The 56,132-nt window shown below is 71.3% G+C and carries 53 protein-coding genes (2 of these 53 cut by a window edge); 30 read left to right on the forward strand and 23 right to left on the reverse strand.

Annotated features, from left to right (window positions below; genetic code table 11):
- On the reverse strand, positions 1-1,745 hold the 5' portion of the coding sequence (locus FHY03_RS12200; RefSeq protein ID WP_183931051.1) for a TonB-dependent hemoglobin/transferrin/lactoferrin family receptor. 475 nt of this gene lie to the left of the window's left edge; 1,745 of the gene's 2,220 nt are visible here — the first part of the coding sequence; its start codon is at positions 1,743-1,745; its stop codon lies off the left edge, out of view.
- Positions 1,746-1,928: 183 nt separating this feature from the next.
- On the opposite strand from FHY03_RS12200, the gene FHY03_RS12205 reads away from it, so the two are divergent.
- The 9 genes from FHY03_RS12205 (at position 1,929) to FHY03_RS12245 (ending at position 13,548) form a co-directional block, all read left to right on the forward strand.
- Positions 1,929-3,977 (forward strand): M3 family metallopeptidase, encoded by a 2,049-nt coding sequence (locus FHY03_RS12205; RefSeq protein ID WP_183931053.1) that lies wholly within the window; start codon positions 1,929-1,931, stop codon positions 3,975-3,977.
- Positions 3,974-4,468 (forward strand): asparaginase domain-containing protein, encoded by a 495-nt coding sequence (locus FHY03_RS12210; protein ID WP_183923878.1) that lies wholly within the window; start codon positions 3,974-3,976, stop codon positions 4,466-4,468. Before FHY03_RS12205 ends, FHY03_RS12210 begins: the two co-directional genes overlap by 4 nt.
- 224 nt (positions 4,469-4,692) lie before the next feature.
- On the forward strand, positions 4,693-5,193 hold the full coding sequence (locus FHY03_RS12215; protein WP_183923876.1) for a YbgC/FadM family acyl-CoA thioesterase: 501 nt from the start codon (positions 4,693-4,695) through the stop codon (positions 5,191-5,193).
- Positions 5,190-5,882: a protein TolQ gene (gene tolQ, locus FHY03_RS12220; protein ID WP_183923874.1), complete on the forward strand. Its 693-nt coding sequence runs from the start codon at positions 5,190-5,192 to the stop codon at positions 5,880-5,882. The genes FHY03_RS12215 and tolQ overlap by 4 nt, the downstream gene beginning before the upstream one ends.
- Positions 5,883-5,894: 12 nt before the next feature.
- The gene (gene tolR, locus FHY03_RS12225) at positions 5,895-6,326 is read left to right on the forward strand and encodes a protein TolR (protein WP_183931055.1); all 432 of its coding nucleotides are present in this window, start codon (positions 5,895-5,897) and stop codon (positions 6,324-6,326) included.
- 7 nt (positions 6,327-6,333) lie between these two features.
- The gene (locus FHY03_RS12230) at positions 6,334-7,308 is read left to right on the forward strand and encodes a cell envelope biogenesis protein TolA (protein WP_183931057.1); all 975 of its coding nucleotides are present in this window, start codon (positions 6,334-6,336) and stop codon (positions 7,306-7,308) included.
- Between the two features lie 275 nt (positions 7,309-7,583).
- Positions 7,584-8,948, forward strand: coding sequence for a Tol-Pal system beta propeller repeat protein TolB (gene tolB, locus FHY03_RS12235; RefSeq protein WP_260158951.1), 1,365 nt, complete (start codon positions 7,584-7,586; stop codon positions 8,946-8,948).
- Between the two features lie 68 nt (positions 8,949-9,016).
- Entirely contained in the window at positions 9,017-9,532 is a 516-nt protein-coding gene (pal, locus tag FHY03_RS12240) for a peptidoglycan-associated lipoprotein Pal (protein ID WP_183931059.1), read from the forward strand.
- Between the two features lie 212 nt (positions 9,533-9,744).
- Entirely contained in the window at positions 9,745-13,548 is a 3,804-nt protein-coding gene (locus FHY03_RS12245; RefSeq protein ID WP_183931061.1) for a TonB-dependent receptor domain-containing protein, read from the forward strand.
- Between the two features lie 34 nt (positions 13,549-13,582).
- Here FHY03_RS12245 and FHY03_RS12250 read toward each other — a convergent pair whose 3' ends face one another.
- Positions 13,583-14,434 (reverse strand): oxygenase MpaB family protein, encoded by an 852-nt coding sequence (locus FHY03_RS12250; protein ID WP_311721486.1) that lies wholly within the window; start codon positions 14,432-14,434, stop codon positions 13,583-13,585.
- Between the two features lie 28 nt (positions 14,435-14,462).
- On the reverse strand, positions 14,463-14,972 hold the full coding sequence (locus FHY03_RS12255; protein ID WP_183923866.1) for a MucR family transcriptional regulator: 510 nt from the start codon (positions 14,970-14,972) through the stop codon (positions 14,463-14,465).
- Between the two features lie 225 nt (positions 14,973-15,197).
- On the opposite strand from FHY03_RS12255, the gene FHY03_RS12260 reads away from it, so the two are divergent.
- From FHY03_RS12260 to FHY03_RS12270, 3 genes are all read left to right on the forward strand, one after another.
- Positions 15,198-16,619, forward strand: a complete 1,422-nt coding sequence (locus FHY03_RS12260; protein WP_183923864.1) for an amidohydrolase — start codon at positions 15,198-15,200, stop codon at positions 16,617-16,619.
- A gap of 38 nt (positions 16,620-16,657) precedes the next feature.
- Positions 16,658-17,914 carry an amidohydrolase family protein gene (locus FHY03_RS12265; protein ID WP_183931359.1) on the forward strand — a complete coding sequence of 419 codons (1,257 nt, stop codon included), beginning with the start codon at positions 16,658-16,660 and terminating at the stop codon, positions 17,912-17,914.
- Positions 17,915-18,135: 221 nt separating this feature from the next.
- Positions 18,136-19,437, forward strand: coding sequence for an Nramp family divalent metal transporter (locus FHY03_RS12270; protein WP_183923861.1), 1,302 nt, complete (start codon positions 18,136-18,138; stop codon positions 19,435-19,437).
- A 15-nt stretch (positions 19,438-19,452) separates the two neighbouring features.
- Here the strand turns inward: FHY03_RS12270 and FHY03_RS12275 are convergent, their stop codons facing one another.
- The 3 genes from FHY03_RS12275 to lepB all read right to left on the reverse strand — a co-directional run bounded on the left by FHY03_RS12275 (position 19,453) and on the right by lepB (position 21,574).
- A complete protein-coding gene (locus FHY03_RS12275; protein WP_183923859.1) occupies positions 19,453-19,791 on the reverse strand; it encodes an HNH endonuclease signature motif containing protein in 339 nt (112 codons plus the stop codon).
- 251 nt (positions 19,792-20,042) lie between these two features.
- Positions 20,043-20,762, reverse strand: a complete 720-nt coding sequence (rnc, locus tag FHY03_RS12280; protein ID WP_260158893.1) for a ribonuclease III — start codon at positions 20,760-20,762, stop codon at positions 20,043-20,045.
- Positions 20,759-21,574 carry a signal peptidase I gene (gene lepB, locus FHY03_RS12285; protein WP_183931063.1) on the reverse strand — a complete coding sequence of 272 codons (816 nt, stop codon included), beginning with the start codon at positions 21,572-21,574 and terminating at the stop codon, positions 20,759-20,761. The genes rnc and lepB overlap by 4 nt, the downstream gene beginning before the upstream one ends.
- Positions 21,575-21,675: 101 nt before the next feature.
- Between lepB and pgi the strand changes: the two genes are divergently transcribed.
- On the forward strand, positions 21,676-23,166 hold the full coding sequence (gene pgi, locus FHY03_RS12290; protein ID WP_183931066.1) for a glucose-6-phosphate isomerase: 1,491 nt from the start codon (positions 21,676-21,678) through the stop codon (positions 23,164-23,166).
- Positions 23,167-23,505: 339 nt separating this feature from the next.
- Here pgi and FHY03_RS12295 read toward each other — a convergent pair whose 3' ends face one another.
- From FHY03_RS12295 to FHY03_RS12305, 3 genes are all read right to left on the reverse strand, one after another.
- Positions 23,506-24,402 carry an alpha/beta fold hydrolase gene (locus tag FHY03_RS12295; protein ID WP_183931067.1) on the reverse strand — a complete coding sequence of 299 codons (897 nt, stop codon included), beginning with the start codon at positions 24,400-24,402 and terminating at the stop codon, positions 23,506-23,508.
- 174 nt (positions 24,403-24,576) lie between these two features.
- Complete coding sequence (locus tag FHY03_RS12300; protein WP_183923851.1) at positions 24,577-25,629, reverse strand: ribonucleotide-diphosphate reductase subunit beta; 1,053 nt, start codon at positions 25,627-25,629, stop codon at positions 24,577-24,579.
- Between the two features lie 63 nt (positions 25,630-25,692).
- A complete protein-coding gene (locus FHY03_RS12305; RefSeq protein ID WP_183923849.1) occupies positions 25,693-25,905 on the reverse strand; it encodes a hypothetical protein in 213 nt (70 codons plus the stop codon).
- A 56-nt stretch (positions 25,906-25,961) separates the two neighbouring features.
- Here FHY03_RS12305 and FHY03_RS12310 point away from each other — a divergent pair, with 56 nt between their 5' ends.
- Positions 25,962-26,213 carry a DUF2171 domain-containing protein gene (locus tag FHY03_RS12310; RefSeq protein ID WP_183923847.1) on the forward strand — a complete coding sequence of 84 codons (252 nt, stop codon included), beginning with the start codon at positions 25,962-25,964 and terminating at the stop codon, positions 26,211-26,213.
- Positions 26,214-27,087: 874 nt separating this feature from the next.
- Entirely contained in the window at positions 27,088-28,290 is a 1,203-nt protein-coding gene (pcaF, locus tag FHY03_RS12315) for a 3-oxoadipyl-CoA thiolase (RefSeq protein WP_183931069.1), read from the forward strand.
- Between the two features lie 97 nt (positions 28,291-28,387).
- Here the strand turns inward: pcaF and FHY03_RS12320 are convergent, their stop codons facing one another.
- On the reverse strand, positions 28,388-29,911 hold the full coding sequence (locus tag FHY03_RS12320; protein ID WP_183931071.1) for an alpha-L-fucosidase: 1,524 nt from the start codon (positions 29,909-29,911) through the stop codon (positions 28,388-28,390).
- A 350-nt stretch (positions 29,912-30,261) separates the two neighbouring features.
- On the opposite strand from FHY03_RS12320, the gene FHY03_RS12325 reads away from it, so the two are divergent.
- Positions 30,262-31,035: an IclR family transcriptional regulator gene (locus FHY03_RS12325; RefSeq protein ID WP_311721493.1), complete on the forward strand. Its 774-nt coding sequence runs from the start codon at positions 30,262-30,264 to the stop codon at positions 31,033-31,035.
- Positions 31,036-31,121: 86 nt separating this feature from the next.
- Here the strand turns inward: FHY03_RS12325 and FHY03_RS12330 are convergent, their stop codons facing one another.
- Complete coding sequence (locus FHY03_RS12330; protein WP_183931361.1) at positions 31,122-33,068, reverse strand: ribonucleoside-diphosphate reductase subunit alpha; 1,947 nt, start codon at positions 33,066-33,068, stop codon at positions 31,122-31,124.
- Between the two features lie 539 nt (positions 33,069-33,607).
- On the opposite strand from FHY03_RS12330, the gene FHY03_RS12335 reads away from it, so the two are divergent.
- The 5 genes from FHY03_RS12335 to FHY03_RS12355 all read left to right on the forward strand — a co-directional run bounded on the left by FHY03_RS12335 (position 33,608) and on the right by FHY03_RS12355 (position 38,013).
- Complete coding sequence (locus tag FHY03_RS12335; RefSeq protein ID WP_183923838.1) at positions 33,608-35,158, forward strand: sensor histidine kinase; 1,551 nt, start codon at positions 33,608-33,610, stop codon at positions 35,156-35,158.
- The gene (locus tag FHY03_RS12340; protein ID WP_183923829.1) at positions 35,155-35,544 is read left to right on the forward strand and encodes a response regulator; all 390 of its coding nucleotides are present in this window, start codon (positions 35,155-35,157) and stop codon (positions 35,542-35,544) included. Before FHY03_RS12335 ends, FHY03_RS12340 begins: the two co-directional genes overlap by 4 nt.
- A 104-nt stretch (positions 35,545-35,648) precedes the next feature.
- A complete protein-coding gene (locus FHY03_RS12345; protein WP_260158894.1) occupies positions 35,649-35,948 on the forward strand; it encodes a hypothetical protein in 300 nt (99 codons plus the stop codon).
- Positions 35,949-35,963: 15 nt separating this feature from the next.
- Positions 35,964-36,629 (forward strand): response regulator transcription factor, encoded by a 666-nt coding sequence (locus tag FHY03_RS12350; protein WP_183923825.1) that lies wholly within the window; start codon positions 35,964-35,966, stop codon positions 36,627-36,629.
- Positions 36,630-36,705: 76 nt separating this feature from the next.
- Positions 36,706-38,013 (forward strand): HAMP domain-containing sensor histidine kinase, encoded by a 1,308-nt coding sequence (locus FHY03_RS12355; RefSeq protein ID WP_183924345.1) that lies wholly within the window; start codon positions 36,706-36,708, stop codon positions 38,011-38,013.
- A gap of 12 nt (positions 38,014-38,025) precedes the next feature.
- On the opposite strand, the gene FHY03_RS12360 is transcribed toward FHY03_RS12355, so the two are convergent.
- A complete protein-coding gene (locus FHY03_RS12360) occupies positions 38,026-38,850 on the reverse strand; it encodes a DUF5694 domain-containing protein (RefSeq protein ID WP_183931077.1) in 825 nt (274 codons plus the stop codon).
- 198 nt (positions 38,851-39,048) lie between these two features.
- Between FHY03_RS12360 and FHY03_RS12365 the strand changes: the two genes are divergently transcribed.
- A complete protein-coding gene (locus FHY03_RS12365; RefSeq protein ID WP_183931079.1) occupies positions 39,049-39,750 on the forward strand; it encodes a PEPxxWA-CTERM sorting domain-containing protein in 702 nt (233 codons plus the stop codon).
- A gap of 69 nt (positions 39,751-39,819) precedes the next feature.
- Here FHY03_RS12365 and FHY03_RS12370 read toward each other — a convergent pair whose 3' ends face one another.
- The 3 genes from FHY03_RS12370 to FHY03_RS12380 form a co-directional block, all read right to left on the reverse strand.
- On the reverse strand, positions 39,820-40,110 hold the full coding sequence (locus FHY03_RS12370; protein ID WP_183923819.1) for a hypothetical protein: 291 nt from the start codon (positions 40,108-40,110) through the stop codon (positions 39,820-39,822).
- A 141-nt stretch (positions 40,111-40,251) separates the two neighbouring features.
- Positions 40,252-40,938: a 2,3-diphosphoglycerate-dependent phosphoglycerate mutase gene (gene gpmA, locus FHY03_RS12375; protein WP_183931081.1), complete on the reverse strand. Its 687-nt coding sequence runs from the start codon at positions 40,936-40,938 to the stop codon at positions 40,252-40,254.
- A gap of 13 nt (positions 40,939-40,951) precedes the next feature.
- A complete protein-coding gene (locus FHY03_RS12380) occupies positions 40,952-41,437 on the reverse strand; it encodes a GNAT family N-acetyltransferase (protein WP_311721499.1) in 486 nt (161 codons plus the stop codon).
- A gap of 83 nt (positions 41,438-41,520) precedes the next feature.
- On the opposite strand from FHY03_RS12380, the gene FHY03_RS12385 reads away from it, so the two are divergent.
- From FHY03_RS12385 to FHY03_RS12405, 5 genes are all read left to right on the forward strand, one after another.
- Positions 41,521-42,243: a dienelactone hydrolase family protein gene (locus FHY03_RS12385; protein WP_183931085.1), complete on the forward strand. Its 723-nt coding sequence runs from the start codon at positions 41,521-41,523 to the stop codon at positions 42,241-42,243.
- Positions 42,244-42,533: 290 nt separating this feature from the next.
- The gene (locus FHY03_RS12390) at positions 42,534-44,996 is read left to right on the forward strand and encodes a ribonuclease R family protein (protein ID WP_183931088.1); all 2,463 of its coding nucleotides are present in this window, start codon (positions 42,534-42,536) and stop codon (positions 44,994-44,996) included.
- A 214-nt stretch (positions 44,997-45,210) separates the two neighbouring features.
- The gene (locus tag FHY03_RS12395; RefSeq protein WP_183931089.1) at positions 45,211-45,513 is read left to right on the forward strand and encodes a hypothetical protein; all 303 of its coding nucleotides are present in this window, start codon (positions 45,211-45,213) and stop codon (positions 45,511-45,513) included.
- A 67-nt stretch (positions 45,514-45,580) separates the two neighbouring features.
- Positions 45,581-47,347, forward strand: coding sequence for a gamma-glutamyltransferase (ggt, locus tag FHY03_RS12400; RefSeq protein WP_183931091.1), 1,767 nt, complete (start codon positions 45,581-45,583; stop codon positions 47,345-47,347).
- Between the two features lie 60 nt (positions 47,348-47,407).
- Entirely contained in the window at positions 47,408-47,725 is a 318-nt protein-coding gene (locus FHY03_RS12405; protein WP_183923805.1) for a hypothetical protein, read from the forward strand.
- 36 nt (positions 47,726-47,761) lie between these two features.
- Here FHY03_RS12405 and FHY03_RS12410 read toward each other — a convergent pair whose 3' ends face one another.
- The gene (locus FHY03_RS12410; protein ID WP_183923803.1) at positions 47,762-48,061 is read right to left on the reverse strand and encodes a hypothetical protein; all 300 of its coding nucleotides are present in this window, start codon (positions 48,059-48,061) and stop codon (positions 47,762-47,764) included.
- Positions 48,058-48,234 (reverse strand): hypothetical protein, encoded by a 177-nt coding sequence (locus FHY03_RS12415; RefSeq protein WP_183923801.1) that lies wholly within the window; start codon positions 48,232-48,234, stop codon positions 48,058-48,060. The genes FHY03_RS12410 and FHY03_RS12415 overlap by 4 nt, the downstream gene beginning before the upstream one ends.
- A gap of 86 nt (positions 48,235-48,320) precedes the next feature.
- On the opposite strand from FHY03_RS12415, the gene FHY03_RS12420 reads away from it, so the two are divergent.
- Positions 48,321-48,935: a S24 family peptidase gene (locus FHY03_RS12420; protein ID WP_183923799.1), complete on the forward strand. Its 615-nt coding sequence runs from the start codon at positions 48,321-48,323 to the stop codon at positions 48,933-48,935.
- 266 nt (positions 48,936-49,201) lie between these two features.
- Complete coding sequence (locus FHY03_RS12425; protein ID WP_183923797.1) at positions 49,202-50,452, forward strand: arsenic transporter; 1,251 nt, start codon at positions 49,202-49,204, stop codon at positions 50,450-50,452.
- 96 nt (positions 50,453-50,548) lie between these two features.
- Here FHY03_RS12425 and FHY03_RS12430 read toward each other — a convergent pair whose 3' ends face one another.
- From FHY03_RS12430 to ispH, 6 genes are all read right to left on the reverse strand, one after another.
- A complete protein-coding gene (locus tag FHY03_RS12430) occupies positions 50,549-51,592 on the reverse strand; it encodes a rod shape-determining protein (protein ID WP_311721505.1) in 1,044 nt (347 codons plus the stop codon).
- Positions 51,593-51,746: 154 nt separating this feature from the next.
- Positions 51,747-52,451, reverse strand: coding sequence for a spermidine synthase (locus FHY03_RS12435; RefSeq protein ID WP_311721507.1), 705 nt, complete (start codon positions 52,449-52,451; stop codon positions 51,747-51,749).
- A 14-nt stretch (positions 52,452-52,465) separates the two neighbouring features.
- The gene (locus FHY03_RS12440) at positions 52,466-52,672 is read right to left on the reverse strand and encodes a cold-shock protein (protein ID WP_183923795.1); all 207 of its coding nucleotides are present in this window, start codon (positions 52,670-52,672) and stop codon (positions 52,466-52,468) included.
- 454 nt (positions 52,673-53,126) lie between these two features.
- Positions 53,127-53,585: a ribonuclease HI gene (gene rnhA / locus FHY03_RS12445; protein ID WP_183923793.1), complete on the reverse strand. Its 459-nt coding sequence runs from the start codon at positions 53,583-53,585 to the stop codon at positions 53,127-53,129.
- A complete protein-coding gene (gene thrB / locus FHY03_RS12450; protein WP_183931093.1) occupies positions 53,582-54,535 on the reverse strand; it encodes a homoserine kinase in 954 nt (317 codons plus the stop codon). Before thrB ends, rnhA begins: the two co-directional genes overlap by 4 nt.
- Before the next feature lie 261 nt (positions 54,536-54,796).
- Positions 54,797-55,762, reverse strand: coding sequence for a 4-hydroxy-3-methylbut-2-enyl diphosphate reductase (gene ispH / locus FHY03_RS12455; protein ID WP_183923789.1), 966 nt, complete (start codon positions 55,760-55,762; stop codon positions 54,797-54,799).
- Positions 55,763-55,878: 116 nt separating this feature from the next.
- Between ispH and FHY03_RS12460 the strand changes: the two genes are divergently transcribed.
- Positions 55,879-56,132 carry the beginning of a hypothetical protein gene (locus tag FHY03_RS12460; protein WP_311721511.1) on the forward strand. 412 nt of this gene lie beyond the right edge of the window, so the window shows 254 of its 666 coding nt (coding positions 1-254); it begins with the start codon at positions 55,879-55,881; the stop codon falls past the right edge of the window.

Raw genomic sequence — 56,132 nt, forward strand, 5'->3', positions numbered from 1 at the left:
ATCGTCACGCGATAGCGGTTGATGTAGCGATATACCGCCGGGTCGGCCGCGGTGAACCGGCCGGCGACCAGCGCCTGGTCGATGAAGTCGCGGAAGCGGCTGTCGAATACCGTCCCGCTCAGCGACCAGCGCGGCGCCACCAGCCGGGTGCCGGCCTCGACGCTGCGGCTCGTCTCGGGGCGGAGCGCGGGGTTGGGCTGCGAGCTGTAATGGGCCACCGGGTTGACGAAGCCGTTGTTGACCTGGCTCGGCTCGGGCGGGCGAAAGCCCTCGCTGTAGTTGGCGAACAGTCGCACCAGCGCGCCCGCCCGCGCCACCGCGCCCAGCCGCGGCGTCCAGCGCGCGCCGTGCTGCGACCGGGCCGCGAAGGCGGTGAAGAGCGGGTCAACGCGGGGCGTCAGCGCGTAACGGTCGTGGCGCAGCGCGGGGAACAGCGTCAGCGCGCCGCCCGCCAGCGCGATCTCGTCCTGCGCGAACAGGCCGAGATGCGCGTCGTCGGTGGTGGGAAAGGCGCGCGTCGGGAAATGATCCCCGGCCGGCGGCACCAGCCCGTCGCGCAGCCCGCGCTGGCACAGATGCGCATAGTCGGCGCCATAGACGAGACGGTGGGTGATGCCGCCGGTCGTCGCGCGCGAGTCGAGCTGGAGCAGCCCGCCGTACAGCGCATTGTCGAACAGGTTGCGGCGCACGCGGTCAGGCGCCGCGAGGCGGTCCTCCCAGCTGTTCTGCGCGCTGGTGCTGCTCTGGACATAGGCGGCGGCGCGGATGCCGGCGAGCGCCCCGCTGCCCTGATAGGCATAGTCGATCGTGCCGCGCGCGCGTCCGAGCCGGTCGAGCGCGGTCAGCCCGATCACCGATCGCGCGGTGAGCGGCGGCAGTGCGTGCGCGCTCAGCACGTCGGTGGCGACGGTCGAGGCGAGCCGCTCATAGGTCAGCCGCACGCGGCTGCGCGCGCCCGGCGTCCAGGCGAGCCGTGCGAGCAGCGCGTCCGACGCGCTGTCCTGCGGATCGGGCGCGGTGCGGAGCGGCGAGGCGCTGGTGTCGCTGCCCCGGTTGCGCGGGGCATGGCCGTCGCGGCGGGTATAGGCCAGCATCGCCGACAGTGCGCCGTCTCGCCCGGCGACCGTCAGCCCCTTGGTCCAGCTCGCGTCCGACCCGTCATAGCCGATCCGCGCGCCGCCGCCGACGCGGGCGTCCGCCGCGAGCAGGTCGGCCGGATCCTTGGTGATGAAGCTCACCGCACCGGCGACGCCGTCGCTGCCGTACAACGCCGAGGCCGGGCCGCGCAGCAGCTCGACCGAGCGGATCAGGTCGAGATCGACATAGTCGCCGCGGCCGACCGATTGCGCGCCGAAACCGAAGGCATCGGGCACGCGCACGCCGTCCACCGTGATCATCACGCGATTGCCGTCGAGCCCGCGAACGGTGAAGCCGCTGTCGCGGTCGCGCCCCGTGCTGCTCCCCGCCGCGCTGAAGCGCGCCGGCGCGCGCCGCACCGAGACGCCCGGTTCGTAGCGTACGAGCGCCTTGATCCCGCCGGCGAGCTGGTCAGCGATCGTCTCCGCACCGATCACGGTGACGGTGACCGGCACGTCCTCCGCCGGCTTCGCCGCGCGCGTCGCGGTCACGGTGACCTCGGCGGGCGCGTCGCTTGCCGGCGGGGTCGGTGCCGCGTCCGCCGACGGCGCGCCGCCGGCCAGTGCCGCCGCGGCGGCGGCGCCGAACCATGGTTGATATCTCCCCATCACGCGCGATCCCCTTTCACGCGCACTGCTAGTGCGAGTCGTTCGCATCACGCAAGGGCGGGCGGGTAAGCCTTTGGCGGTCGGTCGAGCGGGCGGGCCGGCAGCGGTCGCGACTCGCCTCGCGACCCGGAATCGCGGCGCCACTCTGGCAAGCCGCTCCCGCCGTCCCTATCATCGCGGGTGATGACCGACACCGACCTGCTCGACCCTATCGCGCTGCCCGACTATGCCGCGCTGACCCCCGCCACCATCGCCCGCGCGCTCGACGCCGCGATTGCGCGCCACGCCGAGGCGGTCGCCACCGTCACGCGCGAGCGCCCGACCGACTTCGCCGCCGCCTGGCTGCCGCTCGAGCGCGCCGAGGCGGCGATCGACGCTCTGTGGTCGGCGGTGTCGCACCTGCGCGGCGTCGCCGACACGCCCGAGCTGCGCGCCGCGCATGCCGCCGGGCAGGAGAAGCTGGTCGAGCACAGCATGAAGGTCGCGCAGAACCGCGACCTCTACGAGGTGCTCACCGCGCTTGAGGCGTCGGCCGCCTTCGCCGCGCTGCCGCGGCAGGACCGTGTCGCGGTGGAACATGCGGTGCGCGACTTCCGCCTCGCCGGCGTCGCGCTCGACGCCGAGAAGCGCGAGCGCTTCGCCGCGATCTCGGTCGAGCTCTCCGCGCTCTCGACCGAGTTCGGCAGCGCGTTGCTCGACGCCACCGACGCCTGGACTCTCGCGATCGCGGACAAGGCGCGGCTCGCCGGCCTGTCCGACGCGGACAAGGCGATGTTCGCCGCCGCCGCCAGGGCCAAGGGGCAGGACGGCTGGCTCGTCACGCTGCAGCAGCCGAGCGTCACCGCGGTGCTGACGTTCGCCGAGGACCGCGACCTGCGCGAGGCGGTGTACCGCGCCTATGGCACGCGCGCCTCGGATCAGGGGCCGAACGCGGGCCAGTTCGACAACGGCCCGCGGATCGCGCGCATCCTCGCCTTGCGCCGCGAGGCGGCGGGGTTGCTCGGCTTCACCGACCCGGTGGAATGGTCGCTCGCCACCAAGATGGCGCCCAACGCGGGGGAGGTGCTGACCTTCCTGCGCGACCTCGCCCGCCGCGCGCGCCCCGCCGCGCAGCGCGACCGCGACACGCTGGAGGCGTTCGCGCGCGACACGCTCGGGCTCGACCGGCTCGAGCCGTGGGATGCGGGCTTCGCCGCCAACCGGCTGCGCCAGGCGCGCTACGCGGTCGACGAGCAGGAGGTGCGCGGCTATTTCCCGGTCGAGCGCGTCACCGCGGGCTGGCAGGCGCTGCTCGGGCGGCTGTTCGGGCTCCAGCTGGTCGCGCGGGACGACGTCGCCACCTATCACGCCGACGCCACTTACTACGACGTGGTCGACGACGCGGGCGAGACCTTCGCCGGCCTGTACCTCGACCTCCACGCGCGCCCGGGCAAGCGCGGCGGCGCGTGGATGGCGCAGGCGCGCCCGCGGCTGCGCGACGGCAACACGGTCCGCGTGCCGGTCGCCTATCTCGTCTGCAACTTCGCGCCCAAGAGCCCCGACGCGCCCTCGCTGCTGAGCCACAACGACGTGGTGACGCTGCTGCACGAGACCGGCCACTGCCTCCACCACCTGTTCACGCGCGTCGACCGCCCCTCGATCGCGGGGACGAGCGGGTTCGAGTGGGACGCGGTGGAGCTGCCGAGCCAGCTGATGGAGGATTTCGCCTGGGACCGCGACGTGCTCACCGGCATGTCGGGGCACCACGCGACCGGCGCGCCGCTGCCGCCCGAGTTGTTCGAGAAGATGGTGGCGGCGCGGCGCTTCCAGTCGGGGCTGTTCATCGTCCGCCAGCTCGAGTTCGCGCTGTTCGACCTGCTGCTCCACCTCGGCACGCTCGGCAGCGACCCGATGGAGGTGATCGAGGCGGTGCGCGACGAGGTGGCGGTGATCCGCCCGCCCGAATGGCACCGTTTCCCGCACGGCTTCGCGCATATCTTCGCGGGCGGCTATGCCTCGGGCTATTACAGCTATCTCTGGGCCGAGGTGCTGGCCGCGGACGGTTTCGGCAAGTTCGCCGAGAACGGGCTGGTCGATCGCGCCACCGGCACCGCGCTGCGCGAGGAAGTGCTGGCGCGCGGCGCGACGCGGCCCGCGGCGGAGAGCTTCCGTGCCTTCCGCGGGCGCGACCCGGACCCGGCGGCGATGCTGGCGCGCCACGGCCTTCTCGAAGGTGTTGAGGGGGAGGCGTGAGCCTGCTCGTCGTCACTACCGGCGGCACGATCGACAAGCTCTATTTCGACGCGCTGAGCGAGTATCAGATCGGCGACAGCGTGGTGGAGCGCGTGCTGCGCCAGGCGCGCGTGGCGCTGCCGTTCCGCGTGGTGGAGCTGCTGCGCAAGGACAGCCTCGACCTCACCGACGCCGACCGCGCCGCGATCGTTGCGGCCGTGGCGGCGGCGCCCGAGACGCGCGCGGTGATCACGCACGGTACCGACACGATGACCGACACCGCCGCGGCGCTGCTGGCGGCGGGGGCGGGGGTCGCGGGCAAGACGATCGTGCTGGTGGGGGCGTTGGCGCCGGCGCGCTTCGCCGACAGCGATGCGCCGTTCAACCTCGGCATGGCGGTGGCCGCGGCGCAGACCGCCGCGCCGGGCGTGTGGATCGCGATGAACGGCACGGTGTTCGACGGCGCCAGGGTACGCAAGGACCGCTCGGTCAACAGCTTCGTGGCGAGGTGAACGCTGACTCATCCTCCCCTGAAAGGGTGGTGGCAGCGCGAAGCGCTGACGGAGGGGTGTAAACAGTCGTGAGGACATTCTCCCTCACCGGCGTCGACACCCCTCCGTCAGGCCTGCGGCCTGCCACCTCCCCTTGCAGGGGAGGATCAAGCCCCCCCCAGCTGACCCACGTCACGCCCATGCGGGGTTCCCACCCCCCGGCGCATCGGTTACCAGCCCTAGCCATGACGGCGGGCGTGCACGATCAGCCAGCAGAGGGGCGGTTCGCGGGGAGGGTGCATCTCTTCCCGCTGCGCGTCTATTTCGAGGACACCGATCTCTCCGGCGTGGTCTACCACGCCAATTACCTGCGCTACATGGAGCGCGCCCGCTCCGACATGCTCCACGTCGCCGGCATCGACCAGCGCGCGCATCACGAGGCGGGCGGCGGCGCCTATGCCATCGCCGACCTGCACATCCGCTACGCCGCGCCCGCGCGGCTCGGCGACGCGCTGCTGGTCGAGAGCGAGGTCGCGCAGGCGCGCGCCGCCAGCGTGGTCATTCATCAGACAGTCAGGCGCGGCGCGGAAATGCTGGCGCGGGCAGAGGTCACCGCGGCGCTGGTCGGCGCCGACGGTCGGCCGCGGCGCCAGCCGGCGGCCTGGCTCGAGCAGTTCCGCCGCCTCGCCGCCACCGCCGCGGCGGATACCGCGACGGTCGACACCACAGGGGAAGAGACGCCGTGAATCCGATCTTGCAGACCGACGCCGCGACGCTGTCGCCGATCGCGCTGTTCCTCCAGGCCGACTGGGTGGTGAAGGGCGTGATGCTCGGGCTGCTGCTCGCCAGTATCTGGACCTGGGCGATCATCATCGGCTTCTGGCTCAAGCTCGGCCGCACCAAGAAGAAGAGCGCGCAGTTCGAGCGCGACTTCTGGAAGGCGGACGACATCGACGCCTTCTACAAGAGCAACGGCCAGAGCGACCTGCCGTCCGCGCGCGTGCTCGCCGCGGGCGTCACCGAGTGGCGCCGTTCCACCCACGGCAACGTGATCGACCGCGACGGCACGCGCGAGCGGCTCGGCACCGTCATGGGCGCGGCGGTGGCCAAGGAGATCGACGACATCTCGGACCGGCTCAACGTGCTCGCCACGGTCGGCTCGGTGGCGCCGTTCGTCGGGCTGTTCGGCACCGTCTGGGGCATCATGCGCAGCTTCACCGCGATTGCGAGCCAGCAGAACACCAGCCTCTCGGTGGTGGCGCCGGGCATTGCCGAGGCGCTGTTCGCCACCGCGATCGGGCTGTTCGCGGCGATCCCCGCCGTGATCGCCTACAATCGCTTCGGCCATGCGATCAACCGCATCGAGGCGCGGCTCAACCGCTTCGCCGACGGCTTCCACGCCACGCTGTCGCGCCAGCTCGACGGCGAGCGCTGAGGGCTAACGCACATGGCGATGAACCTCCCCTCCAGCCGCGGCAAGGGCCGCAAGGCGCCGATGGCGGAGATCAACGTGACGCCGCTGGTCGACGTCATGCTGGTGCTGCTGATCATCTTCATGGTCACCGCGCCGCTGCTGACCCAGGGCGTGCCGGTGAACCTGCCCGACAGCCGCGCCAAGCCGCTCGACCAGGACCAGCAGCCGACCGAGATCTCGCTCGACGAGCAGGGCCGTATCTTCGTCGCCAAGGAGGAGGTGCCCGCCGACGCGCTGCCGTCGCGGCTCGCCGCCATTGCCGCGAAGGGAACGGAAGGCCAGCCGCCGCAGGTCTTCCTGCGCGCCGACCGCGGGCTCGACTATGGCCGGGTGATGCGCGTGATGGGCGAGCTCAACCGCGCCGGGCTCAACCGCGTCGCGCTCGTCACGGTCGGCGAGGACTGACGCCGACGTGGAACGCGCCGAGAAGATCGGGCTGGGAGTCGCGGCGGCCGGGCATGTCTTGCTCTTCGGCCTGCTGTCGGTCGGCTTCCTCGACACGCCCAACCCGATCAAGCTGAAGCAGAACCCGGTCGAGGTCAGCCTCGTGCAGGACGTTGCGCTCGAGGCCGCCGCGCCCGCCGCGACCGAGCCGCCGTCGCAGCGCGTGTCGCCCGAGGCGGGCGAGCCGGTCGACTCGCCGCCGCCCGCCGCGGCGCCCCCCGCGCCGGTGCCCGCCCCCGCGCCGGTCCCCGAGCCGCGCCCCGAGCCCAAGCCGGAACCGAAGCCCGCGCCGCCGAAACCGGCGCCGCCCAAGCCCGCGCCGCCGAAGCCGGCGCCCGCGCCTAAGCCCGAGCCAAAGCCGCAGCCCAAGCCCAAGCCGGCGCCGGCGGCGGAGAAGGCGCCGGCCAAGTCCGCGCCGACCAAGCAGCAGAGCGCGGCGAGCGCGCCGAGCAAGGCCAAGGCGCCCGCCGCCGCGGCCAAGGGCAGCGGCAAGACCGAGACCGCCAAGGCCGAGCGCGCCAAGGGCGGCCGGCTCGGCAGCGACTTCCTCAAGGGGCTCACCGCGGAGAAGAGCAGCGCCAAGGAGAGCGACGCGCCGCCGTCCGCGGCACGGGTCGACGCGCGCGCGCTGGCGGGGATCCAGCAGGCGATCGCGCGCCAGATCCAGCCCTGCGCCGACCGCCAGGTCGATCCCGGCCCCGGCGCCAACCAGATCGTCACCACGCTCAACCTGCGGCTCAACCGCGACGGCACGCTGGCGGCGGTGCCGACGGTGGTGCGCCAGTCGGGCGTCGACGACGACAACCAGCGCTACGCGCGGCGCGTGGTCGATCTCGGCGTCGCCGCGTTCAAGGGCTGCTCGCCGCTCAAGCTGCCGGCCGAATATTACGCCACCGCCAACGGGGGGTGGAGCAACATCAACTACAATTGGAAACTGCGGTGATGCGACTCCGACTCTGCGGTTCTACGCCCTTCCGCCGGGCCTCTTCCCTGACCGCCGCCGCGCTGCCGGTGGGGGGACTAACATCGCCCGCTACACCCACTCCGTCATGCCGGACTTGGTCCGGGATCCAGGGTGCTGCAAACTCGTTGAGCGCGGCGCGCGCGGGCCGGTGGATCCCGGACCAAGTCCGGGATGACGGAAGAGGGGCGGGGCGCAGGCGCGGAACCATCATCGGTGCGCTGGCGCCCACCGCGCTCCTCGCCTCCGCCGCCGCGCTGCTCGCCACCCCCGCCGCGGCGCAGCTCGTCCCGCCCGCCGGCGCCCCCGCCGCGCCCGCGCCCGCGCAGCAGCCCGGCACGCCCGTGGGCCAGACCCCGCCGCCGCTCGAGGTGGACGTCACCGGCGGCATCTCGGCGCCGATGCCGATCGCGATCCCGCCGATGCCGACCCAGTCGGTGGTGCAGACTCCCGCCGGCCCGACCGACCGGCTCGGCCGCCAGCTCAGCGAGATCGTCGCCAACGACCTGCGCAACTCCGGGCTGTTCAACCCGCTGGCAGGTGCCGCGACGCGCGCGATCGCCTTTCCCGAGGTGACCGCGCCCACCTACGACTATTGGGGCGGCTCGGGCGCGCAGGCGCTGGTGCAGGGCTATATCCGCGCCAATGGCGACGGCACGCTGACGGTGGGCTGCTACCTCTATGACGTCTCGGCGCGCACCGAGCTGACGCGCCAGGGCTTCGTCGTGCCGCCGTCGGACTGGCGTCGCGCCGCGCACAAATGCGCCGACATGGTCTATACCCGCCTCACCGGCGAGGGCGCCTATTTCGACAGCCGCGTCGTCTATGTCAGCGAGACCGGGCCCAAGGCCAACCGCATCAAGCGGCTCGCGATCATGGACCAGGACGGCGCCAACAGCCGCTTCCTCACCGCCGGCTCGTCGATCGTGCTGACGCCGCGCTTCGCGCCCAACCAGCAGTCGATCGTCTATATGAGCTACGTGGGACGGACGCCCGCCATCTATGTCTACGAGCTCGGCTCGGGGCGGCAGCGGCTGGTGGTGCAGAACGTCGCCACCACCTTCGCGCCGCGCTTCTCGCCGGACGGGCGCTACATTCTTTTCTCGATGGCGCAGGCGGGCAACACCGACCTGTACCGCGTCTCGGCTGCGGGCGGCACGCCGCAGCGGCTGACCAACTCGCCCGGCATCGACACCGGCGGCAGCTATTCGCCCGACGGCTCCCGGATCGTGTTCGAGAGCGATCGCTCGGGCGGACAGCAGATCTACGTGATGAACGCCGACGGCTCGAACCAGCAGCGCATCAGCTTCGGCGGCGGGCGCTACGCCACGCCGGTGTGGAGCCCGCGCGGCGACCTGATCGCCTTCACCAAGATCCAGGGCGCGTTCCGCATCGGCATCATGAGTCCGAACGGCTCCGGCGAGAAGCTGCTGACCAACAGCTGGCAGGACGAGGGACCGTCGTGGAGCCCCAACGGCCGCGTGCTGATGTTCTTCCGCCAGGGCCGCGGCAACGCCGGCAAGGCCGATCTGTGGTCGGTCGACCTGACGGGCGTCAACGAGCGCCGCGTGCCGACGCCGCTCGACGGCTCGGATCCGGCCTGGGGGCCATTGCGCCCGTGAGCGGAAGCGGCGACACTCGATCCTGAGATACGATGACCAAGACATTGGCGAACATGGGAGAACAAGCGATGGCACGACTGACGACCACCCTGTTGATGGCGACCGCCCTTGTGGCCACCGCGGCCTGCTCGAAGAAGCGCCCCGACGTGCTGCCGCCCGCCCCCGGCGGCGCCCCCGAGACGCCCCCGCCGCCCTCGACCGACCCCAATGGCGGGATTACGCCGGGCTCGGCGGCCGATTTCAAGCGCTCGGCGCAGAGCGACACGGTGCTGTTCGGGCTCGACATGTACGACATCGACGGCACCGCGCGCGGTATCCTCGACAGCCAGGCGGCGTGGCTGACGCGCTATCCCAACGTGCGCATCACGGTGGAGGGCCATGCCGACGAGCGCGGCACGCGCGAGTATAACCTGGCGCTGGGCGACCGCCGCGCCAATGCGGCGAAGAACTATCTGGTGGCGCGCGGCATCGCGCCGGCGCGGATCACCACGATCAGCTACGGCAAGGAGCGTCCGGTCGCGCTCGGCTCGGACGAGGAGAGCTGGGCGCAGAACCGCCGCGCCGTCACCGTCGTGGTGGGCTGATCCGATCGCGCCCGACCCGGATCGGCGATCGGGCGCGATAATCACCGCGTTGCGTCACCCAAGATGGTGAGTGTCCCTGCGGGCTTTGATCGAAGTAATTGACAAGATGAGGGTCGTGGCTTTGTTGCTTTCGAGCAACAGAGTTGCGACTCTTTTGTTGCAGGGGTCACCCTCCCGTCTCGGCCATCGGCGGCCGAGACAAGGGGTGGGACATGAGCAGGGTGACGTTACTCGCCGCGACCGCGTTGGTCGGCGGCCTGATGGTGCCGGGCGCGGTACGCGCGCAGACGGCGGCGAGCGAGCAGGTGCCGTCGGCGGCTCCCGCGGTCGCGACCGATCGCGAGGAGGCGCCGGCCGAGGTGGTGGTCACCGGCTCGCGCATTTTCCAGCCCGCCTATGACGGCGTGATCCCCGGCGCGCAGGTCAGCGGCGAGCAGATCCAGCGCCGCACCTTCACCAACGCGCTCGACGCGCTGACCGACGTGCCGTTCATCGGCAGCGGCGCCTCCGCTTACGGCGACAACGGCGGCCAGCCCGCCAGCCTCGGTCAGGCCTATGTCGACCTGTTCGATCTCGGCTCGGCGCGGACGCTGACGCTGGTTAACGGCCGGCGCTACGTCTCCGGCAACGCGGCGTCGCTGTTCGTCGCCAACAATGCGCCGGGGTCGCAGGTCGATCTCAGCACGATCCCGGCGGCGCTGATCGCGCGCACCGATGCGGTGACGGTCGGGGGCGCGGTGGCCTATGGCTCGGATGCGATCGCGGGCGTGGTCAACATCGTGCTCAAGGACGACGTGCAGGGCCTCTCGCTCGGCGCGCTGAGCGGGCTGACCGCGCGGGGCGACGGCGCGCGCTATCGGTTGAGCGCGCTCGGTGGGACCAACTTCGCGGACGGCCGCGGCAACGTCACCGTCGCGCTCGAATATGATCGCGACGACGCGCTCTACGGCGACGCGCGCGCGGGCTATCGCGCCAACTGGCAGGCGCCGACGAGCTTCCGCGACGGCGGCGTGCGCAACGCGGCCTACACGCCGACGCTCGATGGCAGCGGCGGCAGCGCGTTCCTCCCCGCCGCCTCGGACAAGGTACCGCGCCTGATCGCGGGGGCGGGCTATCGCGGCGGATCGTTGCTGTACTCGCACCCTGGCGCGGTCTTCAGTTTCGACGCGCCGGGCGACCTAGCCGATGATCTGCCCCGCGACTTCCAGGGCCTGATCACGACCGATCCCAATGATCCGGAAGCCTCACCCGGCTATCGGCCCGAGACGCTATGGACGATGCCGCGCAACACCAACCTTGTGCCCGGTCGCCCGATGGCACGCGGCAACGGCTGCCGGGTGACCGATCTCACCGGCTTCTGCGCCTTTGCGCCGGAGTCGCTGCCGGGCACCCGCGCCGACGAGACCGGCGCGGCGGCGCGCGACGCGTTCGACGCCGCGGTGATCGCGCGCTACGCCCCCGCGCTGGCGGGAGCGGGCGGGACCGCGGCGCAGCGCGACTCGCTTGCGCTCAACCTGCTCCAGGCGCACCTGCCGACCCCGCGCGACTATCTGAAGGTGCATCCCGGCACCGACATCAACGCCTTTATCGGCAGCTTCGTGAAGGGCTTCCTCACCGCGCCCAATCGCAACGCGGCGACCCGCGGCGCGCTGCCGCGCGTGGCCCTGCCGCTCCAGTTCGACGCCAGCGGTGGGCTGCGCGCGATCCTGCCCGCGGTGATCGCCGACCCCGACGTGACGCCGAGCACGACCGGCGCTGCGATCGGCGGCGACCCCGCCGACGTCGACCAGGGCGCGCGGCTTAATCTGCTGCATGCGGAGCAGGACCGCGCCATCGCCGACCTAATCGCGCATTACACCGTGAGCGACGCGCTGACGCTCTACACCGAAAACCACTATGCCCGCGTGCGCAGCCTCGTCCCGCGGGCGGAGGGATTGGGCAATTCAGTATCTTACGCGAGCGCGGAATATAGCGCGTTGGCGATCCAGCTGAGCAACCCGTATCTCAGCCAACAGGCACGCGATCTGCTCGAGCGGGCAGGAGTGACCGACCGCTTCCTGCTCTCGCGCACCAACCAGGACCTCTACGACCGCCGTCCAACGGTGGCGACCAGCGACACCTATCGCACCGTCGTCGGCGCGCGCGGCGAGTTCCCCGCTTTCGGCAAGACGACGCACTATGACGCGTCGCTCAGCTATGCCGCCAACGATCTGGTCCGCCGCGAGGATCAGATCCGCGACATCGAATATGCGCTCGCCGCCGATGCGGTGCGCGATGCCGCCGGTAACATCGTCTGCCGCGCTCAAACGCCGCAGGGCGCCGCGGTGCTCGGTACTACGCCCTATGGCGTGATCGGCCAGGAGATCGTGCGCGATCGCGACCGCGCCGATCATTTGACGGAGCATTATCTGCGTCGCACCGTCTCGGCCGCGCAGATCGCCGCCTGCCGTCCGCTCGACCTGTTCGGCTACGGGCAGATGTCCGCCGAGGCGCGCGACTATGTGATGGCGCCGACGCTCCTGACCAATCGCTCGCGCATGCTGTTCGGGCAGGCCTCGCTGAGCGGCGCGCTGGTCGATCTCCCCGGCGGCACCGCGCGCTACGCGCTGTTCGGCGAATATCGTCGCGAGAGCATTGACTATCGCAACGACGAGCTGTCGCGGACCGGCGGCACGCGCTCGGTCGCGCTCGCCGACACGCAGGGTCATATCCAGTCGGCCGAGTTCGGCGGCGAGGCGATCGTGCCGCTGCTCGGCGAGAACTTCTCCGCACCGCTGGTCCGCGAGCTGCACTTCCAGCCCGGCATCCGCTTCGTCCGCCAGAGCGGCGCCGCGCCCGACGTGCGACTGCTCGACGGCAGCGAGATCACGCAGCGCGAGCGGGGCAAGTGGAACCGCATCTGGTCGCTCGCGGGCACGTGGCGCCCGGTCCACGCGCTACAGGTGCGCGGCAACGTCACCCGCTCGATCCGCCAGCCGAGCATCACGGAGCTGTTCCTCGGCGGTCAGTCAGCCTTCAGGTGGCCGACCGATCCCTGCGCGTCGAGCGAGATCGGCCAGGGACTGCACCCGCAGACCCGCCTGGCCAACTGCCGACGCGCGGTGATCGACGCCGGTCTGGCGAGCGACACGGCCGGCGCCGACCAGTTCCTCAACACCTACGTGCCCTCGGGTGTGGCGATCACCGGCGTTGACAACGGTACGCCGGGGTTGCGCCCGGAGCGCGGCAAGAGCTGGACGGTCGGCGCGGTGCTCACCCCGGCCTTTCTGCCGCGGCTCAAGCTGAGCGGCGACTATGTCCATGTGCTCGTCGAGGATCAGATCAGCCTGGTCGACTCCGACACCGAGCTCCAGCTCTGCTACGACAGCCCGACCTATCCGGACACGTCGCGCAGTCTGGGGGTTAACACCTGCGGCTTCTACAAGCGCCTGCCGAGCAGCCACCAGCGCGCGTTCGAATTGGCCGATGGCTTCAACGACAGCTTCCTCAATCTCGGCAAGCTCAAGGTGGAGGCGGCCAACGCCACGCTCGACTATTCGGTGCCGCTCGGCGGCGAGAGCGGCAAGCTCACGCTCTACGCCAACGTCTACCGGCTGTTTCACTACCTCAATGCACCGGACAACGACCTGAGCGCCGCTTATGAGTCGGCCGGGAGCATCGGCTTCAGCAAGTGGCGCACGCAGCTGCGTCCGGGCTACGAACGCGGCGGCTTCTTCGCGCAATGGGTGTGGAACTGGAACAACGCCACGCGCTACTTCTCCGCGGGCGCGCCGGTGGAGGGCACCGATGCCGAGAACGAGATCCGCGACTTCATCCGCGTGCCCGGCTACAGCCTGCACGATGCCACCGTCGGCTATGCCTTCGGCGAGCAGCGGCGCTTCGGACTAACGTTCAACGTCAGCAACGTCTTCGACAAGCTGACCGCGGGCACGGCGGTACAATCCTATGCTTTCAGGAGCACCATCATCGACGACTTCGGCCGCCGCTTCACCTTGAGCGTCGACGTGAAGTGGTGACCGTCCGCGCTCCTGCTCCGGCGGGAGCGCACCCTCACCGCGCCCGCAACGCCCAGCGCATCACCCGGCTCATCCCGTCCGCGCCGGCGCGGATCGCGGGGCGTGCGGCGGCGGGCTGGAGGCGGCCGTGCAGCGCCGCCGCCCAGCCCGGCAGCAGGTCCACCGCCGCCGCGCTCGCCACGGTCAGCGCCGCGGCGGCGGCGGGGTCGTCGCCGGGCGCGAGCAGCGCCGCCGCCACCTCGCGCGTGCGATGGTCGGCGCGCAGCTCGGGCAGGATCCGCGCGTAATAGGCCGCCACCGCGGCGCGCGAGCGCGGCACCTCGACGGCGCCGAGCTTCTCCGCCACCACCGCGGTGTCGGCGAGATAGCGGTCCTGCTCGGCCGCGCTCAGCGACGCGTCGCGGTAGCGCAGATAGCCGCGCAGGAAGCTGTCCACCTCCGCGACGTGGATCCAGGTGAGCAGCGCCGGGTCGTCGGCACGATAGGGCGTGCCGTCGGGCAGCGTGCCGGTGACATGGTCGTGAACGCGACGCACCTGCGCGATCGCGCGCTCGGCGGTGTCGGTCGCCCCGAAGGTGGTGACGGCGATGAAGCTGGCGGTGCGGCGCAGCCGGCCGAGCCGGTCGTCGCGGAAGCCGCTATGGTCCCACACCCCGGCCAGCGCGCGCGGGTGGAGCATCTGAAGCAGCAGCGCGGAGATGCCGCCGATCATCATCGCCGAGAAATCGGCGTGGACCGCCCAGGCGGGCGAGTCGCGCGCGATCAGGCCGGGATCGTCGGCCGCGCGCGCCAGGTCGAGCTGCTCGCTCGCCACCAGCGCGCGCAACCGGTCGCCGAGCGCGCCGCGCGCGCGCTCGACCAGACCGGCCGCGGGGGCGTCGCTCACGCCCCGATCCCCGCGGCCGGCGTCAGGCTCAGGCCTCGGCCGGGGCCGACTTGCGGCGGCCGCGCGGCGCGGGCGCCGGCGTCGGCGCGGCTTCCTCGGCCCCACCGCGGCGCGCGCCGGGCTTCCGGCCGAGGCCGATCTTCTTCGCCATGTCGCGGCGCGCCTGCGAGTAATTCTCGGCGACCATCGGGTAATCGGGCTTCAGGCCGAAGCGCTGGCGATAGTCGTCGGGGGTCAGGCCGTGGCCGGCAAGGTGGCGACGCAGCGTCTTGTACGGCTTGCCGTCGATCAGCGAGATCAGATGATCCTTCGACGCCAACGACTTACGCACCGAGACCGCGGGGGTATAGTCGCTCGCGGGCTCCTCCGAGCTGGTCACCGAAGTGCTCGACGACAGGTTCGACACCGCGTCGTGCATCGTGCGCAGAAACGCCGGAACGTCCTCGCCCGAGGCGCGCGTGTTGGGATTGGACAGCCAGGCGATCGTCAGTTCGGTCGCGAGCTCGACCACATTGGTGCTGGCGGTCTCGTCGTTCATCGTAACACTCCTCGAAATGATGATGTGGCGTCTATACAGCGGCTGAGATGCCGTCAACGCGCCTGAGCTAATAGTCATAACATGTGTTCGACAGAAGAGACAGTTGAACTCTTGTTACGGCAGATGTCGCGGCCGGCCGTCCCATATTCGCACGAAGCTTGACCGCCGCACTCCCCCCGTTCCATGATCCCAGAGAGGGTAGAGCATAAGAAAAGGGGTTAATGCATGAAGCTCGGTCGAGGGCGCCGCGCGCTCTGGGGCGCGGTCGCGATCGCGCTGCCACTCGCCGCCTGCGCGAGTGACGGCAAGGATCGTCCCAAGAGCGCCGCGGCCAAGGCGCCGCCGGTGAAATACGCGCGCGATCCTTACCCCTCGACCTATCACGCTTATCCCGGCGTGCCGACGCTGGTGCGCAACGTCACCGTGTTCGACGGCGAGGGCGGGCGGATCGACGGCGGCGCGGTGCTGCTCGCGGACGGCAAGATCGCCGCGGTGGGTCAGTCGCTCGACGCGCCCGCGGGCGCGACCGTGGTCGACGGCGCGGGCAAGTATATCACCCCCGGCATCGTCGACATCCACAGCCATCTCGGCGATTATCCCAGCCCGCAGGTGCAGGCGTTGTCCGACGGCAACGAGGCGACCGCGCCGATCACCGCGGACGTCTGGGCCGAGCACAGCGTGTGGCCGCAGGACCCCGGCTTCGGCCGCGCGCTCGCCAACGGCGGGGTAACGACGCTGCAGATCCTGCCCGGCTCGGCCAACCTGATGGGCGGGCGCAGCGTGGTGCTCAAGAACGTCTACGCGCGGACGATGCAGGCGATGAAGTTCCCCGGCGCGCCCTACGGTCTCAAGATGGCCTGCGGGGAGAACCCCAAGCGCGTCTACGGCAGCAAGAACCGCGAGCCCTCGACCCGCATGGGCAATGTCGCGGTCGATCGCCAGACCTGGGCCAAGGCGGTGGCGTACAAGCGCAAGTGGGACAAGTACGAGAAGGAGGGCGGCGACCCACCCGATCGCGACATCGGCATGGACACGCTGCGCGGCGTGCTCTCGGGCGAGATCATGGTGCAGAACCACTGCTACCGCGCCGACGAGATGGCCATCGTGCTCGATATGGCCAAGGAGTTCGGCTACCATGTCACCGCCTTCCACCACGCGGTCGAGGCGTACAAGATCGCGGACCTGCTCAAGGCCAGCGGCACCTGCGCCGCGGTCTGGGCCGACTGGTACGGCTTCAAGATGGAGAGCTACGACGGGATCGGCGAGAACCTCGCGATCCTCGATCACGCGGGCGCGTGCGCGATGATCCACTCCGACGACGAGAACGGCATCCAGCGGCTCAACCAGGAGGTCGCCAAGGTGCTCTCCTCGGCGCGACATGCCGGCATCCAGGTGAGCGACGCGGCGGCGTGGAAGTGGCTCTCGCTCGGGCCGGCCAAGGCGCTCGGCATCGACCAGCAGACCGGCAGCCTGCGCCCCGGCAAGATGGCCGACGCGGTGCTGTGGAACGGCAATCCGTTCAGCGTCTACACGAGGCCCGAGAAGGTCTGGGTCGACGGCGCGTTGCTCTATGATTCGAGCGACCCGAAGCGCCGCCCGGTGAGCGACTTCGAGCTCGGCCAGCCCGGTTCGGGAGACGTCAAGTGACGCGCGCTTTGCTCCTCCTCGCCGCCAGCGTGCTGGCCATGCCCGCCGCGGCGCAGACGATCGCGATCACCGGCGGCACTGTCGCGATCGGCGACGGCTCGGCGCCGATCGAGCGCGGCACCGTGTTGGTCGCGAACGGCCGCATTGTCGCCGCGGGCGCTGGCGTGGCGGTGCCCGCGGGCGCCGAGGTGGTCGACGCCACCGGCAAATGGGTGACGCCGGGCGTGGTCTCGGCGATGACCGACCTGTCGCTGGTCGACGCCGACGGCGTGTCCGAGAGCAACGACGCGGGCGCGCGCGGCTCGCCGTTCAAGGCCTCGATCGACGTGTCGGTCGCGGTCAACCCGGCGGGGGTGAAGGTCGCCAACGAGCGGCTCGGCGGCGTGACGCGCGCGATCGTCGCGCCCGAGGCGGGCGGGTCTATCTTCGCCGGGCAGGGCGCGGTGATCGACCTCGGCAGCGACCCCGACGCGCTGACCCGCGCGCGCGCGTTCGAATATGTCGAGCTGGGCGAGGACGGCGGCAAACTCGCCGGCGGCAGCCGCCCCGCGGCCTGGGCGCTGCTGCGCGACGCCTTCCAGCAGGCGCAGGACTATCGCCGCGATCCCAAGGCGTTCGACGGCCGCTCGCGCGATTCGCTGGTGACTCGCGGTGACGCCGAGACGCTGGGGCGCGTGCTCGACGGGCAGCTGCCGCTGCTGGTCCATGTCGAGCGCGCGGCGGACATCCGCCAGGTGCTCGGCATGACGCGCGACTATCCCCGAGTGAAGCTCGTGCTGGTCGGCGTCGCCGAGGGCTGGCTGGTGGCGCGCGAGATCGCCGCGGCGCGCGTGCCGGTGATCGCGCACGCGCTCGCCGACCTGCCCGCCAGCTTCGAGAGCCTCGCCGCGACCGAGTCGAACGTCGGGCGGATGCGCGCCGCCGGGGTGCAGGTGGCGCTCGCCTCCACCGGCGCGTCGGGCGGCGACCATGTGCTGCGCCAGTTCGCCGGCAACCTCGTGGCGATCACGCGCGTGCCGGGCGCGACCGGGCTCGACTGGGGCCAGGCCTGGGCCACGATCACCAGCGGTCCCGCCGAGGCGATCGGGCTGGGCGGCGAGATCGGCTCGCTGCGTCCCGGCCGTCGTGCGGACGTGGTGCTGTGGGACGGCGACCCGCTCGAGCTGTCCTCGGTGCCGGTCGCGACCTGGGTCGATGGCCGCGCGCAACCGATGCGCTCGCGCCAGACCGACCTGCGCGACCGCTATCTGACGCCGACCGAGGGCGCGCTGCCCAAGGCGTACGAGCGGCGGTGAGGGTGTGATCCTCCCCGGCACGGGGAGGGGGACCGCTCGCGAAGCGAGTGGTGGAGGGGGCTCGCCGCTCACGCACCGGCTCGCGTGCGGAGAACCCCCTCCACCACCGGCTTCGCCGGCGGTCCCCCTCCCCGCCAAGCGGGGAGGATTTGAGCTGCTCCGCGCACCTTCCCACCCTCCCCATTGAAACCCCGGCGCGTCTCCCGCATTCAACGCGCCACATGACCTCCACCGCGCGTTCGCTCGGCGACAGCTTCGCCACCGTCCCCATCCCCGAGGGGGCGGGTTTCTGGCGCAAGCTGATGGCCTTCGTCGGGCCGGGCTGGCTCGTCGCGGTCGGCTATATGGACCCGGGCAATTGGGCGACCGACATCGCCGGCGGCTCGGCGTTCGGCTACACGCTCCTCTCGGTCGTGCTGCTGTCGAACCTGATGGCGATCGTGCTCCAGGCGCTGTCGGCGCGGCTCGGTATCGGCGCGGGGCTCGATCTCGCGCAGGCGTGCCGTCAGCACTCGTCGCGCCCGGTCGCCTGGCTGCTGTGGGGGCTGGCCGAGATCGCCATCATCGCCTGCGACCTCGCCGAGGTGCTGGGCACCGCGATCGCGCTCAAGCTGCTGTTCGGCCTGCCGCTGGTGTACGGCGTCATCGTCACCGCGCTCGACGTTTTCCTGATCCTCGCGCTGCAGCGCTACGGCTTCCGTCGGCTCGAGGCGTTCATCGCCAGCCTGCTGATCATCATCGCCGGCTGTTTCGCGTTCGAGCTGTTCTGGGCCAACCCCGACTGGGGCGGCGCCGCGCGCGGGCTGGTGCCCTCGCGCGAGGTGGTGACCAACCCGGCGATGCTCTACATCGCGATCGGTATCCTCGGCGCGACGGTGATGCCGCATAATCTCTACCTTCATTCCTCGATCGTGCAGACGCGCGCGTACGGCAGCGGCGCGCGCGACCGGCGCGAGGCGCTCACGCTCGCGACGATCGACTCCACGGTGGCGCTGGGGCTGGCCTTCTTCATCAACGCGGCGATCCTGATCCTGGCAGCGGCGGCCTTCCACACCGCCGGCCGCACCGAGGTGGCCGAGATCGAGCAGGCGCACGAGCTGCTGTCGCCGATGCTCGGCGTCGGCGGCGCGAGCGCGGTGTTCGCGGTGGCGCTGCTCGCGAGCGGGCAGAACTCGACCGTGACGGGCACGCTGGCCGGGCAGATCGTGATGGAGGGGTTCCTCGACGTGCGGCTGCCGGTGTGGCTGCGCCGGCTGGTGACGCGCGCGATCGCGATCGTGCCGGCGGTGCTGGTGGTGGCGGCGATGGGCGACCGCGGCGCGACCGAGCTGCTGGTGCTGAGCCAGGTGGTGCTGAGCCTCCAGCTGCCGTTCGCGGTGATCCCGCTGGTGGCCTATACCGCCAACCGCCGCCTGATGGGCGAGTTCGCCGCGCCGCGCTGGCTGGCGGGGCTGGCGTGGGGAATCGCGGCGGTGATCGTCGCGCTCAACGGCTATCTGCTGTGGGGGATGATGGCGGGCTGAGACGCTCTCCCGCCGTCACGCGACCCCGCGGCGGGTCGGCGCGTGGAAGTCGGGGGGCTTGTCGGCGATCCAGCCGAGGAAGCGCGCGATCGCGGGCCAGCCGCGGATCGCGTCGAGCGTCCCGGCGCGGGCGAGCGCGCCGTTGTCCGCGGCGGCGTGGATCGCGCGGTGGCAGATCGGGTGGAGCGGCACGGTATCGCGCCCGCCCTCGCTGCGCGGCACGACATGGTGCCACTCGACACGGCGACCGAGCGGGCGATCGCACAGCGCGCAACGATCCGGGAGCGCGGTCTCGGTCGCAGCGCGCCGCTCGGCCTCGACCAGTCCCTGCTTGCGCCGCACGCGTCCTGCCATGCGGGGCGGAATGTGCGGGATGGGCAGGGTGTTCCGGCGGAAGGGCGGCAGAGCGAAGCGTGAGGGACGGACCTATCCGCTTTCGTCATCCTGAGCTTGTCTCAGGATCCACGTCGCGGCAAACCCAGCGGTGGCGATACCTGCGGCACGGTGGATCCTGAAACGAGTTCAGGATGACGCTAAGTGAAGGGCAAGGTGCCGCGTTCTTCCAGATGCAGACGCGTTCCTGCGTGCGCAGGAGCACCGCCACGTCACCGCCGCCGCCGTCCCCGCGCCGGCGCCGCCTGCGCCGACAGCGCGGCGAGCAGCGCCTTGGCGGCCTCGGTCTCGGCCTCCTGCTTGCTGGTCCCCTCCGCGAGCATCTCGTCCTTGCCGACGGTCGCGCGCACGGTGAAGCGCGGCGCGTGGCCCGGCCCGGCGCGCTCGACGATCGCGTAGGAGGGCACCGCGCGGCGGTTGGCGGCGGCCCATTCCTGCAACGCCGATTTGGGATGCTGCGGCGCGCGCGCCTCGACATGGACCTTGTCCTGCCACAGCCGCCGCACCGCCGCGCGCGCGGGCGCCAGCCCGGCGGTGAGATACACCGCGCCGAGCAGCGCCTCGACCACGTCGCCCAGCACGTTGTCGCTGTGCTGCGCGCCGTCGTCGCGCGCCTGCTTGCCGAGCCGCACGCGCGCGTCGGCGCCGATCTCGCGCGCCACCTCGGCGCACACCGCGCCGGTGACGAGCGCGTTGAAGCGCTTCGACAACTGCCCCTCGGGTTCGGCCGGGAACAGCTCCACCAGCCATTCCGCCATCGACAATCCCAGCACGCGGTCGCCGAGGAATTCGAGCCGCTCGTAGCTGCCGCCCGCCTGACCCTCGGCGTGGCTGCTGTGCGTCAGCGCGCGCGTGAACGGCGCGGTGTCGTCGGGCCGGACGCCGAACTGCGCCTCGACCCAGCCGGCGAGGTCGTCGCCGGCGTCGCTCAAAAGCCCTCCCCGATGCGGCGGAAGCGCGCCGCCGAGACCCAGGTCCAGGGCTTGAGCCACTCGGCCGAGCCGTCGGTCGACCAGAAGGTGACCACCGCCTTGCCCTCGATCCGCTCCATCGGGATATAGCCCATGCCGACCGGCGGGGCGAAGCGGCTGTCCGCCGAATCGTCGCGGTTGTCGCCCATCAGGAAGACGTTGCCCGCGGGCACCTTGTACACGTCGGTGTCGTCGGCGACCGGGATATTCTCCTGGTCCAGCACATTGTAGCTGCGGCCGCCCGGCAGCGTCTCGCGGAAGCGCGGGTAGCGGCAGATCGGCTGCCCCTGCGCGTCGCTGTCCTGGAAGCGCGCACCGCACTTCTCGGCGGGGAAGTTGGGCGAGAGCGGCACGACGAAGTCCGCGACTCGCTGCTTGGGGATCGCCTGGCCGTTGAGGAACAGCTGGCCGTCCCGCATCTGCACCGTGTCGCCGGGCAGGCCGATCACGCGCTTGATCACGTCATGGTCGTCCGGCCCCATCGAGCGGAACACCACGGTGTCGCCGCGGGTCGGATCGTGCGCGAAGATGCGGCCGGGGATCAGCGGCACGCCCCACGGCAGCGACCAGCGGGAGTAGCCGTAGTTCCACTTGGAGACGAACAGATAGTCGCCGATCAGCAGCCGCGGCAGCATCGACTCGCTCGGGATCGAGAAAGGCGAGAAGATGAAGCTGCGCAGCACGAAGACGAACAGCGCCAGCTTCAGCAGGAAGCGGATCGTCTCGGCGGTTTCCGAACGCGCGGGCTTGCCGGCGGCAGTGGGGGTGGCCATGAAGCACCGCGTTGCGCAACCGTCGCGTCGCGTCAAGCGGAGCCTTGGCGTCGCCGGCCCGTTGTGCGCCGCGACACGAGACAGCCGGAAGGACAGATGACATGGCGGACTGGTCGACGATCGAGGCGCTGCCGCAGGAGCGGCTCGAGGCGCTCTTCGCCGAGGACCCGGATCGGTTGAAGCGGCTGTCGCTCGACGTCGCCGGCATCCACTTCGACTGGTCCAAGACGCACCTCACCGCCGACGCGCTCTCCGCCTTCGAGGCGCTCGCCAAGTCGGTCGACCTCGCGGGCAAGCGCGAGGCGATGTTCGCGGGCGCCAACGTCAACGTCACCGAGGACCGCCCGGTCGAGCACACCGCCGAGCGCGGCGAGGGCAAGGCCGAGAGCGTCGCGCGCGCGGCCTCGTACCACGCGCGGATGCGCGGGCTGATCGACGCGATCGAGGCCGAGGCGTTCGGCCCGGTGCGCTCGATCCTGCATGTCGGGATCGGCGGCTCGGCGCTGGGGCCGCACCTGCTGGTCGACGCATTGGGGCGCGGTAGCGACCGCTACGACGTCGCGATCGTCTCCAACGTCGACGGCATGGCGCTGGACGACGTGTTCGACGACTTCGACCCCGAGACGACCCTGCTGGTGGTCGCCTCCAAGACCTTCACCACCACCGAGACGATGATGAACGCCGAGAGCGTCATCCAGTGGATGACCGGGGCCGGCGTCGAGGACCCGTACGGCCGCGTGATCGCGCTGACCGCCTCGCCCGAGAAGGCGATCGAGTGGGGCGTCGACGAGACGCGGATCCTGCCCTTCTCGGAGGGGGTCGGCGGGCGCTACTCGCTCTGGTCGTCGATCGGCTTCCCCGCCGCGATCGCGCTCGGCTGGGACCAGTTCGAGGAGCTGCTCGAGGGCGCGGCCGAGATGGACCGCCACTTCCGCCTCGCCGCGCTGCACGAGAACGCGCCCGCGCTCGCCGCCTTCGCCGACCTCTATTACACCCAGGTGCGCCACGCCGAGACGCGCGCGCCCTTCGCCTATGACGAGCGGCTGCGGCTGCTGCCGAGCTACCTCCAGCAGCTCGAGATGGAGTCGAACGGCAAGGGCGTGACGGTCGACGGTCAGCCGGTCGGCCGCCCGACCGCGCCGATCACCTGGGGCGGGGTGGGCACCGACGCGCAGCACGCGGTGTTCCAGCTGCTCCACCAGGGCACGCATCTCGTGCCGGTCGAGTTCCTCGCGGTGATCGAGGCGGGCGACACGCTGCCGGCGGAGCATCACCGCCAGCTGCTGCTCAACGCCTTCGCGCAGGGCGCGGCGCTGATGACGGGCAAGCAGGTCGACGATCCGGCGCGCAGCTATCCCGGCGACCGCCCGTCGTCGACTTTGCTGCTCGACCGGCTCGACGCGCGCACGCTCGGCGCGCTGATCGCGTTCTACGAGCATCGCGTGTTCGTGAACGGCGTGCTGCTGGGGATCAACTCCTTCGACCAGTTTGGTGTCGAGCTGGGCAAGGAGATGGCCAAGGCGGCGGCCAAGGGCGGCGGTGACTTCGACGCCTCCACCGCGGACCTGATCCGACGCGCCTTCGGGGAGTGAGGGAGAGCGGCCGCCCTATCCTCTGCGCTGGCATCATCCTGAACTCGTTTCAGGATCCACTTGGCCGCTCTCTCCGCGGCCAAGTGGAGGACGTAGCGCTCGCCGACCGCGTCACGGTCCCCCAGCGGCGGCTGCGACCGCTGCGCCGTGGATCCTGAAACGAGTTCAGGATGACGGAGAGAGAGCGGGGAGCGGCCACTGCCAATCCCTTTCCGTGTTGCTGCACACGCAGGAACCCAGGGCCACGCACGTCACCCCCGCGGCCCTGGGCTCCGGCGTGTGCCGGAGCAAGGCGTCGCTCGAGCGTGTCGGTCGGCCGGAGCATCTCCCCCGTCCGGCTCACCCCACCCGCGGCAGCCACTCGCGCAGGATCGCGTTGACCGCCTCGGGCGCCTCCTGCTGCACCCAGTGCGACACGCCCGGCAGCCGCCGCACGGTGAGGTCGGCGACGTAGCGCTCGGTCCCGTCGAGCGTCTCCAGCCCGAGCGCTTTGTCCTCCTCACCCCATACGATCAGCGTGGGCACCTCGACCCGCCCGCCGTTGCCGAAGCGCATCCGCTCGCGGTGGCGCGCGGCGGCGCGATACCAGTTGATCATCGCCCTGAGCGCGCCCGGCCGCCGCGCCGCGGCGGCGAAGGCGTCGAGCACCGCGTCGGGGAAGCGCGTCTTGTCCACCGCCATGCCGCGGAAGGCGCGGCGCACCAGCGCGGCGTCGCCCAGCGCCATCAGCCGCTCGGGCAGCCACGGGAGCTGGAACGCGCCGATGTACCAGCTGCGCCGCCGCTGCGGCCGGTGGCGCAGCGCCGCGGCGAAGCAGGCGGGGTGGGGCAGGTTCATCACCACCAGCCGCTCGAGCGGGCGCACCTTGTTGATCGCGAAGTTCCACGCGATCGCGCCGCCCCAGTCGTGCGCGATCAGCGTGAGCGTGCGCGCGCCGCTCGCGTCGAACAAGGCGGCGGCGTCGGCGACGATCCGGTCCATCGTATAGTCGGTGACCGCGGCGGGGCGTGAGGTGCCGCCATAGCCGCGCTGGTTCGGCGCCCAGACGCGATAGCCAAGCCCGGCGAGCAGCGGCATCTGGTGGCGCCAGCTATAGTGCAGCTCGGGGAAGCCGTGGAGGCACAGCGCGAGATGCTCGCCGCTCCCCGCCTCGGCGACCTCGAAGGTGAGGCCGTTGGCGGGGACCGCGCGGATCGCGATGCCGCTGTCGGGGGCGGGGTGCCAGCTGGGGGTCATGGTGTCCGCTCAAAACAATCTTTTCGGGCGGCGGCTGTCCAGACGGCGCTGCCGAGGAGGCATGACCTTGCTCCCTCCCCTTCAGGGAAGGGCTGGGGTGGGCGCTTGCGCGAGCTGCACGCCCACGGTGAAGCCCCACCCCCAGCCCCTCCTCTACAGGGGAGGGGCGCTAGCTCACTCCGCCGCGACGCCCGCGAACATGTCGCCGCTGGCCTCGCCCGCGTCCTCGTTCGCCGGGCGCGCACCCTTGGCCTTCTGGCGCTTGTCGAACGAGTCCCACACGTCGTTCCACTGGCCCTTGGTCGCCGCCTTCGAATACTCCGTCGCGCGCGTCTCGAAGAAGTTGGCGTGCTCCACGCCGTTGAGCAGCGGGGTGAGCCACGGCAGCGGGTGCTCGTCGATCATGTAGATCGGCTTCAGTCCCAGCTGGTTGAGCCGCCAGTCCGCGATATAGCGGATGTACTTCTTGATCTCCTTCGGCTTCATCCCCTCGACCGGGCCCATCTCGAAGGCCAGATCGATGAAATTGTCCTCCAGCCGGATCGTCGTCTGGCACACGTCGGCGATGTCGTCCTTCACCGCCTTGGTCAGGCACTGGCGCTCTGCACAGAAAGCGTGGAACATGCGGATGATGCCCTCGCAGTGCAGGCTCTCGTCGCGCACCGACCAGCTGACGATCTGGCCCATGCCCTTCATCTTGTTGAAGCGCGGGAAGTTCATCAGCATCGCGAAACTGGCGAAGAGCTGCACGCCCTCGGTGAAGCCGCCGAACATGGCGAGCGTGCGCGCGATGTCCTGATCGTTGTCGACGCCGAAGTTCTGCATGTAATCATGCTTGTCCTTCATCTCGCCGTACTCGAGGAAGGCGCCATACTCGCTCTCGGGCATGCCGATCGTGTCGAGCAGGTGCGAGTAGGCGGCGATGTGGACCGTCTCCATGTTGCTGAACGCGGTCAGCATCATCTTGACCTCGGTCGGCTTGAACACGCGGCCGTATTTCTCGTGGTAGCAGTCCTGCACCTCGACGTCGGCCTGGGTGAAGAAGCGGAAGATCTGGGTGAGCAGGTTGCGCTCGTGGTCGGTCAGCTTCTGCGCCCAGTCGCGGCAGTCCTCGCCCAGCGGCACTTCCTCGGGCAGCCAGTGGAGCTGCTGCTGGCGCTTCCAGAACTCGAACGCCCAGGGGTATTCGAACGGCTTGTACTGCTTGCGGGCTTCGAGAAGGGACATGGCTACACTCCGGGTGAGACGAATATAGGAAATCAGGTGGGCGAGATCAGGCGGGCGGGTCGGTCATGGCTCGAGGCTCCACTGCCACATCGCCGCGGCGGACAGCGCCAGCACGACCCCGCCCGACAGCGCCATCACACCGACCATGCGATAGGCATAGACCCGCGCCTCGGGCAGCGGGCGGCGCAGCTCGGCGAGCAGCCACGCGCCGGCGAGCGCGAACACCGCCGCCACCGCGAACATGATCGCGGACTGGAGCGGCAGCGTGCTCAGCATGCGACCATCTCCCGCCCCGTGCGTTGCGCCCCCGAACCGAACAGAGGAGACTGACGATGGTCGATGCCAGCCAGATCAAGGAACATGCCGAGGTGATCGGCGCGGACGGCGTGCACGTCGGCACCGTCGACCATGTCGACGGCGACCGGATCAAGCTGACCAAGAACGACTCGCCCTCGACGCAGGACGGGCAGGGCGCGAAGCACCATTACCTGCCGCTCGGGCTGGTGGCGGAGGTCGAGGGCGACCAGGTCCGCCTCTCGGCGACCGCGCAGAACGCGCAGGACATGTTCGAAGAGGCCGAGTGAGGCGTTAGCGCCTCCTCCCGGCGGGAGGGGGCGCGAGGCCGATCGGATCGTGACAGGTGGGGCGGCGCTCGTCATCGGGCGCCGCCCTTTCGCGTGGGACACGCACCGCCGGCCGTCACTGTGGCGACCGTGCTGAGCGGCGATCGTCGCGCGTGGGCGGGAGGGGGCAGTGATCGATCGTCCCCGAGGTGCATCGCTGCTCTCCTGCCCAACGGTCACGCTCACCCGGGCGGGCAACCTGCGGGAAGACGCCTCCGCTCTTCCGCCGAGGGGTGAGGCGAACCGCATCAGCGCGCGCGCGGCGAGCCGCTCGCGCCACGCGCCATGGTCGCCGCCGACGAGACGATAGGAGCGCCTCTCACGCACTGTGCCTGCGATCGCCGCTGGCTCGGGGCAGATGCCATGTTCAACCACCTTGGGCACGAGATGTGTCAGCCTTCTCAGCGTCCTCGCGGTCGCACGCGCCGAGTCTCCGAAGTCCCTCCCAGATACCCGATCGACCCCGCCGTCGCCACCGTTTTCTCAATCGGGAAGCCATAGCTCGCGCTGCCAAAACACAACATATGGGGCCGATTCGATGCGAGGACTGCCATGGCTAGTGCAAGCGTGAGCGGCTCGCCTTGCCGTGGCGATCCGCGTCCAGACGTCGCGCCCGGAAGCATCCCGCTCGACGGCGCGATCGACGGACGGGGATGAACAGCTCATCCCGGGCGGGTGGGGCCACCTCGCGCCGGCCCCGGCCGCTACGGCGCACGTGAACCGGCGGCGACGCGAACCGGACGAGGTCACTTGCCCTCTACGCCGGGCTGCCCGCCGCCGCTACTGATGTTCCGGACTCGCAGAGTTCCATCGCTACGCTGGAGCAGGACGCCCGATGCCGCACGCCTTTATCTGTGACGCGATCCGCACCCCGATCGGCCGGCTTGGCGGCGCGCTCGCGACGATCCGCACCGACGACCTTGCCGCGGTCCCGCTGCGCGCGCTGATCGAGCGCAACCCGCGCGTCGACTGGGCCGCGGTCGACGACGTGCTGCTCGGCTGCGCCAACCAGGCCGGAGAGGACAATCGCAACGTCGCGCGCATGGCGACGCTGCTCGCCGGACTGCCCGACTCGGTGCCGGGGGCGACGATCAACCGGCTGTGCGGATCGGGGCTCAACGCGGTGGGCAGCGCGGCGCAGGCGATCCGGGGCGGCGACGCCGCGCTGCTGATCGCCGGCGGGGCCGAGAGCATGACCCGCGCGCCCTTCGTGCTGGGCAAGGCGCAGGCGGCGTTCGACCGCGCGCAGCAGCTCGAGGACACGACCTTGGGCTGGCGCTTCATCAACCCGAAGATGCGCGAGGCGTACGGCGTCGATTCGATGCCGGAGACGGCGGAGAACGTCGCCGACGAGTGGCGCGTCACCCGCGCGGAGCAGGACGCCTTCGCGCTCGCCAGCCAGCAGAAGGCGGCCGCGGCGATCTCCGGCGGGCGGATGGCGGCGGAGATCGTCGCGGTCAGCGTGCCGCAGCGCGACGGCGAGCCGATCCTGGTCGAGCGCGACGAGCATCCCCGCACGACCAGCCTGGAGGCGCTGGCCAAGCTGAAGCCGGTGGTGCGGGCCGACGGCACCGTCACCGCGGGCAATGCCTCCGGCCTCAACGACGGCGCGGCGGCGATGCTGGTCGCGAGCGAGGAAGCAGCGGCGCGGCACGGGCTGACGCCGCGCGCGCGCGTCCTCGGCATGGCGGTGGCGGGGATCGCGCCGCGCATCATGGGGGTCGGGCCGATCGAGGCGGCGCGCAAGCTGTGCCGTGTCACCGGCATCGGTCTCGACCAGCTCGACGTGATCGAGCTGAACGAGGCCTTCGCCGCGCAGGCGCTCGCGACCTTGCGCGACCTCGGCATCGCGAGCGACGACCCGCGCGTCAATCGCAACGGCGGCGCGATCGCGCTGGGCCATCCGCTCGGCATGTCGGGCGCGCGGATCGCGATGAGCGCGGTGGAGGAGCTGCACCGCACGCGCAGCCGCTATGCCATGGTCTTCATGTGCATCGGCGTGGGGCAGGGCATCGCCCTCATGCTGGAGCGCGTCTAGTCGCGCGCTTCCGCGGTCGCCGGAGCACGCTTCAGCTCGCCGGATCGTGTCGTTCGCGCCGGCACGGTCCGTCGGAGAAGGGTTCACCCCCGGGTGATCAGGCGAAGCTGATCTCGAAGGCGCTGGCGTGGCGGCTCGGCAGGCGCGCGGGGCAGTCGATCACCAACGCGCGATCGGTCTGACGAAAGGCGATCGTGCCGTCGTGGCCGAGCAGCCGCACGCGCCGCACCCGCCGCGGCTCGTGCGGGTTGCCCGAGGCGAGCGACGTGACCGCGACGTCGCCCTGCGGCGGTGCGAGCGTGATCGCGTAGAGCCGCCCGTCGCGCGTGGTGAAGCGGATGTCCTGCGCGACATAGTCGCCGCTCTCCTTGAAGTCGCCCGCCGCCGCCTCGGTCGGCCCTTCGCCGTGGACTTTCCACGGCCGGGTGCCGTGGATCGCCGCGCCGTTGACCGGCATCCAGGCGGCGAGCGCGTCCAGCAGCTCGACCGACGGCGGCGGCAGGCTGCCGTCGGCGCGGAGCGCGACGTTGAGCAGCAGGTTGCCGTTCTTGCTGACGATGTCGGCCAGCATCGAGATGACCTGCGCCGGCGTCTTGTAGCGATCGTTCTCGTTCTCGAACCAGTCGCCGTTGGACGTGTCGGTCTGCCACGGCAGCGGGTCGATGCCCTTCAGCACGCCGCGCTCGACGTCCTGCACGCCCCATTCGCGGTGGAACTCGCCCGAGCCGAGGCTCTTCGAGGCGTAGACCGCCTCCAGCCGGCCGCTGCGCGCGATGCTGCTGTTGTAGAGGTGCGCCACCAGCGAGCGCCCGACCTCGCCGAACGGCAGCCCGCCGTCGGAGTAGAGCAGGTCGGGCTGGTAGCTGTCGACCAGGTCGCGGATGCGCTTGTACCAGTGCGCGTGATAGGCCGGGTTCCTGGTGTACCAGGTGTCGGGCGGGCCGAGGAACGGTTCGTCGCGGTTGTCGTGATACAGATCGGCGTAGCGCGGGTCGGCGCCGTCGTAGCGCACCCCGAGCTTGGGCCAGAACTGGTCATATAGGCGGCTGGGATACCACCAATTGTAGCTCGCACCGAGATGCTCGGAGACGCCGAAGCGCAGGCCCCGGCGGCGCGCCGCGTCGCGCCAGGCGCCGACGATGTCGCGCTTCGGTCCCATCGCGGCGGCGTTCCAGCGGTGATGCTTGGACCGCCACAGGTCGAAATTGTCGTGGTGCACCCCCATCGAGACGAAGTAGCGCGCGCCCGCCGCGGCATAGCGCGTCATCAGCGCCTCGGGATCGAACTTGTCGGCGGTCCAGAGCGGGATGATGTCCTTGTAGCCGAACTCGGACGGGTGCCCGTAAGTCTTGAGGTGGTGCGCGTAATGCGGGTGGCCGGGGCAGTACATAAAACGCGCGTACCAATCGCCCTGGCGCGGCACCGCCTGCGGCCCCCAGTGCGCCCAGATGCCGAACTTGGCGTCGCGGAACCAGTCGGGCGCCTGATAGCCGAGCAGCGACTCCACGGTGGGTCGAAAGCGGCCCGGCGCGACCGCGAGCGGCACCGCGGGTGCCTCAGCGCCGGCGGCGGCGGCCCCCAGCGAGCCCGCCATGAACTCGCGCTTGCTCCAGCCCGGCATCGCTCTCCCCCTCCCCCTCCCCTGATCGCTCTCATCCTTGCAAGCACGTTTTCATTTTGCAAGCGGGAACGCCATGGGTCACGATTGTTCGCGCTCGTCGAACCGGCCTTGAGCGTGACTTTCGTGTTATCCCCCTCGTCATTCCGGACTTGGTTCGGGATCCACCGTGCCGCAAGCCAACGGCGCGCTGTTCCCGCGGAGGCGTGGATCCCCGAACAAGTCCGGGGTGACGGAACCGGCAATATGGATCCGGGCGCAAGACCGGGACGACAGCAGGAACAAGGGCGCCCACATTTGACAGGATCGCCGCGGCTCCTATGGCCGTGTCACGCTTTTGGGGGAGGTGGCGCGTGACGGCGGGAGGAAAGGCGACCTACGCGGCGCCGGCGGTCCAGAAGACCTTCGAGATCCTCGAGCTGCTCGAGCGCCACCCCGGCGGCCTGCTGGTGAGTGAGATGGCCACGCTGCTCGGCCGATCGGTCGGCGAGCTCTTCCGCATCGTCGTCGTCGTCGAGCAGCTCGGCTATCTCCGCAAGTCGCGCAAGGACGATCGCTACTCGGTCGCCTACAAGCTGCTCGACCTGGCCTATCGCTCGACCCCGGCGCGCAACCTGGTCGATGTCGCGCGCCCGGTGATGCGGCGCCTGGCGGTGGAGACCGGGCAATCGTGCCACCTCGTCGTCCGCAGCGAGGCCAGCGGGCTCGTCATCGCGCGCGAGCACAATCCCGGCACGCGCGGCTTCGCGCTTCGCCTCGGCGCCAGCGTCGACCTACTCGCGAGCTGTTCGGGCAAGGTGCTGTTGTCGTTCGCGACACCGGAGGATCGCGTGATCGCGATCACGCAGGCGGCCGAGATCGCGGCGCCGCTGGATCGTGACGCGCTGGAGCGGCAGCTGGCGGTGATCCGCAAGGCCGGTTTCGCCCAGCGCAAGAGCCCGATCACGCTCGGTGTCACCGACATCAGTTATCCGGTGTTCGGCTTCGACGGACTCGTCGCGGCGGCGCTGACGATCCCCTTCCTTCGCCTGATCGACGGCTCGCAGACGGTCGATCTCGACGCCGCGCGCGAGCGGCTCGCCGCCGCGGCGGGCGAGATCACCAACGACCTGTCCTCGGCGGCCTGACGTCGCCGCCCTGGCGGTGAGGCGGGGTGAGGCGGATAGATCCTGGCGGTCACGCACGACCCTGTCATGCGTGACCGCCCGTTACCTCACTGACAGGCGAGGCACTCGTCATAGTCGGTGCTCTCGGCGAGCGAGAATTGCGGCTTGTCGAGCGTGTTGTCCGCCTCGACCCCGCCCTGGCCCTCGGCCCCCGCGAAGCCGGCGCGCTGCACCGACTTGGAGCGGAGATAATAGAGCGACTTGATCCCCAGCTCCCACGCCCGGAAGTGGAGCATCAGCAGGTCCCACTTCTCCACGTCCGCCGGGATGAACAGGTTGAGCGACTGCGCCTGGTCGATATAGGGCGTGCGGTCGCCGGCGAGCTCGAGCAGCCAGCGCTGGTCGATCTCGAACGACGTCTTGTAGCAGTCCTTCTCCTCCTGGCTGAGGAAGTCGAGGTGCTGCACCGAGCCGCCATGCTCGAGAATCGAGTTCCACACCGCGTCCGAGTTCTTGCTCTTCTCGGTGAGCAGCTTCTCGAGATACGGGTTCTTCACCGCGAAGCTGCCCGACAGCGTCTTGTGGGTGTAGATATTGGCCGGGATCGGCTCGATGCAGGCGCTGGTGCCGCCGCAGATGATCGAGATCGACGCGGTCGGCGCGATCGCCATCTTGCACGAGAAGCGCTCCATCACCCCCATGTCGGCGGCGTCGGGGCACGGCCCGCGCTCGTGCGCGAGCACCATCGAGGCCTCGTTCACCTGCGCGTTGATCTGGCGGAACATCTTGAGGTTCCAGCTCTTCGCCATCGCCCCCTCGAACGGCAGCCCGCGCTGCTGGAGGAAGGAGTGGAAGCCCATCACGCCCAGCCCGACCGAGCGCTCGCGTCCCGCCGAATAGGCCGCGCGCTCCATCCCGGGCTCGTGGCGATCGATGTAATCCTGCAGCACGTTGTCGAGGAAGCGCATCACGTCCTCGACGAAGCCCTTCTCGTCCTTCCACTCGTCCCACGTCTCGAGGTTGAGCGAGGAGAGGCAGCACACTGCGGTGCGGTCGTTGCCGAGATGGTCGCGGCCGGTCGGCAGCGTGATCTCGCTGCACAGGTTCGAGGTCGAGACCTTGAGCCCGAGGTCGCGGTGATGCTTGGGCATGGTCGAGTTCACGTGGTCGGCGAAGACGATGTACGGCTCGCCGGTGGCCAGCCGGGTCTCGACCAGTTTCTGGAACAAGGCGCGCGCGTCCACCGTGTTGCGCACCGACCCGTCCTTGGGGCTCTTGAGCTGCCACTCGGCGCCGTCGCGCACCGCCTCCATGAAGGCGTCGGGGATCAGCACGCCGTGGTGCAGGTTGAGCGCCTTGCGGTTGAAGTCGCCCGAGGGTTTGCGGATCTCGAGGAACTCCTCGATCTCGGGGTGCGAGATGTCGAGGTAGCAGGCGGCCGAGCCGCGCCGCAGCGAACCCTGGCTGATCGCCAGCGTCAGCGAGTCCATCACGCGCACGAACGGGATGATGCCGCTGGTCTTGCCGTTGAGCCCGACCGGCTCGCCGATGCCGCGGACGTTGCCCCAATAGGTGCCGATCCCGCCGCCGCGCGAGGCGAGCCAGACGTTCTCGTTCCAGGTCTGCACGATGCCGTCGAGGCTGTCGGGCACCGAGTTGAGGTAGCAGCTGATCGGCAGCCCGCGCCCGGTGCCGCCGTTGGACAGGACCGGGGTGGCCGGCATGAACCATAGCTTGGAGATGTAGTCGTACAGCCGCTGCGCGTGCGCGGCGTCGTCGGCATAGGCCGAGGCGACGCGGACGAACAGGTCCTGGAAGCTCTCGCCGGGCAGCAGGTAGCGGTCCTTGAGCGTCTCCTTGCCGAAATCGGTCAGCAGCGCGTCGCGCCCGTGATCGACCTCGACCGGATAGGGCCGCGCCCGCGCGCCGTGCTTGGAGATCGTGTCGCTGCCCGGCGTGTCGCCGCTGGGCTGCGCCTCGGTCACCGCGCTCGCGGTCGCCGTGTCGATCGTCTCGGTGATCATCGCCGCACCGTCCGTTTCCCTGAAATCCATCGCCATGCCGCTCCCGCTCCTGGCTTCACTCACCGAATCGAGGCAGAACCCGATCCTAGACGACACCGAACCCGCTGAGAACAAAAAGAGACCACCGCATTGTCCGCGACCGTCCCGGCGCGCCCCACCGATATGGGGAGCCATGTCCTGTTCTACTACCATTGGGGTCGATACGCCGACCTGACCTCTACAGATTGTGGCAGATCGCGATGGCGGGCAAGCCGGTAAAAGCGCCCGAGAGCGGACCTAAGCACCGCGCGTCCCCGGCCGCGGTGCGGCGACGCGCGGACTTTCGCCGCCTCCCGCAATTGCAAGAGAACGATCGGCGAACGAAAATTTTTTGGGGCGACCGTCCTGCAGGCGCCCTTTTCTCCTACCGCGCGTTCTGTCCCGAAACGGGATGAATAGCCGAACGCGCTGCCCGGCTGAGCCCTGCGCACGGCAAATTTATCCAATAAGTCCTGCCGTCTATGCGGCAGGTTCGATGGAATTCACGCCGCGACCCAGGGTCGCGGGAGCGGCGTGCGGAGACGAATGCGATGCCTGCTGACGGATCGCCGCTGGACGCGTTCCCCGCGTCCTCGCGCGCGCCCGGCGCCGCGCTCCATCAGCACGAGATGCTCGCCGCCTTCGCCGAGCTCGCCATCCTGTCGGAGGACATCGACCTGCTGCTGCAGGAAGCGTGCGACTATGTCCGGCGCGCGGTCGGTGCCGACATCGTGCTGCTCTACCGCCAGAACGCGGACCGCCGCTCGGTCGAGCTGCGCGCCGGGGCGGGCATCGCGCCGTCGCTGATCGGCAGCCATATCGCGCAGGGTGACGAGCGGTCGCTGGAGAGCCGGCTGCTGCGCGACGGCGAACCCGTGATCGTGCCCGACGTGCTGGACGAGCCGCGGCTGGAGACGCGCGGGCTGCTGCGCAGCTTCGACCAGCGCGGGCTGGCGCTGATTCCTCTGCGCGACGGGCCGGGCACGCCGATGCTGGGCCTGCTCCACATCAGCACGCGCGCGCCGCGTGACTTCTCGGCCGAGTTCGCCTTCCTGCGCATCTACGCCAGCCTGGTCGCGGCGAGCATGTTGCGCATCGACGCGCTGCGCCGCCGCCGCGACGAGCAGGCCGCGCGCGAGCGCAGCGAGTGGCAGCTGCGGCTGGTGCTCGAGGGCATCCCGCAGCTCGTCTGGTGCGCCGAACCGGGCGCGCAGTGGCGCTGGATGGGGCCGCAATGGACCGAGGTGACCGGGCGCGACCCCGACTCGAGCCTCGGCCGCGGCTGGCTCGACGCGGTCCACCCCGAGGACGCGGTCGCGGTGGAGGAAGCCTGGGGCGCGGCCGAGGTGCGCGGGATCTTCGAGGTGGAGTGCCGGATCTGGCACCAGCATGACGGGACCTATCGTTGGTACCAGGGCCGCGCGCTGCCGACCGCGTTCGAGCTCGGCGAGCCGACCTGGGTGGGCACCTTCACCGACGTCGAGGACCTGCGCGCGCTCGAGGCGCGTCAGGCGGTGCTGGTCGCCGAGTTGCAGCATCGCACGCGCAACCTGCTCGCGGTGGTGGAGGGGATCGCGTTGCAGACGATGGCCGCGGCGGCCTCGCCCGAGGCGTTCGAGGCAGGCTTCCACGACCGCTTGCAGGCGCTCGCGCGCGCGCAGCGGCTGCTGTCGGGGAGCGAGAAGCTGACGCTGCGCCACCTGCTAGAGACAGAGCGCGATGCGCTGGGGATCGTCGACCGCGAGTCCTTGATCACGCTCGACGGACCCGACGTGCTGCTGCCGAGCACGATGGTGCAGACGCTGGCGCTGGTGGTCCACGAGCTCGCCACCAACTCGCGCAAGCACGGTGTGATCGCGCGCGGCGCGGGGCGGATCGCGATCCGCTGGCAGGTGAACGTTACCGGCGGCGAGCCGATGCTCGATCTCGCCTGGGAGGAGACCGGCGACTGGCCCGCCCCGGCCGCCGACTCGCGGCGCGGCTTCGGGCGCGAGCTGATCGAGCGCGCGCTGCCGTTCCAGCTCGGCGCGTCGAGCGATTATCGCATCGCGGCGGGCACGGTGACGTGCCGGCTCCACGTCCCGCTCGGCGGCGCGGCATGAGCGGCGGCGCGGGGGAGGGGGAGGTCGGCGCGTTCGCGGGGCGGCGCCTGCTGGTGTGCGAGGACGAATTCTACGTCGCGGTGCGGCTGGAGCGCGCGCTGCTCGACGCGGGCGCGAGCGTCACGCTGTTCGCCAGCCTCGCGCCGGCGCTGGCGCATGCTGCCCACGAGGAACTGCCCGACGCAGCGCTGCTCGACATCAACCTGCGCGGCGAGCTCAGCTTCCCGCTCGCCGACGCGCTGCTCGCGCGCGGCGTGCCGGTGATCTTCCTCAGCGGCTATGACACCGCCACGATCCCTCCGGCCTATCGCGACGTGGCGCGGCTTCAGAAGCCCGTGACGCTCGTGCAATTGACCGGCCGGCTGGAGCAGCTGCTCCGCCGCTGATCCTGGTCGCGCGGAACATCCAGCGGCGGCAACGGGTTGCTGCGCCGCGTCGCCTCCATTCACAGGCTGTTCAAGCCCCTCTCCCTATGCGAGCACGAGTGAGAATGCACCGCCGCCTGCTCCCGCTCCTGCTGCCATTCGGGCTCGTCGCGCCGGCCGCGGCCGCGCCCGACCAGGTGCGCGAGGGAGCGGTGGCGCTGCAGGCGCGGCGCGCGGGCAAGATCCTGCCGCTGCCCGAGATCGAGCGGCGCGTGCTGCCCACGATGAAGGGCGCGCAATATATCGGGGTCGACCTGGAGATGCCCAGCGGCATCTACACGCTCAAGTTCCTGCGCGACGGCAACGTCATCTGGGTCGACGTCGACGGCCGTTCGGGGCAGATCATCGGCCGTACCGGCAACTGAGGGGGAAGAAGAGTAATGCGCGTGCTCATCGTCGAGGACGAGCCGAACCTCGGCCAGCAGCTCAAGTCCACGCTGGAGGGCGCGGGCTATGCCATTGATCTCGCCACCGACGGCGAGGAGGGGCATTTCCTCGGCTCGACCGAGAATTACGACGCGATCGTGCTCGACCTCGGTTTGCCCGAGATCGACGGGCTGACCGTGCTCGACCGCTGGCGCAAGGAAGGGCGCGTCACGCCGGTGCTGGTGCTCACCGCGCGCGACAGCTGGTCCGACAAGGTCGCGGGGCTGGATGCCGGCGCCGACGATTATGTCGCCAAGCCGTTCCAGACCGAGGAGCTGATCGCCCGGCTGCGCGCGCTGATCCGCCGCGCCTCGGGCAATGCCTCGTCCGAGCTGACCGCGGGCGACGTGCGGCTCGACACGCGCTCGGGCAAGGTGACGCGCAACGGCGAGCCGGTGAAGCTCACCGCGCAGGAATACAAGCTGCTGAGCTACCTGCTCCATCACAAGGGCAAGGTGGTCAGCCGCACCGAGCTGATCGAGCACATCTACGACCAGGACTTCGACCGCGACTCGAACACGATCGAGGTGTTCGTCACGCGCATCCGCAAGAAGCTGGGGCAGGACGTGATCACCACGATCCGTGGCCTCGGCTACAGCCTGGACGATCCGGACGCGTGATCGCGTGACCGCGGCCGACCCCGCCGTCGACGCGCCGGCCGAGGAACCGCGCGCGCGCGGCTCGATCACGCGGCGCATGATCCTGATCGCGGCGCTGTGGATCTCGGCGCTGCTGGTCGGCGGCGGCTTTGCGCTCGACCGCGTGCTGGTCGGCGCGGTGACGGGCAACGCCGACGACCAGCTGGAATATGTGCTGCGCTCGCTGCTGGTCTCGGCCGAGATGGACTCGACCGGCGAGGTGACCTTCAACCGCGAGCCCGCCGACCAGCGCTTCGTCGAGCCTTATTCGGGGCTCTACTGGCAGGTCTCGGCGCCGGGCCACGAGGCGTTCGTGTCGCGCTCGCTGTGGGACCGCCAGCTCGCCTATGGCAAGCCGCACGACGATCGCGCCGTCCACAGCTACGACAGCGCTCAGTTCAAGGACGAGAAGCTGCGCATCGTCGAGCGCGACGTCACCTTGCCCGGCTCCAAGGTGCGCTGGCGCTTCCAGGTGGCGTCGAGCCGCGAGGCGCTCGACGCCCAGATCGCGGTGCTGCGGCGTACCTTGGTGCGCAGCTTCGTGCTGCTCGGCGTCGGGCTGGTGATCCTGGCGGCGTTGCAGACCTTCTACGGTCTGCTGCCGCTGCGCCGGCTGCGCATCGAGATCGCCAAGATGCGCGCCGGCCGCTCCAGCCGGATCAGCGGGAAGATGCCGCTCGAGCTGCTGCCGATGGTGGAGGAGCTCAACGCCTTGGTGGCGCACAACGAGACCCAGGCGGAGGAGGCGCGGCGCCACGCCGGGAACCTGGCGCACGCGCTCAAGACGCCACTCACCGTGATCATGAACGCGGCCACCGCGCAGTCGGACGACCTCGCCGCGACGGTGATCCGCGAAGCGCGGACGATGCGGCGTCAGGTCGACCATCACCTCGCGCGCGCGCGCGCGGTGGGACGGCGCGGCTCGGCGCACAGCCGCGCCGCGGTGTGGCCGAGTGTCGAGTCGGTCGAGCGCGCGGTGCAGCGGCTCTACCCGCACGTCCGCATCGACATGACCGGGCCGCGCGACCTGGTGGCGCATATCGAGCGCCAGGATCTCGACGAGATCATGGGCAACCTCGTCGAGAATGCGGCCAAATACGGCGGCGGCAGCGTCTTCGTCACGGTCGGCGCGCAGGCCGGCTTCGTCGAGGTGGTGGTGGAGGACGACGGGCTCGGCATCCCCGAGGCCGACCGGGTCCGCATCTTCGACCGCGGCGTGCGGCTCGACACCGGCAAGCCCGGCACCGGCCTGGGCCTCGCGATCGTGCGCGACGTCGCCGAGATCTACGACGGCACGGTGGCGCTGGAGGAGAGCGAGGACCTCGGCGGGCTGCTGGTGCGGCTGCGGCTGCCTATGGCGAGCTGAGCGGCAGTCGCCTCAGCAGGTCGCCGGGCTGGGCGCCGGCAGATAGTCGCTCAGCTCGACCAGTCGAAACCGGCCCGACAGGCGCGCGTCGTCCCGGAGCAAGGGGCCGTGCCCGGCGCCGAAGATCGCCACGGTGCGATCGCCCGCCGCGCCGCCGACCCGCAGCAGGTTGGCGTAGATGCGCAGGTTGCGCGCGTACCAGCCGCCCACCCAGGCGGCGCCTGGATTGCGTTCGTCGTCGCCGAAGGTGGCGATCTGGTAATAAGGGCGGGCGAACGCGGCCAGTGTGGCCTGGTCATTATAGTGCCGCACCCAGTCGGCGAAGACGTGGCACCGCTCGAACGCGCCGTCGGCGTCCGCCTCGCGCTGCGCTGCCGCCTGATAGGCCGCCCACTCGGCGGCGCGGCCATGCCCTTTCATCCAGCCGACGAAATCGTAGTCCGCGTCGCTGCCCGGATTCTCCTTGAGCCAGTCAACCGCGTCGACGCGCCGCAGGCCGAGTCGGGCGGCGAGACGCAGCCCGATCTGGTCGACCTCGTTGGTCGTCAGCGTGTAGTGCCCCGCGCGGTAGGCAGCGTAGCGCCGGTCGAGCCCCGCCTGGTCGCTCGCCGCCCACTCCACCGCCACGTGAGTCGGCCGGAAGGCGGCGAGCCGCTCGACCAGCGCGACGATCTCGCGCTGGCGCGCTGGCGTGAGCACGTCCTCCACCTTCGTGTTGGCGATGTCGCGTTCGGGATTGGCGAGATGCGGCAGGCCGACGACCATGAGCTCGGGCGTCTGCGCGCGCGCGCCCGGCGCGACCAGCACCCCCGCCGCCGCGATCATCCACCGTCGCATCCTGCCCTACCTCCCTCGTTGTCGCACTGCGATCATCGGGCCGCGCGCCGGCACGCGCAACCGCACGCTTGGCGGCGCTGACCCACGCCGGTGGCGGTCTCCCCGGCGCGAACGTACAATCCATTAACCATCTTCTCGCCTAGTATTCGCGCCGGCGCCGCGGCGACCCGACGGCGCGAGTCTCGGAGGGGAAAAGTGATGAGGCCATGGGCAGTGATCGCCGCCGCGGCGGCCGTGACGATGAGCGCACCCGCGAGCGCGGCCAGCTATGTGTTCGACTTCAGTGGGGGCGGGCTCAGCGGCACCGTCTCGCTCACCTATGAGGCCAATCCGAACACCGGCCCGATCGGCACCTCGCCCAATCGCTACGACCCGGTCGGCTCCTATGTCATCACAGGCGCGAGCGGTACGCTCAGCAACAGCAACATCGACCTGACCACCACGATCACCGGTGTCGTACCCAGCAACCCGGGCAAGCCGACCCCGGACAACCTGCTCGCGCCCGCCAGCTTCGGCCATTATGTCGTGAAGAACGGCGTGCCCGGTCCGGGCGGGGTCGCGCCCGGCTTCTCCTACGACAATCTCTTCTACCCGGCCGGGTCGCCGCCGACCGCGACCGATTACCCGTTCGGCGGCGGCTTCCTCGACATCTACGGGCTGGTCTTCACCACCAGCAGCGGCAAGGCGGTGAACTTCTGGAGCAACGGCGACACCGGCCAGGGCGTCAGCTACGGCGCCGGCACCACCGACGGGGTCAGCGTGCTCGATTATGCCGGCGGCATCGTCGCGCGCACCGCGGTGCCCGAACCGGCCACCTGGTTGACGATGATCCTCGGCTTCGCGCTCGCCGGTATCGCACTGCGCCGCCGCCGCGGCAAGGAGGTGCTCGCGCTGGCCTGACTCGAGACGGCGGCGCGACGTCTCGGCGACACGCCGTCCGCGGCGACCATGCCGCTCAGGGCAGGTCGATCAACGCGGTTGCGGAACGGCCAAGGCCTTGCCTGCGCGTGGCGCCGCGCCGCCAGGCGTCGCCGCGGCACCGTCCGCGCTGGGCGCACCGGCGACGTTGACCGGGGTCGGGCCCGGCGCCGGTCTCGGCGCGCCGGCGGTGGCGGTGCCGTCGACGATCGTGAGGTCGCGCGCCGGCGGATCGCCGACGATATGGATGCGCAGCCCGTAGGCGAGCGCGGCGAGGACCAGCGTCGCGCCGATCAGCAGCAGCAGCCGGAGCATCAGGGGCTTGGATGTCAGGCGGGACATGGCACCTCTGCTCGCGACCCAAAGGGATGGGCGGGCAGCTGCCGGCGCGGCCGGATGACGGTCCGCCCGCCGCCCTCATTGTAGCGGGCGGCGCGCGTGCCATGCCGATCGGCGTCGATTATCTCGCCGGTGCTGAGCTCCTCAGCGCTCGCTCAGATAGTAACGATCGGTCGCCGCCAGCTGATCATCCAGCTCGTAGACGATCGGCTGGCCGGTCGGGATCTCCAGCCCGGTGATCTCGTCGTCGGGAATGTTCGACAGGTGCTTGACCAGCGCGCGCAGCGAGTTGCCGTGCGCCGAGATCAGCACGCGCTGGCCCTCCCGCAGCGCGGGCGCGATGCGCTGCTCCCAGTAGGGCAGCACGCGAGCGATCGTGTCCTTCAGGCTCTCGGTCGCGGGCACGTCGATCCCGGCGTAGCGGCGGTCGGCGGAGAGGTCGAAGGCGCTGCCCGGCTCCATCGGCGGCGGCGGCACGTCGAAGCTGCGGCGCCAGACATGGACCTGCTCGTCGCCGTGCTTGGCCGCGGTCTCGGCCTTGTTGAGCCCGGTCAGCCCGCCGTAATGGCGCTCGTTCAGCCGCCAGTCTTTCTCCACCGGCAGCCACAGCCGCCCCATCGCTTCCAGCGCGAGGTCGAGCGTCTTGATCGCGCGCGTCTGCAGCGAGGTGAAGGTCTGGTCGAAGTCGAGCCCCTTGGCCGCCATCAGCTCGCCCGCGGCGCGCGCCTCCGCGGCGCCCTGCTCGGTGACGTCGACGTCCCACCAGCCGGTGAAGCGGTTCTCGAGGTTCCAGGCCGACTGGCCGTGGCGGATCAGGACGAGCGTGGGCATGCGATAAACTCCTTCAGAGCGCGAGCGCGAGAAACTGGTTGTGCGGGCTGGGCCGATAGTCGGCGAAGGCCGCGCAGGGCGCGAAGCCGGCGCGACGGTACAGCGCCAGCGCGGCGTCATAGGCCGGGGTGGTGCCGGTCTCGAGACAGAGCCGCGTCAGGCCGTCGTCGCGCGCGGCGGCCACGATCGCGTCGAGGATGGCGTGCCCGGCGCCGCTGCCGCGATAGGCCGGCGCGGCGCGCATCGACTTGACCTCGCCAGCGCCGCCGTCGAGCCGCTTGAGCGCGCCGACCGCGGCGAGCACGTCGCCGTCCCAGGCGGCGAACAGCGCGACGTCGGGTGCCGCCAGCCGCGCGGCGTCGAGCGCGAAGGAGAAACCCGCCGGCGTGCCCGCGCGCTGGTCGGCGACATGTGCGGCGAGAAGCGCCGCGATCGCGGGCTCGGACGGGTCGCCGCGCCGCACCCGATAGTCGCGCCTCGCCTCACCCGGTCCGTCCACGCTCGCTCCCGCTTGTCGCCTGCTCGGCATCGCTCTAGCGGAAGGAGCGTGCGAGACAACCGCGCTCGCCCGGAGACTCAGCGATGCCGATCACCCGCCGCCCGCTCCACCACGACGGCCTCGGCGGCCGTTTCGCCGGCGTGTTCGCCTGGGACGACTCGATCGCCGGCCCGCGCCCCGGCGTGCTCGTCGTGCCCAACATCCTCGGCCAGAAGGAGGCCGACAACGCCAAGGCCGAGGCGCTCGCCGCGCTCGGCTATGCCGCCTACGCCTGCGACCTCTACGGCGAGGGCCGCCGCGCCGAGCCCGGCCCCGACATCGCGCGCTACATGGACGAGCTCAACGCCGATCGCGCTCTGTTACGCGATCGGCTCGCCGCCAGCCTCGCCGCGCTGGTGGCGCAGCCCGAGGTCGACGCCGCACGCACTGCCGCGATCGGCTTCTGCTTCGGCGGCAAGTGCGTGCTCGACATGGCGCGCGCCGGGCTCGAGGTGCGCGGCGTGGTGAGCTTCCACGGCGTGTACGATCGGCCCGACTATGCCAGTGTCGCGCCGATCACGGCCAAGGTGCTGGTGTGCCACGGCTGGGACGACCCCCTCGGCCCACCTGAGGCGGTCACCGCACTGGCGCAGGAGCTGACCGAGGCGAGGGCGGACTGGCAGATCCACGCTTACGGCAACGCCGGCCACGCTTTCACCGATGAGGCGCGCCGCGGCTCGACCGTGCCCGGCGTCGCCTACGAGGAGCGGGCGGACCGGCGGAGCTGGGCGGCGATGCGGTACTTCCTGGAGGAAGCGCTGGGGTGAAGGGGGCGGTGTCGCGTAAGGACCCACGCTTTTCTCTTCCGCGACATCTGTCACGTGGCGACACTGTTCACTTCGCGCCACCTCTTAGCCGGCGTCACCTCTTACCTGACATTGCCCCTTGCCTGGCGTCATCCTGAACTCGTTTCAGGATCCACCGGCGCGCAGGCGCCCCCGAATCTGAGTCTGCGGCACCGTGGATCCTGAACCGAGTTCAGGATGACGCTGCGCGTGGGGAAGGGCGCCCGTCTCACCACCGCCCGCCGGCGCTGACCTGTGTACAGCACTCCCGCATGGCGCCGCGCCGCGCGAGCGCCTATCTCCACGACGTGCCAAAGAAACCGTCCCCCGGCCTGCCCACGCGCGAGCAGGTGCTCGACTTCATCGCCACTTCCGCCACGCCCGCGGGCAAGCGCGAGATCGCGCGCGCCTTCGCGCTCTCCGCGCAACAGAAGATCGCGCTCAAGGCGCTGCTCAAGGACATGGCCGACGAGGGGCTGATCGACTCCGCCCCCGGTCGCGCCTTTCACAAGATGGGCGGGCTGCCCAAGGTGACCGTGCTGCGCGTCGCCGACGTCGACGAGGGCGGCAACGTCTGGGCGGTGCCGGAGAACTGGCAGTCCGACGCGCCCGTGCCGCGGATCCGCGTGCGCGAGCGCCGGCGCGGCGCGCTCGGCGTCGGCGAGCGGCTGCTCGCGCGGACGGAAGAGACCGGCCACGGCTGGACCGCGCACCCGATGAAGGTGCTCGCGCCCGCGGCCGAGCAGCTGATCGGCGTGCTGCGGCGCGAGGGCGATCGGCTCTGGCTCCAGGGCGTCGAGAAGAAGGAGCGGCGCGAATATGCCGTGTCCGACGCGGGCGACGCCGAGGCGGGCGACCTGGTGCTGGCCGAGAAGGCCGGCCGCCCGCCGCGGATCACCGCGCGCGTGGTGCAGCGGCTGGGCGACCCGTTCGCGCCGCGCAGCTTCTCGCTGATCGCGATCCACCGGCTCGGCATCCCCGACGTGTTCGCGCAGGAGGCGCTCGACGAGGCGGCGCGGGTCGCGCGCCAGCCGCTCGGCGAGGGGCGCGAGGACCTCACCCACCTGCCGATCGTCGCGATCGACCCCGCCGACGCGCGCGACCACGACGACGCGGTCTGGGCCGCGCCCGACGACGATCCCGCCAACGCGGGCGGGTGGCAGGCGATCGTCGCGATCGCGGACGTGAGCTACTATGTCCGCCCGAAGAGCGCGCTCGACCGCGAGGCGCGCGCGCGCGGCAACTCGGTCTATTTCCCCGACCGGGTCGTGCCGATGCTGCCCGAGATCCTCTCCGCCGACGTCTGCTCGCTCAAGGCGGGGGAGGACCGCGCCGCGCTGGCCTGCCACCTGCGCATCGGCAAGGACGGTGCGCTGAAGAGCTGGCGCTTCTCGCGCGCGCTGGTGCGGCTGGCGGCGAACATCGCCTACGAGGAGGCGCAGGCCGCGATCGACGCGCGGGCGGCGCGCACGGTCCGCCCCGACACGGGGAGGGGGACCGCCGGCGCAGCCGGTGGTGGAGGGGGGGCGCCACAGGCGCTGCCGTCGGGAGAGTCGCGTCCTACCATCGTCCCGACGGTGGAGCGCCCCCTCCACCACCCGGCTGCGCCGGGCGGTCCCCCTCCCCGTGCCGGGGAGGATTTAGCCCCCTTCGCCTGGAACCCCACCCTCGTCGACACCGCGCTGGCGCCGCTGTGGGACTGCTGGCGCGCGCTCGCCGCGGCGCGCGACCGGCGCGAGCCGCTTGAGCTCGACCTGCCCGAGCGCCGCGTCGTGCTCGACGAGAAGGGACGGATTATGTCGGTGGCACCGCGCGAGCGGCTCGACGCGCACCGGCTGATCGAGGATTATATGATCGCCGCCAACGTCGCCGCCGCCAAGGCGCTGGAGGCCAAGAAGGCGCCCGTGATGTACCGCGTCCACGAGGCGCCCGCGCGCGAGAAGCTGGTCGCGCTCAAGGACTATCTCGCCACCTTCGAGGTCGCCTTCGCGCTCGGCCAGGTGATCCGCCCCGCCACCTTCAACCACATCATCGCGCGCGTCGGTGATGCCGAGTTCCGCCCAGAAATTATGGAGCAGATCCTGCGCAGCCAGACTCAGGCCTATTACGCCCCGCTCAACCAGGGGCATTTCGGGCTGGCGCTGGGCAGCTACGCGCATTTCACCTCGCCGATCCGGCGCTACGCCGACCTGATGGTCCACCGCGCGCTGGTGAGCGCCTATGCGCTCGGCCCCGGCGGGCTGGCGGGCGACGAGGATTTCGAGCGCGCGGGCGAGACGATCAGCCAGCTCGAGCGCCGCGCGATGGAGGCCGAGCGCGAGACGATCGACCGCTATGTCGCCGCGTATCTGGCGGAGCGTGTCGGCGAGCTGGTCGAGGCGCGGATCACCGGCGTCACCAACTTCGGCTTCTTCGCCACGGTGGAGGGGGTCGGCGGCGATGGATTGATGCCGGTGCGCGACCTGGGCGGCGAATATTTCCGCTATGATGAGGCGTCTCGCCGGCTGGTCGGCGAGCATAGCGGCGAGACCTATGCGCAGGGGCAGCGGCTGGAGTTGCGGCTGGCGGAGGCCAACCCGGTCTCGGGCGCGCTGCGCTTCGAGCTGCCCGAGGGCCGCTACGGCGGCGCGGGTGGGGGAGGGCGCGCGCGCGAGAGGGAGAGCGAGCGCCGCCCGCCGCGCGTGCTCAAGCGGCGCGGGCGGCCCGGCAACATCCGCCACCAGGGGAAACGCTGACGTCCTCTCTTCCCTTCAGGATGCCCCGGTGGTCATACCAGCACGCTCCTCACTCTTCGTCATCCCGGACTTGTTCCGGGATCCACTTCTCCGCGAGAGCGACGCTTTCAGAGTAAGCGGCACGGTGGATCCCGGACCAAGTCCGGGATGACGGAAGAGGTTCTGCAGACGGTTCCCTCCAGGGGAGGGAGATGATCGACACAGGAGACCGAACATGCCCGGCACCATCGCCGCGACGGTGATCATGAAGGCGCGCAAGAAGATCGCGTGGCATTTCCTCTCGGCGGGCGCGACCTCGGCCGCGACCGCGACCGCGTTCGAGCGGCCCGACACGCGCCTCGGCGGCGAGGAGTTCGACCGCATGATCGCGTTCGGCGCGCTCGAGAAGACCGAGGACGGGCGCTACTGGCTCCACCGCCGCCGCTACGCCGACTATCGCAAGGAGTCGCTGGCGCGCGTGCTCGGCTATCTCGCGCTCGCGGGCTTCGCCGCCGCGGGAGCGATCGCGCTGGGCTGAGCCGCGCGGTGGACGCTGCGGTCGCCCGCCGCTATCCGCGCCGCTTCGGATAGCGGAAGGAACGGCCATGGCAGCGCGCGCGAGCTCGTGGGGAACAAGCGTCGCGCTGGCGCTGGTGGCGCTGCTCGGCAGCTGCGCGACGCCGCCGCCCGCGGTGCGCGCGCCGGCGCCGCCTGCCGCGCCGGCGCCCGCCCCCGCCGAGACGGCGACCCAGCCGCAGCTCTTCGTCGTCGCCGCCAACCCGCTCGCCGCCGACGCCGGGCTGGCGGTGCTGCGCCGCGGCGGCTCGGCGGTGGACGCCGCGATCGCGGTGCAGGCGATGCTGTCGCTGGTCGAGCCGCAGAGCTCGGGCATGGGCGGCGGTGCCTTCATGACCTACTATGACGCCGCCAGCACGCAGGTGACCGTCTACGACGGGCGCGAGACCGCGCCGGCGGGCGCCACGCCGGACATGTTCCTCGACGACGGCGGCAAGCCGCTGCGCTTCGCCACCGCGGTGCTGAGCGGGCGCGCCACCGGCGTGCCCGGCGCGGTGAAGATGCTCGCCGAGGCGCATCGCCGCCACGGCGCGCTGCCGTGGCACGACCTGTTCGGCGACGCCGAGCGTACCGCGCGCGACGGCTTCCTGGTCTCGCCGCGGCTCGGCCGTTTCCTGGCGAGCGGGCGCTTCCCCGAATCGAACGCGCCCGACGTGCTCGCCTATTTCGCGCGCCCGGGCGGCGGGCTGCTGCGCCCCGGCGACCGGCTGCGCAACCCGGCCTATGCCGGTTTCCTCCAGCGGCTCGCCGCGCAGGGACCGGACGCACTCTACGCCGGGGAGACCGCGCGGCGGATCGTCGCGCGCGTCCACGAGGGCGCGCTCGCGGGGAGCATGACGCTCGCCGACCTCGCCGCCTACCGCCCCGTCGTGCGCGAGCCGCTGTGCGCACCCTATCGCGTGCTGCTGGTCTGCGCGCCGCCGCCGCCCGCGAGCGGCGTGGGCCTGCTCGAGCTGCTCGGCCTGCTCGAGCGCACCGACGTGGCGCGCTACGGCGCGGACGACCCGCGCGGCTGGTTCCTCTTCGCCGAGGCGAGCCGGCTGATGTACGCCGACCGCGACCGCTACGTCGGCGACCCTGCCTTCGTCGACGTGCCCGTCGCCGGGCTGCTCGCCCCCGCCTATCTCGATCGCCGCGCGCGGCTGATCGGCGAGCGCGCCGGCGCCGCGCCCGCACCCGGCCAGCCCGAGGGCGCGGCACCGCGCGGCGTCGACCGCACGCTCGAGCCCACCGGCACCTCGCACTTCGTCGTCGGTGACGCGCGCGGCAACGTGGTGTCGATGACGACCACGGTGGAGTCGATCTTCGGCTCCGGGCGGATGGTCGACGGCTTCTTCCTCAACAACCAGATGACCGACTTCTCCTTCAGCCCGCGCGACGCCGACGGCCGCGCCGCGGCCAACGCGGTGGCCGCGGGCAAGCGCCCGCGCTCGTCGATGACGCCGCTGATCCTGCTCGACCGCCAGCGCCATTTCGCCGGCGCGGTCGGCTCGGCGGGGGGCAACGCGATCCTGGCCTATGTCGGCAAGGCGGTGGTCGGCGCGGTCGACTGGGGACTCACGATGCAGCAGGCGCTGGCGCTGCCCAACCTGATCGCGCGCGGCGACTCGTTCCAGGGCGAGGCCGACAAGTTTGCGCCCGCGATCCGCGACGGCCTCGCCGAGCGGGGCGTGACGGTGCGGCCGGGGCAGGGCGAGGACTCGGGGCTGCACGGCGTCATCGTCCGCGATGGGCGGCTCGACGGCGGCTACGACCCGCGGCGCGAGGGCAAGGTGGCGCTGGCGCCGGTGAACTGAAGCGCTGGTCTTTCAGCGCGTTAACCATAGACTTACCATTGCCTGGCTAGGGACAGGCACATGGTCGCCGATGTCCTCACCCGCTCCGCCGCCGCCCCCTTCGCCGCGGCCCCGCTCTCTGGTCTGGCCGACGCGTGGCGTCGGCTGCGGCGCCGCGACGAGCGCCACGCGCGCGACGCCGCCGGGGCGGCGCCGGCGTGGCTGACGCCGCCGCCGGAGCGCCCGCTGCCACGCGACCTCGACCTGCCGCTGCGCCTGTTCGATCCCGCCGCGCTCGCGCGCGCCACGCCCGAGGCGGCACCCGCGCCGCGCGCGATGGCGCTGGAGCCGCTGCTGCTCGACGAGACGCTGCAACGACTGCGCCGTTTGGTGGGGTGAAGGGCGCCGTAAGCCTCCTCTGACCGGCGGACGACCTCACCCCGCCGCCACCGTCACCCCCTCCAGCCGCGCGTGCGTCGCACCCGCCTCGCACGCGCGCGCCACCACGCGCAGCTCCGCCAGCACATGGCCGGGCAGCGCGAGCGAGTCGGCGTCGAGCGAGTCGAGCCAGGCGTCGAGCCGCGGGTCGCTGCGCCCCGCCAGCACCAGCTCGTGCCGGTCGCCGGTGAAGGTCGCGCTGTGCCACGCCACCGCGCGGTGGCGCTCGATCGCCACCGCCGCGCCCGCGCGCGCCGCGGAGCGCGCCAGCGCGCGCTGCAGCCGCCCCGCGCTCATCGCACGCCCGCGCGCAGAACCGCCTCGATCCGCCGCCGCATCCGCTCGCCCGGCACGCGACCGCACCGCAGGTCGCGGACCAGCCGCGGGTCGTTGACGGTTCGCCGCCCGAACGTCGTCGGTGCGACTCCGGTGCGGCGCAGATAGCGTTCGATCTCCAGCAACAGACTCATCGATACATCTCCCTCGACTCACCCGTTCTTCATCTGTTCTCACTTTTCCAACTTGTCGAGGAAAAATCCTCAGGCTAGGGTTGCGCATGGCCGAGACCCCGCAGCAGGCGCTCACGCGTGCCGCCGCCGAGCGTGGCGTGGCGCTCTCCGCACTGTCGCGGATGATCGGGCGCAATCAGGCCTATCTCAGCCAGTTCGTGCTGCGCGGCTCGCCGCGGCGCCTGCCCGAGCGCGAGCGCCGGCTGCTCGCCGACTTCCTGGCGCTCGATGAAGCGGTGCTGGGCGCCGCACCGCGCGAGGAGGACGTGGCGGTGCCGTGGCTGGCGGTACGCGCCGCGGCGGGGCACGGGCGGGTAGCGGAGGAGCGCCTGCTCCGCGCCGAGCCGGTGCCGCGCGCGCTGCTCCGCGCGGCCGGGATCGCGCCCGCCGCCGCCTCGCTGATCACGGTGGCGGGCGAGTCGATGGCGCCGACCTTGCGCGACGGCGACCGGTTGCTCGTCGACACCGCCGACCGCCGCCCCGCCGCGGGCGGTGCGATCTACGTGATCCGGCGCGACGAGGAACTGGCGGTCAAGCGGCTGGTCCCGGAAGGCGCGACCGTCGCAGTGCACAGCGACAATCCCGACTGGCCGACGTCGCGGGTCGCGGCGCGCGCGCTCGTCGTCATCGGACGCGCGCGGCTGCTCACCCGCATGCTGTGAGGCAGGCGAGCCGCTGATATACATCAGTGCCGGTGCGGCTATAGGAGACCGTGACAGGGTTGGCGCGGCATGATCGGAGGCGCGGCGATGGCGGTGGCCGCCACGGACAGTTCGGGCAGGGCGGAAGCGGGTCGGCCGCCGAGGCTCGATCGGCGCGGAGGGCATCGCGTGCCGGAAGCACGTCGCGACGGCGCATCCGAGCTCGTTCCACCGTCGCGCCAGCCGTGCGGCACGCGTCTCGGTCGCGACACCGACGGCGGTCCCTGGTGATCCTCGGTGCCGGTGCGACCTGGGGCATCTGCGCCGCCGCCACCGCGGCGGTGATCGCGCGCCCGTTCCGCTGGCCCGAGGCGATCTGGGCGGTCGCCGGCGCCGGGCTGCTGCTACTGCTCGGGCTGATGCCGTGGCAGGCGGCGCTGGGCGCGGTGGCGAAGGGCGGCGACGTCTACCTCTTCCTGATCGGCATGATGCTGCTGAGCGAGACCGCGCGCGAGCAGGGGCTGTTCGACTGGGTCGCCGCCGCCGCCGCGGCACACGCGCGGGGCTCGCCGCGGCGGCTGTTCGCGCTGGTCTATGCCACGGGCATCGTCACCACGACCTTCCTGTCGAACGACGCCACCGCGGTGGTGCTGACCCCCGCGGTCTATGCCGCCGCGCGTAAGGCCAGGGCGGACCCGCTGCCGCTGCTGTTCGCCTGCGCGCTGATCGCCAACGCGGCCAGCTTCGTGCTGCCGATCTCCAATCCCGCCAACCTCGTCCTGTACGGCGGGACGATGCCGCCGCTCGGCCAATGGTTCGGCTCGTTCGCGCTGCCCTCGCTCGCCGCGATCGGCGTGACCTTCGTCGCATTGCGCTGGGCCGAGCGCGCGCGGCTGACCGGCAGCTGTGCGATCGACGTCGCGCGGACGCCGCTACCCGCGGGCGGTCGCGCCGCGCTGGCGGGGATCGCGGCGACCGCGCTGCTGCTGCTGGTGATCTCGGCGCGCGACCTGCCGCTCGGGCTGCCGACCTGCGTCGCCGGTGTCGTGACGACGCTGCTGGTGTGCGCGCTGGCGCGGCGCTCGCCGCTGGCGCTGGCGCGGCAGGTGTCATGGAGCGTGCTGCCGCTGGTCGCCGGGTTGTTCGTGCTGGTCGAGGCGCTCGATCGCACCGGCGTGATCGCGCAGGTCGCCGCCGCGCTGCGCACCACCGCGGCCGACCCGGTGCGCGGCGCGGCGGTGGCGGGGACGGTGCTCGCCTTCGTCTCCAACCTGATGAACAACCTGCCCGCCGGGCTGGTCGCCAGCACCGCGGTGGCGCAGGCGCACCCGCCGCGGCTGGTGGTGGACGCGCTGCTGATCGGCGTCGACCTCGGCCCCAACCTCTCGATCACGGGCAGCCTCGCGACGATCCTGTGGCTGCAGGCGATCCGCCGCGAGGGCGAGGACGTCGGCTTCTGGCGCTTCTTGAAGGTGGGGGCGGTGACGATGATCCCGGCGCTGGCGGCGGCGCTCGGCGCGCGGCTGCTGATCGGGTAGGGGGCGCATAGCGTTGCCGAGGGAGCGGCGTCTCGAGCGTCAGTCGCTACCTCATCCTCTCCTTGCAGGGGAGGATCGATAGGCCCCCCATCCCCATCACCCCTGCGACAGCGCGTCGCGCAGCCGCGGGTCCTCCAGCGCCAGGCCGGCGCCGACCGCGACGCACAGCAGCGGCGAGTCGGCCACCACCACCGGCAGCCCGGTCGCGGCGCTGAGCACCTCGTCGAGCCGGGTCAGCATCGCGCCCCCACCCGTCATGACGATGCCCTGCTCGACGACATCGGCGGCGAGCTCGGGCTTGATATGGCCGAGCGTGCGCAGCACCGCCTCGACGATCTGGCCGACCAGGTCGGCCAGCGCGTCGGCGATCTCGCCCTCGGTGATGGTGATCTCCTTGGGGATGCCGTTGACGAGGTCGCGCCCCTTCACGCGCATCGGCCGGTCGGCCTCGTTGCCGGGGCGGCTGGCCGAGCCGATCGTCAGCTTGATCCGCTCGGCCGTCGCCTCGCCGATCATCAGATTGTGGCGGCGGCGGACGTGCGAGGCGATCGCGTCGTCGAGCTTGTCGCCGCCGACGCGGACCGAGCTGCTGTACGCCAGCCCGCTCAGCGACAGCACCGCCACCTCGGTGGTGCCCCCGCCGATGTCGACCACCATCGAGCCGGTCGGCGCGGTGATCGGCAGCCCGGCACCGAGCGCGGCGGCGAGCGCCTCCTCGATCAGCCGCACCTCGGAAGCGCCCGCGCTCAGCGCCGCCTGGCGGATCGCGCGGCGCTCGACCTGGGTCGAGCCGGTCGGGATCGAGATCACCATGCCCGGCCGGCGCTGGAGCCGGCCGCGCCCGCCGTGGACCTTGTCGATGAAATGCTTGATCATCTGCTCGGCGACGTCGAGGTCGGCGATCACGCCGTCGCGCAGCGGGCGGATGGTGCGGATATGCTCGGGCGTCTTGCCCATCATCAGCTTGGCGTCTGACCCGACCGCGAGCACGCGCGTGACGCCGTCGCGCTCCTCGACCGCGACGACCGAGGGCTCGTCGATGACGATGCCGCGCCCGGCGACGTGGACCAGCGTGTTGACGGTGCCAAGGTCGACCGCGAGGTCGTGCGAGCGAAGGCCGAGGATGGAGGGTAAGCGCACGGGCACCGTTCTCTCGATGATGTCGGCGGCGCGCTGCCAACAAGGGGGCTCAAGGGTCTGGCGCGGCTCGCGACTTTCGCTTCACCCGTCAATGCGCTTGCGATCAGCGGCGGGTGGCGGGCGGCAGGTGGCGGGCGCCACCCGCCGCATTGGGTCAGCGCGTGGCGAGCCAGATCGTGTGCGGCGGCGCCTCGCCGTGGCCGTCGGGATCCACCGTGGCGACGTCGACCGCGAAGCCGGCGGCGCGCAGCCGCGCGGTGAAGTCGGGGTCGGCGAAGGCCGACCACACCGCGAGCACGCCGCCGGGGCGGAGCGCGGCGCGCGCGGTGCGCAGCCCCCAGTCACAGTAGAGCCGCTCGTTGGCGAGGTGGATCAGGCCCTCGGGGCCGTTGTCGACGTCGAGCAGGATCGCGTCGAAGCGCATCTCCTGCTCGAGGATGACGTCGTGGACGTCGCCGACGATCAGCGACACGCGCGGGTCGCCGAGCGACTCGCCGTGGATGTGGCGCAGCGGCCCGGTCGCCCAGGCAACTACCTCGGGGACGAGCTCGGCGACGGTGATCGTCGCCGCACCCGGCAGCGCGGCGCACGCCGCGGCGAGGGTGAAGCCCATGCCGAGTCCACCGATCAGCACGCGCGGCGCGGCGTCGAGTCCGCGCAGCGCCAGCGTGGCGAGCGCCTCCTCGGAGCGCACCGCCCAGCTGCCCATCAGCTGCTCGTCGCCGAACAGGATCTCATAGTCCTGTTCGTGACGCCGCAGATGGAGCTGGCCGCCGTCGGGCAGCTCGGCGGTGTCGACGAGCATGCCCCAGGGGCCGTCCGCGCCGACGTCAGGCGTGCCGAGGGCCGCCTCGGCCACCGCCATCGCGCCGCTCAGGCGGACTGGAGGTTGACGGCCGAGACCTTGCCGCGCCGGTCGGTCTCCAGCTCGTAGCTGACGCGCTGGTCCTTATCGAGCGTGCGCATGCCGGCGCGCTCGACCGCGCTGATGTGGACAAAGGCGTCGGTGCCGCCGTCCTCGGGCGCGATGAAGCCATAGCCCTTGTCGGCGTTGAAGAATTTGACGGTGCCGGTGATCATGAGGGCGTCCTTCATCCCAGGTGACGGGGCTGCCACGGGAGCGGCACCCCGGCTTCGTTTAGCTTGAAAGGGATATGGGGCGCGCAGTGGCCCGAGATCCGTCGCATACGACGTCGCCGCACTGCGATAGAGCTATGGCGAAGGGAAAGATAGGCGGAATCGGTGGGGCGGGCGAACAGTGAGCGCCGGGCGGCGGCGGTCCGGGATCCACCGTGCTGCCCTCGCGGGTCAGCCCTACCCCATCTCTCCGTCATCCCGGACTTGTTCCGGGATCCACCGTGCCGCGCGCTCCAGAGACGTTGCTCTTGCCGAGGAGTGGATCCCGGAACAAGTCCGGGATGACGGAGGGGTGAGGCGCGTCGCCGACGATCCGCGCAGGAAGCCCGGAAGGAGATCAATGACCTTCCGGCTGTACGTCGACACCCGCGCTGCCAACAGGCCGGCCCGCCGCCTCTCACCCCCGCTTGGCGCGCCCCGCCGCCATCGCGGCGTCGCTGGCGAGCCGGTCGGCGCGCTCGTTCTCGGGGTGGCCGGCATGGCCCTTGACCCACTCCCACTCGACGCGGTGCGGCTCGGCCGCGGCGAGCAGCGCCTGCCACAGCTCGGCGTTCTTCACCGGCTTCTTGTCCGCGGTCTTCCAGCCGTTCTTGCGCCAGCCGTGGATCCATTTGGTCAGCCCGTCCATGACGTAGCGGCTGTCGGTCATCAGCTTGACGCGGCACGGGCGGGTCAGCGCGTTGAGCCCCTCGATCGCGGCGGTCAGCTCCATCCGGTTGTTGGTGGTGACCGCATCGCCGCCGGAGAGCTCCTTCTCGTGCGCGCCGCTGCGGATCACCACGCCCCAGCCGCCGGGGCCGGGATTGCCCTTGCAGGCGCCGTCGGTGAACATCTCGACGAGGGTGAGTTCGGTCATGCAAAACAGTCCGGATGAGCCTCGTACCAGGCGAGGCGGTGGAGATAGGCGAGCGGGTCCTTGCGCGTGACCAAAGCGTCGGCGGGCGTGTGCAGCCAGTCCCACGCGCGGCTCAGCAGGAAGCGGACGCAGGCGCCGCGCGCGAGCAGCGGCAGCGCGGCGCGCTCGGCGGCGGAGAGCGGCGCCGCCGCGGCGTAGCCGGCGAGCAGCGCCTCGCCCACCGCGGCATCGACCGGCGCGCCGGCGGCGTCGAACGCCCAGGCCGAGTGCATCACCGCCAGGTCGTAGGCGGTGAGGTCGGTGCAGGCGAAATAGAAGTCGATCAGGCCGGTGACCGCGTCGCCGAGCATCAGCACGTTGTCGGGGAAGAGGTCGGCGTGGATCGCGCCGCGCGGCAGGTCGCTGGGCCAGTCGCGCTCGATCGCGTCGAGCGCGCGCGCGACGCGGTCGAACAGGCCGGGCCGGATCGCGTCGATGTCGCGTCCGCAGCGCTCGAGCAGCGGGCGCCACGTCGCCACGCCCATCGAGTTGACGCGGGTCGGGGCGAAATCGGCGAGCGCGACGTGCATCTCGCCCAGCGCGCGCGCGGCGGCGTGCGCCTGCGCCGGGCTGGGGTGCGACACCGAGACGCCGGGGAGGAAGCGGATCAGGCAGGCGGGCCGGTCGGCGAGCCGCTGGATCGCGACGCCGTCGCGGTCGGCGATCGCGGGGGGCACGGGCAGGCCTTTCGCCGCGAGATGGTCGAGCAGCGCGAGGAAGAACGGCAGGTCGTCGGCCGCGACGCGCTTCTCGTAGAGGGTGAGGATGAAGCGCGCGTCGGTGGTGTCGACGAGATAGTTGGAATTCTCCACCCCCTCGGCGATGCCCTTGGCCGAGACCAAAGCGCCCGCGTCATAGCGCGCGAGGAAGGCGGCGAGCGCCTCGGCCGATACCTGCGTGTAGACTGCCACCTGCTGCCCCCTCGTGGCGGCCGTCCCAGCGCCCGCGGCGGGTTCGTTCGCGGAAGAGAGGAGGCCGGGTCAAGCCCAGGGGTGCGATTCCTGGTGCGATGCGGGCCACTCCCGCGCCGTCACCCCGGACTTGTTCCGGGGCCCACCTCCCCTCGTCCTCACGGGCCGATGAACGTGCCGCACGGTGAATCCCGGAACAAGTCCGGGATGACGGGACGTGGGTGAGGGCCCGGCGCGCGAAAGCCCACAGCCCGCTCCCGGTTACGCCGCCTCCGCCTCCAGCCCGCGGGGCAGCTTGAAGGCGATCGTCTCGCGCGTGGTCTCCTCCTCGCGCTCGGTCACGTCGAAGCGGGTCGACAGCCGGTCGACCAGCTCGCGCACCAGCAGCTCGGGCGCGGAGGCGCCCGCGGTGACGCCCAGCGTGCCGACGCCGTCGAGGAACGCCCAGTCGAGGTCGGCGGCGCGCTGGATCAGCGCCGAGCGGATGCCCTGACGCTCCGCCACCTCGACCAGCCGCAGCGAGTTGGACGAGTTGGGCGCGCCGATCACCAGCACCGCGTCGCACGCCGCCGCGATCGCCTTCACCGCGGCCTGGCGGTTGGAGGTGGCGTAGCAGATGTCCTCGCCGTGCGGCGCCTGGATCGCGGGGAAGCGCGCGTGCAGCGCGGCGACCACCGCGGCGGTGTCGTCGACCGAGAGCGTCGTCTGGGTGAGGAAGGCGAGGTTGGCGGGATCGGCGGGGACGAGCGCGGCGACGTCCTCCACCGTCTCGATCAACGTCATCGCGCCGGCGGGCACCTGGCCGAAGGTGCCGATCACCTCGGGATGGCCGGCATGGCCGATGAACAGGATGTGCCGCCCCGCCGCGACCAGCCGCTCGGCCTGGCGGTGCACCTTGGAGACCAAAGGGCAGGTCGCGTCGAGATAGTCGAGCCCGCGGTCCTGCGCCGCCGCGGGCACCGACTTGGGCACGCCGTGCGCGGAGAAGACCACCGGCGCGCCGTCGGGCACCTCGTCCAGCTCCTCGACGAAGATCGCGCCCTTGGCCTTCAGCGAGTCGACCACGAATTTGTTGTGGACGATCTCGTGGCGGACGTAGACGGGGGCGCCGTGCTTCTCGATCGCCAGCTCGACGATGCGGATCGCGCGGTCGACGCCGGCGCAGAAGCCGCGCGGCGCGGCGATCAGCAGCTCGAGCGGGCGGCGGGCGGGAACGGGTTCGGCCATGCGCCCGCGTCTACGCCAATGCTTGCTCCGGCGATAGTCGGTTCCTATGCTGCGGGCGTGACCGGGGCCGTTCGCGCGGCCCCGTTGTCGCATGTGCTGATTGTCGGGATGCCCCAGTGAATTCTCCCCGCGTGCTCCTTTACCGCCCGCTCGCCGCGTCGCTCGTCCTCCTGCTCGCGGCGGGCTGCGCGCGCACCGGCGAGATCGACGTCTCGCGCGGCGGCGCCGGCATCACCGCGGTACGCTCGGCCTGCCCGACCGTGGCGGTCCCCGCGGGCACCGGCGACGTCACCCTGTTCGACCCGCCTGCCAGCCGCACCGCCAGCGCGATCGACACCGTGGCGACGATCAGCAACGTGCGCTCCACCTG

Origin of the sequence: Sphingomonas sp. BK345 (assembly GCF_014193845.1) — a bacterium.
Classification (GTDB): Bacteria; Pseudomonadota; Alphaproteobacteria; order Sphingomonadales; family Sphingomonadaceae; genus Sphingomonas.

What these genes read in the sequence shown, in the direction of transcription:
- FHY03_RS12205 (WP_183931053.1), top strand. Translation starts at nt 1,929, where the DNA reads ATGACCGACACCGACCTGCTCGACCCTATCGCGCTGCCCGACTATGCC.
- FHY03_RS12215 (WP_183923876.1), top strand. Translation starts at nt 4,693, where the DNA reads ATGACGGCGGGCGTGCACGATCAGCCAGCAGAGGGGCGGTTCGCGGGG.
- tolR (WP_183931055.1), top strand. Translation starts at nt 5,895, where the DNA reads ATGGCGATGAACCTCCCCTCCAGCCGCGGCAAGGGCCGCAAGGCGCCG.
- pal (WP_183931059.1), top strand. Translation starts at nt 9,017, where the DNA reads ATGGCACGACTGACGACCACCCTGTTGATGGCGACCGCCCTTGTGGCC.
- FHY03_RS12245 (WP_183931061.1), top strand. Translation starts at nt 9,745, where the DNA reads ATGAGCAGGGTGACGTTACTCGCCGCGACCGCGTTGGTCGGCGGCCTG.
- FHY03_RS12255 (WP_183923866.1), bottom strand. Translation starts at nt 14,972, where the DNA reads ATGAACGACGAGACCGCCAGCACCAATGTGGTCGAGCTCGCGACCGAA.
- FHY03_RS12260 (WP_183923864.1), top strand. Translation starts at nt 15,198, where the DNA reads ATGAAGCTCGGTCGAGGGCGCCGCGCGCTCTGGGGCGCGGTCGCGATC.
- FHY03_RS12265 (WP_183931359.1), top strand. Translation starts at nt 16,658, where the DNA reads ATGCCCGCCGCGGCGCAGACGATCGCGATCACCGGCGGCACTGTCGCG.
- FHY03_RS12270 (WP_183923861.1), top strand. Translation starts at nt 18,136, where the DNA reads ATGACCTCCACCGCGCGTTCGCTCGGCGACAGCTTCGCCACCGTCCCC.
- FHY03_RS12275 (WP_183923859.1), bottom strand. Translation starts at nt 19,791, where the DNA reads ATGGCAGGACGCGTGCGGCGCAAGCAGGGACTGGTCGAGGCCGAGCGG.
- lepB (WP_183931063.1), bottom strand. Translation starts at nt 21,574, where the DNA reads ATGGCCACCCCCACTGCCGCCGGCAAGCCCGCGCGTTCGGAAACCGCC.
- pgi (WP_183931066.1), top strand. Translation starts at nt 21,676, where the DNA reads ATGGCGGACTGGTCGACGATCGAGGCGCTGCCGCAGGAGCGGCTCGAG.
- FHY03_RS12295 (WP_183931067.1), bottom strand. Translation starts at nt 24,402, where the DNA reads ATGACCCCCAGCTGGCACCCCGCCCCCGACAGCGGCATCGCGATCCGC.
- FHY03_RS12300 (WP_183923851.1), bottom strand. Translation starts at nt 25,629, where the DNA reads ATGTCCCTTCTCGAAGCCCGCAAGCAGTACAAGCCGTTCGAATACCCC.
- FHY03_RS12305 (WP_183923849.1), bottom strand. Translation starts at nt 25,905, where the DNA reads ATGCTGAGCACGCTGCCGCTCCAGTCCGCGATCATGTTCGCGGTGGCG.
- FHY03_RS12310 (WP_183923847.1), top strand. Translation starts at nt 25,962, where the DNA reads ATGGTCGATGCCAGCCAGATCAAGGAACATGCCGAGGTGATCGGCGCG.
- pcaF (WP_183931069.1), top strand. Translation starts at nt 27,088, where the DNA reads ATGCCGCACGCCTTTATCTGTGACGCGATCCGCACCCCGATCGGCCGG.
- FHY03_RS12320 (WP_183931071.1), bottom strand. Translation starts at nt 29,911, where the DNA reads ATGCCGGGCTGGAGCAAGCGCGAGTTCATGGCGGGCTCGCTGGGGGCC.
- FHY03_RS12330 (WP_183931361.1), bottom strand. Translation starts at nt 33,068, where the DNA reads ATGGATTTCAGGGAAACGGACGGTGCGGCGATGATCACCGAGACGATC.
- FHY03_RS12335 (WP_183923838.1), top strand. Translation starts at nt 33,608, where the DNA reads ATGCCTGCTGACGGATCGCCGCTGGACGCGTTCCCCGCGTCCTCGCGC.
- FHY03_RS12340 (WP_183923829.1), top strand. Translation starts at nt 35,155, where the DNA reads ATGAGCGGCGGCGCGGGGGAGGGGGAGGTCGGCGCGTTCGCGGGGCGG.
- FHY03_RS12345 (WP_260158894.1), top strand. Translation starts at nt 35,649, where the DNA reads ATGCACCGCCGCCTGCTCCCGCTCCTGCTGCCATTCGGGCTCGTCGCG.
- FHY03_RS12350 (WP_183923825.1), top strand. Translation starts at nt 35,964, where the DNA reads ATGCGCGTGCTCATCGTCGAGGACGAGCCGAACCTCGGCCAGCAGCTC.
- FHY03_RS12355 (WP_183924345.1), top strand. Translation starts at nt 36,706, where the DNA reads ATGATCCTGATCGCGGCGCTGTGGATCTCGGCGCTGCTGGTCGGCGGC.
- FHY03_RS12360 (WP_183931077.1), bottom strand. Translation starts at nt 38,850, where the DNA reads ATGCGACGGTGGATGATCGCGGCGGCGGGGGTGCTGGTCGCGCCGGGC.
- FHY03_RS12365 (WP_183931079.1), top strand. Translation starts at nt 39,049, where the DNA reads ATGAGGCCATGGGCAGTGATCGCCGCCGCGGCGGCCGTGACGATGAGC.
- FHY03_RS12370 (WP_183923819.1), bottom strand. Translation starts at nt 40,110, where the DNA reads ATGTCCCGCCTGACATCCAAGCCCCTGATGCTCCGGCTGCTGCTGCTG.
- gpmA (WP_183931081.1), bottom strand. Translation starts at nt 40,938, where the DNA reads ATGCCCACGCTCGTCCTGATCCGCCACGGCCAGTCGGCCTGGAACCTC.
- FHY03_RS12385 (WP_183931085.1), top strand. Translation starts at nt 41,521, where the DNA reads ATGCCGATCACCCGCCGCCCGCTCCACCACGACGGCCTCGGCGGCCGT.
- FHY03_RS12390 (WP_183931088.1), top strand. Translation starts at nt 42,534, where the DNA reads ATGGCGCCGCGCCGCGCGAGCGCCTATCTCCACGACGTGCCAAAGAAA.
- FHY03_RS12395 (WP_183931089.1), top strand. Translation starts at nt 45,211, where the DNA reads ATGCCCGGCACCATCGCCGCGACGGTGATCATGAAGGCGCGCAAGAAG.
- ggt (WP_183931091.1), top strand. Translation starts at nt 45,581, where the DNA reads ATGGCAGCGCGCGCGAGCTCGTGGGGAACAAGCGTCGCGCTGGCGCTG.
- FHY03_RS12405 (WP_183923805.1), top strand. Translation starts at nt 47,408, where the DNA reads ATGGTCGCCGATGTCCTCACCCGCTCCGCCGCCGCCCCCTTCGCCGCG.
- FHY03_RS12410 (WP_183923803.1), bottom strand. Translation starts at nt 48,061, where the DNA reads ATGAGCGCGGGGCGGCTGCAGCGCGCGCTGGCGCGCTCCGCGGCGCGC.
- FHY03_RS12415 (WP_183923801.1), bottom strand. Translation starts at nt 48,234, where the DNA reads ATGAGTCTGTTGCTGGAGATCGAACGCTATCTGCGCCGCACCGGAGTC.
- FHY03_RS12420 (WP_183923799.1), top strand. Translation starts at nt 48,321, where the DNA reads ATGGCCGAGACCCCGCAGCAGGCGCTCACGCGTGCCGCCGCCGAGCGT.
- FHY03_RS12440 (WP_183923795.1), bottom strand. Translation starts at nt 52,672, where the DNA reads ATGATCACCGGCACCGTCAAATTCTTCAACGCCGACAAGGGCTATGGC.
- rnhA (WP_183923793.1), bottom strand. Translation starts at nt 53,585, where the DNA reads ATGACCGAACTCACCCTCGTCGAGATGTTCACCGACGGCGCCTGCAAG.
- ispH (WP_183923789.1), bottom strand. Translation starts at nt 55,762, where the DNA reads ATGGCCGAACCCGTTCCCGCCCGCCGCCCGCTCGAGCTGCTGATCGCC.